The organism is Rhizobium sp. NLR8a (assembly GCF_019685235.1).
GTDB lineage: Bacteria > Pseudomonadota > Alphaproteobacteria > Rhizobiales > Rhizobiaceae > Rhizobium.
On record NZ_JABDWI010000002.1, the window covers coordinates 1 to 57,309 of the forward strand.

Below are 57,309 nucleotides of genomic sequence, written 5' to 3' on the forward strand. Positions count from 1 at the left end.
TGTCGTGGAAGTCGTAATCCATCTCGAAGGGCGCGGCGACGGCGGCAAAATCGGCGCTGATGGCGGAGCCCGACAGTCCCTCTTCCGAAATGAAGCTGACGCGCATGAAGAACCTGCCGGTATCGAGATCGTCGAACTGGCTGGAGTCGATGATGTTGCAGCCTTTGTCGGCCAGATAGCTCGAAATCGCCGCAACGATGCCGCGCGTCGATTTGCAGGATACGGTGAGTACGAAGCTCTTCATGCTGTCTCTTCCTTCACCCTTTCAGGTATAGAGAGTCCGGTCATGCCGAGCTGTCCAACCCGGCATGGCGAAGACGTCGGTCCGGCTGCTCAGATATCGAGCGTGCTGTCGCGTTCCCACTGGGTGAAATGCGAGCAGTAGGCATTCCATTCCCGGTGCTTGAGCTTGAGATAGGCGGAGGAAAACTCAGCCCCGATTGCCGCCTTCAGGCCTTCGTCGGCATCAAAGGCGCGCAGCGCATCGAGCAGGTTGAGCGGCAGGCGCGGCGCGTCCTTCACCAGGTGTCCCTCGGCATACATATCGATATCATAGTGCTGGCCGGGGTCTGCCTGGCTGCGGATGCCGTCGAGGCCGGCCGCGATGATGATCGCCTGTAAGAGATATGGATTGACCGCACCGTCCGGCAGGCGCAGCTCGAAGCGCCCGGGCCCCGGCACGCGCACCATGTGAGTGCGGTTGTTGCCCGTCCACGTCACGGTGTTCGGCGACCATGTCGCGCCTGAGGTCGTGCGCGGCGCATTGATGCGCTTGTAGGAATTGACCGTCGGATTGGTGATGGCAGCAAGCGCCGAAGCGTGCTTCATGATGCCGCCGAGGAAGGTTTTCCCCTGCGCGGAGAGGCCGAAGGCCATTTCCTTGTCGGCGAAGGCGTTGACCCTGCCGTCGATGTCCCAGACCGAGATGTGGGCATGGCAGCCGTTTCCGGTCAGGCCCTTGAAGGGCTTCGGCATGAAGGTGGCGCGAAGACCGTGTTTTTCGGCGACCGACTTGACCATGAACTTGAAGAAGGAGTGCTTGTCCGCCGTCTTCAGGACATCGTCATATTCCCAGTTCATCTCGAACTGGCCGTTCGCATCCTCGTGGTCGTTCTGATAGGGCTTCCAGCCGAGTTCCAGCATATAGTCGCAGATCTCGGCGATGACATCGTACCGACGCATCACGGCCTGCTGGTCGTAGCAAGGCTTCTCGGCGGTATCGAACTCGTCTGAAATCACCGAACCATCAGCAGAGATGAGAAAGAATTCGGGCTCCACGCCGGTCTTTACCCGGAGCCCCTCCTTCGCAGCTTCAGCCACCAGTCTTTTCAGCACGACACGCGGCGCCTGTTCGACAGGCTGATCGTCCATGACGCAGTCGGCGGCGACCCATGCGACGTCTCTCTTCCAGGGCAATTGGATGACGGAGGAGGCATCGGGAACCGCAAACAGGTCCGGATGGGCCGGCGTCAGATCGAGCCAGGTCGCAAAGCCCGCGAAACCGGCGCCATCCTTCTGCATGTCGGCAATGGCTTCCGCCGGGACCAGCTTGGCGCGTTGGCCGCCGAACAGGTCGGTGTAGCTGATCATGAAATATTTGATGCCTTTGTCTCTCGCAAAAGCAGCAAGGTCCAGTGTCATTCTCGTTCCCCTTTGGATTTCTTCGAGACACTTTGGTTATGGAGATGAGACGGCCGGGACTTTGGCCCGGCCGGTAGAAATCAGAAGCCTCCCTTGCCGGGAATCCAGTTGGTGCCGGCGAGCGGCACCTGCGCCATGGCCGATGCCTCGATCGTCAGCGCGACGAGGTCTTCCGGCTCGAGATTGTGCAGGTGGTTCTTGCCGCAGGCGCGCGCGATCGTCTGGGCCTCGAGCGTCATGACCTTGAGGTAGTTGGCGAGACGGCGGCCGGCCGCAACCGGGTCCAGGCGTTTTGCGAGCTCCGGGTCCTGGGTGGTGATGCCGGCCGGATCCTTGCCTTCGTGCCAATCGTCATAGGCTCCGGCCGTGGTGCCGAGCTTCTGATATTCCTCTTCCCAGCGCGGATCATTGTCGCCGATGGCGACGAGCGCCGCCGTGCCGATCGCGACCGCATCGGCGCCGAGCGCCAGCGCCTTCGCCACGTCGGCGCCCGAGCGGATGCCGCCTGATATGATGAGCTGCACCTTTCGGTGCATGCCGAGATCCTGCAGCGCCTGCACGGCCGGGCGAATGCAGGCGAGCGTCGGCATGCCGACATTCTCGATGAAGACGTCCTGCGTCGCCGCCGTGCCGCCCTGCATGCCGTCGAGCACGACGACATCGGCGCCGGCCTTCACGGCAAGAGCGGTGTCGTAATAGGGACGCGCGCCGCCGACCTTGACGTAGATCGGCTTTTCCCAATCGGTGATCTCACGCAGCTCCATGATCTTGATTTCCAGATCATCGGGGCCGGTCCAGTCCGGATGGCGGCAGGCCGAGCGCTGATCGATGCCCTTCGGCAGGTTGCGCATATTGGCGACGCGGTCGGAGATCTTCTGGCCGAGCAGCATGCCGCCGCCGCCGGGTTTGGCGCCCTGGCCGACCACGACTTCGATCGCGTCGGCACGGCGCAGGTCCTTCGGGTTCATACCGTAGCGCGAGGGCAGATATTGGTAGACCAGCGTCTGCGAATGGCCGCGCTCTTCATCGGTCATGCCGCCGTCGCCCGTCGTGGTCGACGTGCCCGCGATCGTCGCACCCCGACCGAGCGCCTCCTTGGCGTTGCCGGACAGCGCACCGAAGCTCATGCCGGCGATGGTGATCGGCGTCTTCAGCGTGATCGGGTTCTTGGCGAAACGCGAGCCGAGCACCACAGTCGTGTCGCACTTCTCGCGGTAACCCTCGAGCGGGTAGCGCGAGATTGAGGCGCCGAGAAACAGCAGGTCGTCGAAATGCGGAACCTTGCGCTTGGTGCCGGCGCCGCGGATGTCATAGATGCCGGTCGCCGCCGCGCGGCGGATTTCGGCAAGTGTGTAGTCGTCGAAAGTCGCGGACTTGCGTGGCGGGGTATAGGGGTTGTGATAGCTCATGAGTGTCCCTCGCCTCAGTATGCGTCGGCGTTGTCGATGTTGAAATTGTAGAGCTTGCGGGCCGATCCGTAGCGCTTGAACTCTTCGGGTCTGACGTCCGTCACCCCCGCCTTGTCGAGGAGTTCGGCAAGCTTCTCCAGATGCTCCGGCCGCATCTCTTTCTCGATACAGTCGGAGCCGAGGCTCTTGACCTCGCCGCGGACGAACAGCTTGGCTTCGTAGAGCGAATCACCGAGCGCATCGCCGGCGTCGCCTAGCACGACGAGATGGCCGGACTGGCCCATGAAGGCCGACATGTGGCCGATGCTGCCATGAACGACGATGTCGATGCCCTTCATCGAAATGCCACAGCGCGACGCGGCATTGCCCTTGATGACCAGCAGGCCACCCCGGCCGGTCGCGCCAGCATATTGGCTGGCGTCGCCCTCGATGACGACGGTGCCGGACATCATGTTTTCGGCAACACCCGGACCGGCCGAGCCATGAACCGTCACCTTGCCGCCGTCATTCATGCCGGCGCAGTAATAGCCGACCGATCCCCTGACAGCGACCGTCACTGGGCTGTCGATGCCGACGGCGACGGCATGGCTGCCGCGCGGGTTGATGACCTCGAACTCAGTGTCGTTGGCGCCTTTGGAAAGAGCGTGCAGCGCGCTGTTCAGTTCGCGAAGAGGGGTGCTGGAAAGATCGAATGTGGGCATTGATTCCTCGTTGGAAGCCTCGTTTGTCCGGGAGGCGGTCTGCGCCGCCTCTTGGCTTTCAGGCGCCCCTCAGGCGGCCTTGTCGTGATCCCAGAAGTAGACAGTTGCCGGCTCCGGCTCCCAGACACGGGCATTCTCGATGCCGGGAAGATTGACCAGCGCGCGGTATTCCGAACCGAAGGCGACGTACTGGTCGGTCTCGGCCATGACGGCGGGCTTGCAGGCGATGGGGTCGCGCACCACGCCGAAGCCGGACTTGGTGCCGACGACGAAGGTGAAGAAGCCATCGAGATCGTCAAGCGCGCCAGTCAGCGCCTGGCCGAGATCCTTGCCCTTGGCCATTTCGGCCGTCAGATAGGCGGCGGCGACTTCGGAATCGTTCTGCGTCTCGAAGGTCATGCCTTCGCGCACCAGTTCGCGGCGCAGATTGTTGTGGTTGGACAGCGAACCGTTGTGCACCAGGCACTGGTCGGCGCCGGTCGAGAACGGGTGGGCGCCGAGCGTGGTGACGGCGGATTCGGTCGCCATGCGGGTATGGCCGATGCCGTGGGTTCCTCTCATCGCGCGGACGCCGAAGCGCGCCACGACGTCCTTGGGAAGGCCGATTTCCTTATAGATCTCGACGCTTTCGCCCGAGCCCATGAGGCGAACTGCCGGGCGGATCCGTTCGAGCGCCTCGCGCACCTCTGCAAGCTTGGAAGCATCGAGCTCGATGACCGCATGCGTGCTTTTGATCCACACATGGGCCTTAATGCCGGCTTTCTCCAGGTCGCCGGCGAGGCCTTCGAAGTCCGCCCCTGGATTGCTGGACTGGACGGTGATCTTTGCCTTGCCCGCTGCGGAGCCGCCATAGATCGCGATTCCGGCCGAGTCCGGGCCGCGATCGGTCATGGTGATCAGCATATCCGAGAGCAGATTCCCGAGCTGGGGTTCAAGGCTCTTGTCCTTGAGGAACAGTCCTACAATGCCGCACATGGCGCGTGCCTCCGTTCATGTTGAGAAAGGAGTAGCAGGTCTCTATCGGGACATCAACTGGGAAGAATAAAGTTTTCCTCTAAGGCAATTCAGCTCCGCGAGCTCTGCTGGGGATAACTGATGATCGACAGGTATTTGCTCGGCAGTTTCACCAACTGTTCCGGCCCATGCGGCGCATCGGCGTCGAAGAACAGGCTGTCGCCCGGCTGCATCTGGAAAAGCTGGTCGCCGTGGCGGTAGACCACCTCGCCTTCGAGCATATAGAGAAACTCCATGCCCTCGTGCTGGAAGGTCGGGAAGATGTCGGAATCGGCCGTCAGCGTGATCAGATAGGGCTCGACGATGACCCCGCTGGTATTGTTGTCGATATGGCCGAGCAGATTATATTGGTGGCCGGCGCGGGTGCCGCGCCGTTCGAGTTCGACGCCCTGCCCCGCCTTGACGAAGACGGCATTGCGCGGCTCCTCGAAGCGGCGGAAAAAGGCGGTCAGCGGCACGCCGAGCGCCCGCGACAACGATTGCAGCGTCGTCAGCGACGGCGAGATATTACCGTTCTCGATCTTCGACAGCATGCCGAGCGAAATGCCGGTCGCGGCCGCGAGATCGGTGACGGTGATGCCGAGTTTCTTGCGGTAGGCGCGCACCTCATGGCCGATTGCCATTTCGAGGTTGTTTTCCTTCGGTTCCCGGACGGCGTGCGGGTCCTGGGAAAAGGCAGCACGACCGCCATGCGGCTGTTCCGGCTGCTCCGCCGCTTCTCGCTTGGATTTCATGGATTTTCCCCTGCCGCCTGCGCTTTTGTTCGGATGCAATCCTATCGTCATAGTGAAATTTCCTCAACCGTGAAGAAAACTATTCCCGCCGCGCCTCACGCGGAGTGACGCCGTAGGCGCTACGGAACATCCGGGAAAAATGGCTGAGGCTGGAAAAGCCGGTGGCAACCGCGATCTCCGAGACGGAAAGCGGGCTCTGCTTCAGCAGGCGATGGGCATGCTGCAGCCTGATCCTGTGGTATTGATCGAGGAAGCTGGTGCCGAGGTGGGCCGCAAACAGCCGGTCGAGATGGCGGGTGGTGACGCCGGCGATCCGCGCCATGGCGGCACGCTCGAGCGGCATCTCGATCGTCTCCTCCATTCGTTCGAGAACGCTGAGCAAGCCGGGGTGGTGGACACCGTAGCGCTCGGCAAGCGACGCACGCTGTGGTGCTGCCGGCTCGTTGACCTCCGTGTGAAGATACCAGTCGCTGACGCGACGGGCGAAATCCGGCCCCATGCGCTCGGCGATCAGCACATGCATCATGTCAAGTGGAGCGATGCCGCCGCCGCAGGTAATCCTGTTGCCGTCGATCACGAAGCGTGCCTGGCGCGGCGTGAGATCCGGAAAGGCTTCGAGAAGGGCTGCCGCATGCTCCCAATGGACGGTGAAGTCGCGGCCGCCGAGCAGTCCGGCGGCGGCCATTAGATAGGGACCGCCCGAGATGCCGCCGATCCTCACACCTTCGCGCGACAGCTGCCGCAAACAGGCAAGCACGCCGGGATATCGCCAGTCGCGCGGCGAACCGCCGGCGCAGACGAAGGCCGTTCCGAGCCCCGAGCCTCTGACGGGCAGAGGTTCGGCGGGTACGCTGATGCCGGAGGAAGAGAGTGCCGATGCGCCATCCGGCGAGAAGATCTGTAGCCGATAGATCTCGCGGCCCGCCAGCAAATTTGCCGCCCGCAACGGCTCCGTTGCCGAGGCATAGGACATCAGCGCAAATCCAGGAACCAGGATGAAGCCGATCGTCTGAACATTTCTGCTATCAAGTGAGGACATGTCCCTTTCTTAGCGATTCATGTCCCTATTGTGCAAGTCTGCCCGCTTCTTTCTGGCATCATGCTTCCGTTCTTTCCGGGTGACCCATGCGCTATTCCGCTCTTTCGATTTTTTTGAACGGCCTTCGCGGCAACAAAGGCTGGGCGCCCGCCTGGCGCGATCCGGCGCCGAAGCCGCATTACGACGTCGTCATCGTCGGCGGCGGCGGTCACGGCCTTGCCACCGCCTATTATCTCGCCAAGGAGTTCGGCATCACCAATGTCGCCGTGCTCGAAAAGGGCTATCTCGGCTCCGGCAATATCGGCAGGAACACCACGATCATCCGGTCGAACTACCTGTTGCCGGGCAACAATCCCTTCTACGAACTGTCGATGAAGCTCTGGGAAGGACTGGAGCAGGACTTCAACTTCAACGCCATGGTCTCGCAGCGCGGCGTACTGAACCTCTTCCATTCCGACGCGCAGCGCGACGCCTATACGCGCCGCGGCAACGCCATGCGGCTGCACGGCGTCGATGCCGAGCTGCTCGACCGGCAGGCGGTGCGCAAGAAGCTTCCGTTCCTCGATTTCGACAATGCCCGTTTCCCCGTCATGGGTGGTCTATACCAGCCGCGCGGCGGCACGGTGCGCCACGACGCGGTCGCCTGGGGTTATGCCCGCGGCGCAGACAACCGCGGCGTCGACATCATCACCCAATGCGAAGTCACCGGCATCCGCACCGAAAACGGGAAGGTGACCGGTGTCGAGACCAGCAGGGGCTTCATCGGCTGCGGCAAGCTGGCGCTGGCGGCGGCCGGCAATTCCACCGTCGTCGCCGATATGGCCGGCTTTCGCCTGCCGATCGAAAGCCATGTGCTGCAGGCCTTCGTCTCCGAAGGGCTGAAACCTTTCATCGACCATGTCGTCACCTTCGGGGCCGGGCATTTCTATGTGTCCCAGTCCGACAAGGGCGGGTTGGTCTTCGGCGGCGATATCGACGGCTACAATTCCTATGCGCAGCGCGGCAATCTCGCGACCGTCGAGCATGTGGCCGAAGCCGGGATCGCGATGATCCCGTCGCTGTCGCGCCTGCGCTACCTGCGCTCCTGGGGCGGGGTGATGGACATGAGCATGGACGGCTCGCCGATCATCGACCGTACCCATATCGACAATCTCTATCTCAACGCCGGCTGGTGTTACGGCGGCTTCAAGGCCACGCCCGCCTCCGGCTTCTGTTACGCCCATCTGATTGCCCGCAACACGCCGCACCAGACGGCGCGCGCCTTCCGGCTCGACCGCTTCGCGCGCGGCTACCCTATCGACGAAAAGGGCGTCGGCGCCCAGCCCAACCTGCATTGAGGACATTTAGACGATGGCAAGCCTGATTTCATGTCCTCATTGCGGCGTCCGGCCCAAGGAGGAATTCTCGATCCGCGGCGATGCGAACCTTGTCCGGCCGGCGCCGGATGCCGGCGCAGATGTCTGGTACGACTATGTCTATCTGCGTGACAATCCGAAGGGCCGGCATAGCGAATATTGGCACCATTCCTCCGGATGCCGCCGCTGGCTGATCGTCGAGCGCGATACCGTCACCCATAAGGTCCACGGCGTCAGGGATGCCGCCCTTGCCAAGCTCGGCGGAGAACCGGCATGACGAGCTTTCGTCTTTCCTCCGGCGGCCGCATCGACCGGGCCAGGACAATCGGCTTCACCTTCGACGGCAAGGCGCTGCAAGGCCATTCGGGCGATACGCTCGCCTCGGCGCTGCTGGCCAACGGTATCCAGCTCGTCGGCCGCAGCTTCAAATATCACCGCCCGCGCGGCATTCTGACGGCGGGGGCCGCCGAACCGAACGCGCTGGTGACGACAGGCAGCGGCGGGCGCACCGAACCGAACACACGCGCGACGATGATCGAGCTTTATGAGGGGCTGACGGCCAAGAGCCAGAACCGCTGGCCCTCGCTCGGTTTCGATGTCGGTGCGGTCAACGGCCTGCTCTCGCCTTTCCTCAGCGCCGGTTTCTACTACAAGACCTTCATGTGGCCGGCAGCCCTCTGGGAAAAGCTCTACGAGCCGGTGATCCGCAAGGCGGCGGGCCTCGGCCGCGCCTCCTACGAAGCCGATCCCGATGCCTATGAGAAATGCTGGGCGCATTGCGACCTGCTGGTGATCGGCGCCGGCCCTGCCGGCCTCGCCGCGGCGCTGACGGCCGGGCGCGCCGGCGCGCGCGTCATCCTCGCCGACGAAGGACCCGAACTCGGCGGCAGCCTGCTCTCGGACAATGGCGCCGTCGATGGCAAGCCGGCGGACGCCCTTCTCGGCGAGTTGCTGGCCGAACTCGAAGGGCTTTCGAATGTGCGCCGCCTGCCGCGCATGACCGTGTTCGGCTGGTACGACGACAATGTCTTCGGCGCCGTCGAACGTGTGCAGAAGCATGTGGCGCTGCCCGATCCCGAGGGCCCCGTCGAACGATTGTGGCGCATCGTCGCCCGCCAGGCGATCCTGGCGACAGGGGCCGAGGAGCGGCCGCTGGTCTTCGGCGGCAACGATATTCCCGGCGTGATGATGTCAGGCGCCATGCGTAGCTATCTCAACCGGCAGGCGGTCGCGCCGGGCCGAGGCACGGTGATCTTCACCACCAACGATAGCGGATATGACACCGCCGCTGACCTCGAATCCGCCGGCCTTCGAGTTGCGGCGATCGCCGACAGCCGCCCCGACGGCGGCAAGAACTGGCCGGGCCGCGCCGAGGTGCTGAGGGGCGCGCGGATTATCGATGCCCATGGCGGCCGGCGTCTGCGCGGCGTCAGCGTTAAAGCCGAAGACGGCATTCGCCGGATTGAAGCCGATGCACTTGCCATGTCGGGGGGCTGGAGCCCGGTCATCCATCTTGCCTGCCATCGCGGCGGCAAACCGCAATGGTCGAACGAGATTGCGGCGTTTCTGGCGCCGGCTGCGCAGGATGGTCTTGCCGTTGCCGGCGCGGCTGCCGGCCTTGCGCAGACTGCAGCCTGCCTCGGTGATGGAGCGGCAAAGGCGGCCGCTGCCCTGAACGCGATCGGTTTCGCAGCTGAACCGGCCTTTGCCTCAGCCACCGACACGGCTCAGCGCACGAAGTCGCTCTGGTCCGTCAAAGGTTCGAAGGGCAAGGCTTTCGTCGATTACCAAAACGACGTGCATCTCAAAGATCTCGGCCTCGCCGTCCGCGAAGGTTACGGCCATGTCGAACTTGCCAAGCGTTACACCACATCAGGCATGGCGACCGATCAGGGCAAGCTTTCCAACATCAACGCCATCGGCATTCTTGCCGAGGCGCGCGGCGTCTCGCCTGCCGAGGTGGGCACGACGACCTTCCGTCCCTTCTACACACCTGTCTCCTTCGGCGCTTTGACGGGGGCATCGCGCGGCAAGGATTTCCAGCCGGCGCGCAAATCGCCGTTGCATGGCTGGGCGAAAAAGAACGGCGCGGTCTTCGTCGAAACCGGCCTCTGGTACCGCTCCTCCTGGTTCCCGCGCGCCGGTGAAACGACCTGGCGTCAAAGCGTCGACCGCGAGGTGCTGAACATCCGCAAAAATGCCGGCCTCTGCGACGTCTCGACTCTCGGCAAGATCGAAATCTTCGGCAAGGATGCAGCGACCTTCCTCGATCGCGTCTATTGCAACGGTTTTGCCAAGCTGGCGGTCGGCAAGGCGCGCTACGGCATCATGCTGCGCGAGGACGGCTTCATCTATGACGACGGCACCACCAGCCGCTTCAGCGACGACCACTTCTTCATGACGACGACGACGGCGCTGGCCGCCGGCGTGCTGACCCATCTCGAATTCTGCGCCCAGACGCTGTGGCCGGAACTCGACGTCTACTTCGCCTCCTCGACCGATCAATGGGCGCAGATGGCCGTCGCCGGGCCGAAGTCGCGCGCGATCCTCTCGGAAATCGTCGACGAGGATCTTTCCGATGCGGCCTTCCCCTTCATGAGCGCCCGCAAGGTGTCGCTATTTGCAGGCCGCCTCGAAGGCCGGCTCTTCCGGATCTCCTTCTCGGGCGAACTGGCTTACGAGCTGGCGGTGCCGGCCGGCTACGGCGAAAGCGTTGCCGATGCCATCATGGCGTCAGGCGAGAAACACGGCATCTCAGCCTATGGCGCGGAAGCGCTCGGTGTCATGCGCATCGAAAAGGGCCACGTCACCCATGCCGAGATCAACGGCACGGTCACCCCAGGCGATCTCGGCTTCGGCCGCATGGTTTCATCGACCAAGCCGGATTTCATCGGCAAGGCGATGCTCGCCCGCGAAGGCCTGCAGGATCCCGAGCGCCCGCGCCTCGTCGGTGTCAAGCCGCTCAATCCGGCAAGCGGCTTTCGCACCGGCTCGCATATCCTTGCCGAGGGCGCAGCGGCGACGCTCGAAAACGACCAGGGTTATGTCACCTCGAGCGCCTTCTCGCCGAGCCTCGGCCATACGATCGGCCTGGCGCTCGTCCGGCGCGGGCCGGAGCGCATCGGCGAAAAGGTGACGGTCTGGAACGGCCTGCGCAACGAAATCACCGATGCGGTGCTCTGCCATCCCGTCTTCATCGATCCCGAAAACGAGAAGCTCCATGCCTGAACTTCCCCAGCACAGACCGGTTCTCGCAGGAGCCAGATATAGCGGCATGGCAGGACCCGGCCTCCGGCTGGAAGCTTTGCCGGAGGGCCATCTCCTGCACGTGCTCGGCGCAATCGAGCCGACCGCACTTGCCGCCGAACTGGCGAAGATAGGCCTTGCGAAAAGTTCGATCCGCAAGGCCGGCTTCCGCCAATGGTTCGTCGCCGGCGACGAGCCGCTCTCGCCTGCCGGTCTGGACGCGCTTGCGGCGGCCCTTGCTGGAAAGGCCTTCGTCATGGACCAGAGCCACGGTCGCGTCCGCATCGGCATTTCCGGAGGGTCTTCGCGCGTGCTTCTTTCAAAGGGCACCGCAGTCGATCTCGATCCCGCCGTCTTTGCGGAAGGCAGTTCGGCGATGACCATGATGGGTCACATCTCCGTACAGATCGCCCGCACCGGCGATGACAGCTTCGAACTCACCGTTCTGCGCAGCTTCGCCGAAAGCCTCTGGGACGAGCTTAATCATATGGCGGCGAGCGCTGAAAAGGACGGTGGCGCATAGGGCCGTACCGGCACAAAGATCGATTATTAACCCAAATTAGCTGGAAGGTTCAACTTTTCGGTGCGATGGCACGGAGCCGTTGACCATCGAGCCCACACGAGAATTCGCTACAGTGGAGAGGATGGCGGCGAAATTGTTAGGCCGTGGAGATCGAGTTCACGGGGTCGCCGGCAAAAAATCTGCTGTTTCGGTAAAGGTCCGTTCGGGGCGGAAGATGTTAGATGTGTGAACATAGCCGCTAGCCAACGAGCTCGTGTGTTACTTTGCAGATCTAAGCAAGTTGACTTGAGGTTTACACCGGAGCTAGGGAAGGTAGGGCCATCGTAAATCAGTCGCATCTACAGGCACAGTATGAACCTTCAGTCTGGTAAGACTCTATATCGCAGGATAGTAGTATCCTTCGTATTTTGTATTGTGGTTATTTATATATACGGCGGATCTCTCCAGTCACATAAGAGCCCGAAAGGACAGACAATAGATATATTAAAGAAATACCTTGCCGAATTTGGGGAGGTTGATCGACTACAGTTTGCGAATTGCTTCAGAATCGAAAAATCAGAAACCGATCAGCTTCCAGATGTGAGCTTCTTTATTGGGTGCGAGGTTAAGAAACCGCTTTCGGCGGCCCCCCTTGCTCTCTCAGTGGCGTTCGGTGCTCGCGGGCAGGTTGAATTTACGGATATGTCGAGGGGCGAGAAATGATGGGAGGCTTTTCTAACCTGAATCTAAAAGCCGCCGCTGGACATCCTGGCCGAGGCGCGGCGGCAGCTGGCGCGTTATCCCACGATCAAGCTCGTCAGTGCCCGGCCGAAAGTGTCTCCGGCGGCATCGACAACTTCTCCGTCCTCACTGGCGATGGCGAAAGCCTCACGGCGCGCCGCGTGATCCTGAGCTATGGCATCGTGGACCAGATGCCTGATGTTCCGGGCTTTGCCGAAAGCTGGGGCACCTCCATCGTGCCCTGCCCCTATTGCGACGGCTTTGAAGTCGCCGGCCAGCATTGGGGCCTCGTCTGGTCCGGCCGGCAGTCGCACAATCAGGCCAGGCTTTTCCACGATTGGACCGACAGGTTGACGCTGTTCGCCGATGGTCATGACATTCCGCCCGATATCCGGGCCGATCTCGCACCTCGCAACATACCTGTCGTCGAGGGCCGGATCACCGGGATCGTCCATCACGGGGGCCACAGCGCCGCCGTCAAACTCGATACCGGCCCCGATGTCGCGGTCGACATCCTGTTCGCCCATCCGCGCAACAAACCGTCCGCCAGTCTGCATGAATCACTGGGCCTCGCCACAGTCGATACGCCCAGCGGCATCGCCCTCAAGGTCGATGAGCGCCGCGAGACCAGCATGCCTGGCATCTACGCCGCCGGCGACCTCGCCAATCCCGGAATGCCCTCGGTCACCACGGCATCATGGCAAGGCGCGATGGCGGGTATCTTCGCCCAGCAGTCGATGCTGGTTTGAGAGCCGCGAATTCCTTCTCCGGGTTCTGGCGGGACGAGCGCGCCACCGGCGCTGGTTCCTCAGCCTCGAAATGTGTAGCCGCTGATCGAGGCCGGTTTCATCTCGATGGAGAAGCCCGGCAGGGTGGGCGGCATATAGGCGGCGTTGTCGATCCGGCAGGGGTCGAGGAAGTGTTCATGGAGATGATCGACATATTCGATCACGCGGCCATCCTTGGTGCCGGATACCGCGATGTAATCGATCATCGACAGATGCTGCACATATTCGCAGAGGCCGACGCCGCCGGCATGCGGCCAGACCGGCAGGCCGAACTTGGCGGCGATCAGCAGGACGGATAGGACCTCGTTCAGCCCTCCCATACGGCAGGAATCGATCTGGACGATGTCGATCGCGCCCTCGGCAATGAACTGCTTGAACATGATGCGGTTCTGGCACATCTCGCCGGTCGCGACCTTCACCGGGCTGATTGCCTGGCGGATCTTGCGGTGGCCGGCGACATCGTCGGGGCTTGTGGGTTCCTCAATGAAGAAGGGCTTGGCGAAAGCAAGCGCCTTGACCCAGTCGATCGCCTGATCGACATCCCAGACTTGGTTGGCGTCGATCATCAGGTAACGATCGGGACCGATCACTTCGCGGGCTATCCTCAGACGGCGGATATCGTCTTCGAGATCGCGGCCGACCTTCATCTTGATATGGTTGAAGCCGGCATCGATCGCTTCCTGGCAGAGCCGGCGTAATTTCTCGTCCTCGTAACCCAGCCAGCCGGCCGAGGTCGTGTAGCAGGCGTAGCCCTCCTTTTCGAGGGTGGCGACCCGTTCCGCCTTGCCGGCTTCCGCCTTCTTGAGGATAGCGACCGCTTCGTCACGCGTCAGCACGTCGGTGAGGTAGCGGTAGTCGACGATATCGGCGATCTCTTCCGGCGACATCTCGGCGACCAGCCGCCAGACCGGCTTGCCGGCCTGTTTGGCGAGCAGATCCCAGACGGCGTTGACGATCGCGCCGGTTGCAAGGTGAATGGCGCCCTTTTCCGGGCCGATCCAGCGCAACTGGCTGTCGCTGGTCAGATGCCGCCAGAATTTGCCGGGATGGGCAAGCACCTCGCCGAGGTCGGCGCCGACGACGAGGTGGCGCATCGCTTCGATCGCCATGCAGCAAATGTCGTTGCCGCGGCCGATGGTGAAGGTCAAGCCATGGCCGGCAAGGCCTGGGACATCCGTGTCGAGGATGACATAGGCGGCCGAATAGTCGGGATCGGGATTCATCGCATCGGATCCATCCAGGCTTTGCGAGGTGGGAAAGCGGAGATCGAAGACGCGAAGGTCGGTGATGCGGGTCATTGTTGTTCCTCCCGATTTATGGGGCCACTTGCGATAGCCGGATCGGCCGGTTATCTGCCGATCGACCGGCTGACGTCAGATCGTCCAGCCGCCGTCGATGGCGATCGCCTGACCGGATGTGTAGGTGGCGCCGGCGAGATAGACGGCGAGATCGGCGATCTCTTCCGGCGAGCCGAGCCGGCCCATGGGCTGGCGGGCGATAAAGGCGGCGCGCGCCGCATCGTAATCGCCCTGGGCTCGCATGCGGTCCTGCAAGGATGGACTTTCCACCGTGCCGGGGCAGATGGCATTGCAGCGAATGCCTTGAGCAACATAGTCGGCGGCGACCGATTTGGTAAGGCCGATGACCGCCGCCTTAGTGACACCATAGGCGAAGCGATTCGGCACGCCCTTGATGCTGGAGGCGACGGAGGCCATGTTGATGATCGACCCGTCCTTGCGTTCGAGCATGCCGGGCAGCACCGCCCGGATGGTGCGGATCATCGCCTTGACGTTTAGATCGAAAGCGAATTCGAGATCGGAATCCGGCATTTCCAGGATCGAGCCGGCATGGACGAAGCCGGCGCAGTTGAACAGAACGTCCACAGTGCCGATTTCGGCGACGAGCGCCGCGACCGCATTCCCATCGAGCACGTTGAGCTTATGCGTGAAGACGCCGGTTTCCGCGGCAACGGTCGCCAGCGCATCGGTATTAATGTCGGTTGCATGGACCTTGGCGCCGGCCGCGGCAAAGGCTGCCGCCGTCGCCCGGCCAATGCCCTGGCCGGCCGCGGTGATGAGAACGGTCTTGCCGGAAAGTCTGTTTGTCATGTCACGGGCCTCTTCTGGATTGTCTACATGAGACGATGCATGCGGTTATCTTGCCGAAGGCCGAGCGGTGATGGAATAGCTCGTCCGTCAAGGCCTGCCACTTTCTCTCTTTACGCGTTTCGGCCGGCCTAGGGTGGGCATGAAGCCTCGCCTCTCGTCGTTTCCGCTGATCGGTTGTCTTCAGTTATGATTTGTCTGTTTATAGACAAACAGACGATGGGCCAAGGGTCAAGCGTGAAGTTTTCCTTTTCCGGCCTTGGTTCTGCGTATATGCAGAATAATATTCACAGGAGGAAAGAATGGAGACCGACGAGTCAGACCGCTACCGCGCTCCTGCCCTCGACAAGGGTCTCGATATCCTGGAGCTGCTCGCCGGCGTCGACAGCGGCCTGACCCAGGCGGAGATCGCCAAGCGGCTCGACCGCAGCCCCAACGAATTCTATCGCATGCTCGACCGGCTGGTGCGTCGCGGTTACGTCACCCGGCTGGATGGCGATCGCTATTCGCTGACGCTGAAGCTCTTCGGCCTTGCGCAATTGCATGCGCCTGTGCGCCGGCTTGCCTCCTATGCCACGCCGCTGATGCGCGACCTTGCCCAGCGCACCCGCCAGGCCAATCATCTCGCCGTGTTCGATCGTGGCGCCGCGGTTGTCATCGCCCAGCAGGAAGCACCGGACTATTGGGGCTTCTCGATCCGCATCGGCGCCCATATCAGCCTGTTCGACACCGGCTCGGGGCATGTGCTGCTCGCCTTCCGCAGCGACGAGGAGCGGGAGATGATGATATCGGAACATGCGCGCAACCGCGCCGAGATCGACCTCGGTGCCGAATTCTACGATCGTCTCGACCAGATCCGCGAGCGCGGCTACGAGATGATGGCAAGCGCCCAGACATCGGGCGTCTATAATCTGTCGGCGCCCGTTCTCGGGCCGGATCGGCGTTGCATCGCCGCCCTGACCTGCCCCTTCATCGCCCTTGTCAACGCGCCGTCCGCCCCCGACATCACCCAGACGATCACGCTGGTGCAGAAGACCGCCACTCAGCTTTCGCTGCTGGCCGGGGCGGATGTCTTCAATTCCGGCTGAAAAGGTGGGAGGATCTCGGGAATTTCTATTTGAATAATCCATTCACGAGAAATAGGGTGCGGCAAAGCCAAGTTCTGGAGGAGGAAAACGTGCTCATCGACACGCACCTGCACATTATCGACCGGTCGGCGCTTCCCTATCCCTGGCTCTCCGGCGTGCCGGCTCTCGATCATGACTTTCTCTATGAGACCTATGCGGCCGAGGCGCGGCGCTGCGGCATTACGACGGCGCTGCATATGGAGGTCGATGTCGATCCGGCCGTCATGCAGGCCGAGACCGACCACATTGCCTCTCTCGCCAAAAGGCAAGGCAACCTGATTGCTGGGGCGATTGTCTCCTGCCGTCCCGAGGAGGAAGGCTTTGCCGCCTATCTCGAGCGGCAGAAGGCCGATCCCTTCGTCAAAGGCTTCCGCCGCGTGCTGCATGTCGTCCCCGACACCGTCTCGGAAAGTGTCCTGTTTCGAGACAACATCCGGCGCATCGGTGGCAGCGGCCTGACCTTCGACCTCTGCACACTGCCGCATCAGGCCGGTCACGTCACCGCTCTCATCGATCTCGCGCCCGACGTGCAGTTCATCCTCGATCATTGCGGCGTGCCGGATATCCGCTCCAATGCTTTCGAGCCATGGAAAGCCGGGATATCGGAGATCGCCCGCCGGCCGAACGTGATCTGCAAGATATCAGGCGTCGTCGCTTATGCGGATGCGCAGACATGGACAGCCCAGACGCTGACGCCCTATATCGAACATGTGATCGCAAAATTCGGCTGGGATCGTGTCGTGTGGGGCAGCGACTGGCCGGTCTGCACGCTCGGCGGCGGCCTTTCCACCTGGGTTGCCGCCACGCATGCGGTGCTCGCCAGCAGCAGCGAAGCGGAACGCTCCAAGCTGCTCTTCGACAATGCCCAGCGCCTCTGGTCATTGTAACATTTTGTTTAGGCCGTCCCGATCCTTTGGCTGGAAGGGCCGCAGCAAACCACCATGCTCGACACCCTGAAATCGGATGATGTACCCCCCAAAAGTGCTACTTTGGCATGTTTTTTGCTGCTGCTAATATGAAGCGATGCAATGTTTCGGTTTGGGACGACTTACAGCCAAACAATTGCTAGCTTTGTGTGTCTCAGGTACAAGTTGTCAGACACGGATATGGCGAATAACCTCATGTCCGTGTCCTCAGGAGGGAAAACAAAATGAAAGAAGAACCGCACGCAGTGGATGTTCATGTCGGAAAGACGATCCGCATACAGCGTCTGCTGCGCAAAGTTTCGCAGACGGAATTGGGCGACCGTGTTGGCGTAACGTTTCAGCAGATCCAGAAATACGAAAAAGGCTCCAACCGCGTTTCCGCCAGCATGCTGGTAGAAATCGCCGGTGCGCTGAATGTCGACGTCAGGACGTTCTTCGACGACCTGTCGACCCCTGAAACGGCTAACGACAACCCCGCTCCCAGCGAGGAATTCGTTATTTCGCGCGAGGGTGTCCTTTTGAACGCGGCGTTCTTCTCGATCAAAAACGAAGCGCTTCGCAAGAAGATCCTGAAGCTTGTTCAGGCAATCGCCCACACCGAACAGGCCGACGGTGAAGCGGCCGAATAGCCGGATCTCCTTCACGCGATCCTAACGGCGGCATGAAGGTCAATGGCGATCGATCAGGATCAGATTCTCGCTAGCGTCCTTCATTGCGATCTTGGCCTTGCTGCCGAGCAGTTTCTCGAGGTTGACGTCAAGCTCCCTGTCCGGATCTATGCCGTCCCAATCGATTACGACCTGCAGCAGTGCCATGTTCGTCAGGTGCATCAGATTACGCAGCTGAAGCTTTTCAGCCTCCTCCTTGGCTGCCGACAGCAGCCGGAAGATCCTTGCGTATTCACTGCCTGTACCTTCATTATGTTGTTCAAACATTGTTCCCGCCCCTTTGGCCGTGAAGCCTCAGATTCCATCACCACTGCATCATTTCGCCGAGACCGTTATTCTAGCGTTACAGGAGTCACATTGCGTGTGACTTCGGCGTGCAAAAGCTCCCAATGCGAGGTTGCGGCAAAGCGCCAGTCACGGTTGACGGGGGCGAATTCGTCGCGGTGCAGCCACTCCAGCACCAGCCGCGCGTCGTCGCGTTTGCGTTCGACGCGGTTCTTGCGCAGAGCGGCGAGGAGGTGGTCGCGGCGCGGCTTGCGGAAATGGCACTCGTCGAGCACGTGCGCATAGGTGCGTTCGGAGAAATGCAGGAAGCGGCCGGAGAGCAGCAGTTTCTTGCGCTCAGCCGTCGAAATCTCGCCGCAGGCATAAAGCGCATCGATCGTCGGCTCGAAATCGACCCAGGGTACGGAAAGCGGCAGCCAGCCAAGCGCCTGCGGCGCATGTACCAGCGCGACGGCCTCGTCGTCGAGCAGCCGCCCGGACTCGTAATCCTCGAAGATCGAGCCGAGGCCGACCATGCCGAACGGTGCGCATTCCGCGGCCCGCAACGCGCCCATGCTGGCGCCGCCGGCTACGGCGACATCACGTTCGAGCGCGTAGAGAATTTCCTTGTGCCAGACCGAAGGCAGATCGCCGAAATAGCCGTCGACGAGGCCGATCGCGGTGGCGCCATCCTCCACCGCCTTCAGGATGTCGCCGCGGGCGGCGGGCGGGCGGAAATCGATGCAGGGAGACATGTTTCTCGCTGCGGCAAGGCCGCCACCAAGGCTCGGACCGACGAACAGAACCTTCATGACTGCGCTCCTCTCATGGTGTTGACGGCGCGCAGGCCGAGTTGGACGTACTGTCCTGATATATCGACCTCCAGGCCCGGCACGATCACCCTGACGACCGAGACCGGCAAAGCCGGATGGGCAAAGGGCACGGCGACGATCTGCTCGATCCCGCTCGCCACCAGCCGGTCGGCTATGTGGCGGATGGTCTTCTGGATCGTCGCGGCACGGCGATGGCGGCTCTGGAAGGCGCGCATCCGGCCGTCGCTCTCGCAGAGTTCGACCAGCTGCTGCATCGCCGCACTCCGATCGAGCCGCTGATAGATGCGCGGCGAGAAATCGTCGCGGCTGCCGGCGATCGCGGTCAGCCGGCTCTGGGCCGCTTCGGTAATGGCGCGCAGCGCGGCGCGCACAGGATCGGGATGGCAGCCGCAGCCGCCGCAGACATGCGACCAGCGCGCGTCGACGCGGTCGGAAAGATTGCCCGGCATGATGACGGCCAGAAAAGCCGGAACGCCGATATCCGTGGTCATGTCGAGCAGCAGCAGCCGCATGCCAGCGCGCGTGATCCGGTCGGTCATGACGTCGATGACCGCATCGCCGAAGGAGGCGGGGTCGATGCGGCTCTCCTTGAGGCGCTGCGGCGATTTCAACTGGGTCAAAGCCCAGGCATCACGCTCCACCAGCTCGCAAAGTCCGTGCAGGACGGCTTCGGCCGGCGTATTGCCGGAGGCAAGCCCATCGCTCGACTGCTCGAAGCCCGGCGGCCGCTCGCCGCGATGGTCGAGGCCGACAAGCCACCAGGGGACGAAGACGCTGCTGCCGGACAGAATGTCGAGGCCGGAGCACCATGGGATGGGGTCGCCGCCGATTTCATCGGGCGCACAGCGTGCGACATTATCGAGATCGATCATGGCGGCGCGTTCCGCCCGCATGCTCTCCACCGTCGCCTGCGTCAGGTCGGCAGGCGCATTTTCCGCGATCCGCGTCTCGATCGCCTCCATGGCGGCCGAGGCCATGGCGGCATCATTATCGATGCCTTTGCCCTGGAAGACCGAAAGCGTGTGGCTGTTCGGCCTCGTTGCGAAGGCGACGGGGATGTTCAGCACGTCGAGAGCGGTCAGCAGACCGACGCGCGTAATACCGAATTCGCGCAGATGCGGCCTGATGGCTGCAAGTGTCTGTGCCGGCGTGACTGCACGGTCGTGATAGTCGCTGACGCCGGCCGATGATCGCTTGAGATCATCGGCTAGCATTTCAAGATCGGCGAAGGCGGACATACCGATCTCGCTCTTAGCGGAACTTCAGCGCATGGGTCAGGTTTTCGAGAGCATTTGCCGTGACGTTGAGTTCGTCCTGCTTCATCGCAGCCTTGGCTGCGGCCGAGAAGCGCGGCTGAGAGGGCATTGCTGCATGGGTTTCAACAGTGGTTTTCATTGTCCATCTCCAATGGGATAGGCAGCCGGCTGCCGTTAACCATTGCAGAGGAACACTGTCTGCGTCATTTAACCGTTACAGGCTTCGTTAAAAGGCCATGCAATCAGGGAAGTCCGGCCAGTTGGAGGCCATGAATCAGCGTTTCCGTGTAGCGGGGATCGCGGTCGGGAACGAAATGGCGGATGTCCTCGCTGCGGAAATCCGGGAAATTTTCCAGAACGACGTTGGCGTATTTGCCGGCTTTTTTCATATCGCCCGCCATGGCATGGGCAGCCGCCAGCAGTCGCGCGGTCGCCTGTTTCGACTGCACCGGCTCAAGCGCCTCGATCGCCTGGTTATATTCGCCGCGATCGAAGTGGATGCCGCCACGATTCCAGTAGTAATAGTCCGGCGGCAGCGGATTGAGCTTGAAAGCCGCGTTGTTCAGATCCAGCGCCTTGTCAAAGTCGCCGTAGTGGCAGAGCGCGTCGGCATAATCGGCAAGGATGTCGGCGTCGTTGGGATTGAGATCCTGAGCCTGCTGGAAATAGTCCAGGCTTTCGTCGAAACGGCGGCGATACAGCGCCACGAAACCGAGTTCGCGGTAGGCCCGGCCGCTGTTCGGGTCGGATTGCTGCGCCAGTCGGGCGGCGCCATTCGCCTCGTCGAGCAGTTCGGTGTCCTGCATGCCCCGGATCAGCCATTCCATGCCGAGCGCGCGCGACACGCCGGCATGGGCGGCCGAGAAATTCTCGTAGCGATTGAGCGAGGATCTGAACCACTTGCGCGCCTGGCGCAGATGCTGCAGGTCTGTTTGGGCGATCAGGCGCTTGCCTTCGAGATAAAGACGGTAAGCCGATGGCGGCGCCTCGCCGATCGGCATCGCCAGCTCGCAGCGTTCGACGGTGTCGGCGAGCGAGGAGACGATGCGCCGTGTCAGATGCGCGAAGGATTCACTGATCTTCTGCATGACCAGCGGCAGTTCCAGAGCCCAGATCACCTCTGAGGTCGCCGTCCGCGTCAGACGGCAGGTCGCATAGACATCCTCGTCGCGGCCCTGGATGGTGACGTAGACCGCATAGTCGAAGCTGAGGTCGAGCGCACGTGGCACAGCGCGAGCCGGATCGACCGAACGGCTGAGGATTTCAAGGCTCGTATGGGCTGCGATCACCTTGAAGCCGCGCTGCTGGCTGAGGCCGATGGTGACATCTTCAAGAAGGGCCCTGCCGACGCGCTCCATCAGCGGATCGGTGAAAATGCTTTCCGGCGGCAGGATGATGATCCGCGGCTGGCCGAGCAGATCGGCGAAGCCGCCGGGCGCTGCCGACGGACGTTCGGCCGCCGCGGGTTGAGCTGCCGGGATCAGGCCGAGTTCGCGGGCGAGCGCGGTGGTGCTTTCCTCCGGCTCGGTGTCGAATTCGTCCTTCAGCTGGCTCTTGCACTTCAGATAGGATTGGCGGGCCGCGGCCGGATCGTTCATCCTGACATAAGTGCGCATCAGGGCGCGATAGGCCGTCTCGCTGGCGGGATCGAGCTCCAGCAGGCGACGGGCAAAGGCCACCTGCTCTTCATCCGATCTGTCGTCAGCGGTTTCCACCAGCCGCGTCAGATGGGCGGCGCGCAATTCGTCGACGCGCTGGCGCTCGTATGTCAGCCAGTCTTCGGCGCCCTGCGTCGGCGACTTGGCGCCTTCAAGCAATTCGCCGTTCAGAATGTCGCCGTCTTCGGCTGCGATGGGCCCCTTCTGTTTCATTATATGGACGTCGACTTCCCAGCCGTCGGCAAGGCCGATATGGGTTCGGGTCGCTTTCAGCAGCGGCGGCAGGTCGGCGGGAATGCTTTGCTCGATACGCGCCAGCAGCTGGCGCAGACTGCCCGCGCGTTTTTCCGGGGCTTCCGATTGCCAGAGCTGCCGCCTGACGGTTTCGCGGTCGAGTTCGAGATTGGCTTCGGCGGCGAGCATGGCGAAGAGAAAATAAGACTTCTCCGGCAAGGGGAGTTCCCTCCCCGCTGCCAGCAATCGCGGTCTTCCGAGCAGGCAGAGCCTGTTCGTCGACATCTGTCCGGATGTCCGTTGCATCCCGCTTCTCACCCCTGAAGACCAGACGCGCATGCGCGCCGGCCACTCAGGAACATGTTAGAGCGATAATAAGCCCGCGCATAGCGCAAAAAGAAGTTTTTACACCGAATATTTGCATTTTCTCACATGAGCGGCCGGAAATGCTTGCCAACACTTTGCCCCCGACGTGATTTGGATCGATTATTCCAGCCGCTGCGGCCTCTACAGCCGCAACCAACAGCAAGCGAGCCTGATCGATCACAGCATCTGCGCGATCTATTTGGTGCTGGTTTGCGTCGCGCCGGCGGCCTCGACGAAATCGAGGCCGATATCCAGCACTGGTGCGCTGTGCGTTAGCCAACCGACCGAAATAAGGTCGACGCCGGAAGCGGCGATTGCGGCGGCCGTTGCCGGCGTCACCCGGCCGGATGCCTCGGTGATTGCCCGCCCGGCAACGATTGCGACGGCCTCGCGCAGCTGGTCCGGCGTCATATTGTCGAGCAGAACGGCATCGACACCGACGGCCATCGCTTCCTGCAACTGATCGAGCCTGTCCACTTCGACCTCGATCTTGACCAGATGACCGACGCCGGCCCGCGCCCGGCGGATCGCCTGGGCAACACCCCCTGATATGGCCACGTGGTTGTCCTTGATCAGCACTGCGTCATAAAGCGCGAAACGGTGGTTCACGCCGCCGCCGGCCCGCACTGCATATTTCTCCAGAGCCCGCAGCCCGGGCGTCGTCTTGCGCGTGCAGGCGACCGAGGCCTTGGTGCCGCTGATGGCTGCGGCAATCCCGGCCGTGACGGTGGCGACGCCCGAGAGATGGCCGAGGAAATTCAGCGCGGTGCGCTCACCGGTCAAGAGCCCGCGCGACGGGCCTTCGATCGTGGCGATGACGTCACCTGATTTGACTGCATCACCGTCGTTGAGATGGCGGCGCATGACGATCTGAGGATCGACGAGCGTGAAAGCGAGGTCGGCCGCATCGAGGCCGGCGATCACGCCCGGTTGGCGAGCGGCCATCACCACCGTGGAGCGGTGATCTGAGGGAATGACCGACGCCGAGGTGATGTCGCCGGCAAGGCCGAGATCTTCGAGCAGGGCTGCCCGCACCAAGGGTTCGATAATCAGACGCGGAAGCGGAACGAGGCTCATGTCAGGCGCTCCTGGCCAGCGAATAGGGTGGTGTGGCGCGGGCAATCTCCAGCGCTTGGGAAAGGCGCATCCGGCGGCGTTGCGCATCGGCGAGCTGCAGGGGAAAATCGGTGCGGGCGTGGGCGCCGCGCGATTCCACCCGTAGGCTGGCAAAGACGGCGATCAGCAATGCAACAATGGCCGGATCGGAGCCGGGGCCGTCGCCCTCGGCAAGTGGCAGCAATGCGGCGATTGCGCCTTGGAGGGCATCCGCATTGCGCAGCACGCCGAGATGGCGCGAGACGATCGTGCGGATGGAGGATGCGTCGGCCGGCTCCGGAAGCTGTTCTGCGAAGATGGCACCGGCGCCGCCCGCCGGCATGGCCGATATGTCGCGCGCCGCCCGCATGCCCATGACAGCCGCCTCGAGCAGCGAATTGCTGGCAAGCCGGTTCGCGCCGTGCAGACCGGTCGAGGCGGCCTCGCCGGCGACCCAGAGGCCGGCGACCGAGCTGCGGCCATTCGCATCCGTCGCGACGCCACCCATTTGGTAGTGCACGGCCGGACGCACCGGGACGAGGTCTTTGGCCGGATCGATGCCGGCCTCGCCGCCAAGGGCAGCGATGACGGGGAAGCGCGCGGCAAAGCGACTGCCGAGCGCCTTGCGAGCATCGAGGAAGACGCGGCCGCCGCGGGCGATCTCGGCACTGATGGCGCGCGCCACCACGTCGCGCGGCGCAAGTTCGGCGCCCGCTATGCCGGCCATGAACCGTTCGCCGCGTTCGTTGACAAGCAAGGCCCCCTCGCCGCGCACCGCCTCGCTGACAAGCGCCAGGGGCCTGCGGCGTGAATCGAGCGCCGTCGGATGAAACTGCACGAATTCCATATCGGCAAGCTCGGCACCCGCCCTTGCCGCGAGCGCAATCCCCTGACCAAAATTGCCCATCGGATTGGTCGTCGCATCATAAAGTCCGCCGATCCCGCCGGTGGCGAGCACCAGCCTTGTCGTCGAAAGGACGGCGGCCGCGCCGCTTGCGGTCGCGCAGAGCAGCCCGGCGACGCGCTCGCCGTCCATCAAAATCCGTCGCGCCTCGAGGCCTTCGAGCACGGTGATGGCCGGCGTCCGCGCCACGGCCCGCACCAGCGCTGCGATGATCGCCGCACCTGAGCCGTCGCCTTCGGCATGGACGATGCGGCGGCGGCTATGGGCAGCCTCCAATCCGAGCGAGAGTTCCCCGGAGTCATTGCGGTCGAAGCGGACCCCGGCTTGTTCCAGTGCTGCAATGGCCGCCGGCGCCTCCGCAATGATGCCGGCGGCGACCCTTCGGTCGCAGAGCCCGTCGCCGGCGGCAAGCGTATCGGCAAGATGCAGTGCGGCGCTGTCGTCGGCGCCGATACTGGCGGCAATGCCACCCTGCGCCCACGCGCTGGAAGTCTCGGCGCCGAGGCCGGCGCGGGTGACGATGACCGAAGGTTCCGGCGCCAGCGTCAGCGCCGTCATCAGCCCGGCAAGGCCGCTGCCGACGATGACGGTGCGGCCAGTCAACTGCTCAAGGATCTCGGTCATATCGAAAGCATCCTCTCGACGGCGCGGCGCGCGGCCACAGCGATTGCCGGATCGACCGTCACCTCGTGGCGGTTTTCCTCGAGTGCGGCGCGGATATTGGCGAGCGTGATCCGCTTCATATGCGGGCACAGATTGCAGGGGCGGATGAATTCGACGTCAGGGTGGTGGACGGCGACATTGTCGCTCATCGAGCACTCGGTGAGCAGCACCACCCGTGCCGGCTTCTGCCTGCCGACATAATCGGACATGACAGCGGTGGAGCCGGCAAAATCGGCCTCCGCCACCACGTCGGGCGGGCATTCCGGATGGGCAAGCACCGTCACGCCGGGATGGTTTTCACGCAGCTGGCGGACATCGTCAGCGGTGAACAGTTCATGCACTTCGCAATGCCCATGCCAGGCGATGATCTCGACATCGGTCTCGCGGGCGACGTTGCGGGCGAGATATTCATCGGGAATCATCAGCACCTTCGGCACGCCGAGCGACTCCACCACCTGTTTGGCGTTGCCCGAGGTGCAGCAGATGTCGGAGGCGGCCTTCACCGCGGCCGAGGTATTGACATAGGTGATGACGGGGACGCCGGGATGGGCCTGGCGCAGCAGCGCAATATCCTCCGGCGTGATCGATTCCGCCAGCGAGCAGCCGGCGCCGAGATCGGGGATCAGCACGGTTTTTTCGGGATTGAGAAGCTTGGCAGTCTCGGCCATGAAATGCACGCCGGCCAGCACGATGACATCGGCATCGACCTCAACCGCCTTGCGGGCGAGCGCCAGGCTGTCGCCGACAATATCGGCCACGCCGTGAAAAATCTCAGGCGTCTGATAATTGTGGGCGAGAATGACGGCGTTGCGGCGGCGCTTGAGCTCGAGAATGGCGTTGACGTCATCCTCGAACGACATCCATTCGGCTTTGGGAATGACGCGGCTGACGCGGTTATAGAGCGAGGATGCGGAAACTGGGTGGTTCATGGCCGGCTCCTAATTATGCTCTACTTGAGCATATCATAGGCAAAGACATATTCTCGCTGTGAGCATATGTCAATTGCGGGAGAGCGGTAATTTCGTTCCTGCAAGCGCCCGTTCTTCGAGCACTGTATGGCGGAAGCGGAAGAGCTTGGCCGGCCGGCCGCCGGTTTCGCTTTCCGTTCCGCCGGTCTCCTCAACCAGGTCCTGCTGTTCGATGAGGCGGCGGAAATTCTGTTTGTGCAGTGTCAGCCCCGCCAGGGCCTCGATCGTGCGCTGCAGCCGCAGAAGCGTAAAACTCTCCGGCATCAGTTCGAAGACGACGGGGCGGTATTTGATTTTGGCGCGCAGCCGGGCAATCCCGGTCGCCAGAATGCGGCGGTGATCGGCAAACATCGCCCGGCCGAGATTGGCCTCCACCCGGCATCCGGCTTCGGCCACGAGGCCGGCTTCATAAAGCAGTTCATAGCGTTGCAGGGCGAGATCCTCATTCCAGCCGCCGCCGTCGAGGCCGAAGGTGAAGTCGGCGCGGCGGTGGCGATGGTGCCGCCGGGCCGGATCGGCATCCGCCCAGCGTCTGAGCCGCGCGACGATCTCGTCCAGCACGGCCGGCCGGCCCTGCCGGTGGTCTTCCCAGGGAAAATAGTCGTACCAGCCGTGCCATCCCGGCCGACCGGCGCCCGCCTGCTCGTGGACGAGGCCGAGATAGCTGATCGAGATCGTCCGCCCGCCAAGAATCTCGTTGTTCCGGTCTCGGTCGGCGAAGGTATAGAGCTGTTCGAGATAACCGACCGGGTGCTCGGTCTGCTCCTGCACCCATTCGCGCAGGCCCGATTGCAGGGTTCGATGGCCCATTTCGAACGGTCCCGACGGCAGCGCGCTGCCGGAGCGGATGGTCATGACGCGCGGCTCGTCCCCCGTCACCGCGACGAGCACCGCAATCAGTTCCGCATGCGCAAAGCCGATCGTCACAGGGGGCCGAATACTCCGTTCCGAATGAATCGAGCGGATCATTCCTGCCACAGGCGGCGGCGGAAGCCAATGGAACTTTCCCCCTTTCCCGCTGGGAGAAGGGAAGTCCCCGGGCACGCGTCAGCGCTTGCCCGTCTCGTTAGTCAGCCGGTCGAGGAAAATCTTCAGTTCGGCGTCGTCGATACCGACGCAATGACGCTTTTCCGGATAGGCGCCGGTCCTGACGTCCTCGGCGAATTCGGTGAAGGCGGCGATGCGTTCGCGCTGCAGCCGGTCATGTTCGGCGGCGAAATTGCGGTAGACCTTGGCATGGCGCGGATAATGGTCTCGATTGGCGCCGAGCACGTCGTCGGCGAAGAGATATTGGGCGTCGCAGCCGCTGCCTGCCCCCATCGAGATCATCAGCATTGAGGTGTTGCTGCTGATGGCGGCGGCGACATCCCCCGGCACGACTTCGATTTCGGCGGCAAAGGCGCCGGCCTCTTCCAGCGCCTTAGTCTGCCGCCAGATATCGGCCGCGCTCGCCGCCGTCTTGCCGACGGCGCGGAAGCCTCCGGTCCAGGTGGCTTTCGAGGGGATCAGCCCGAGATGGCCGCAGACCGGGATGCCCTCGTCGCGCAGGCGCCGGATCGTCTGCAGGCTCGCGGCACAATAGATCGCATCGCCGCCGGCCTTTAGCGCCGCGAACGCGGCGCGCAGATAATCTTCCGCCGAGACATGGTCGCCATATTCGAGACCCGGAATGGCAAAGGGCGTGGGGGCGATCTCGCGGAAAACCGGTCCGAGCAGCGATGGCGGCACTGAGACGATGTCAATCCCGGCCTTTTCGGCGGCTTCGGCCTCCTCGAGCGAGGTGACGCGCAGCATGGTCAACTGACGCTTGCCCTTTTCTGCAAGCAGATCGGCAACGGTTGCACGCTTATGTTTTTTCATCGTCAATTCCTTTGAAAATATCGGGAGGCTCAAGCGGCCAGAAGGGATTTCAGCTTGACGTTGCTTGATGTCAGCGCCGCAGGGTCCGGATGGGCGCCAGCCGCGATCAACATTTCAGCAAGCCTGATGTCGCGCGCCACGGCGTTGCCCGGTCCGATGCCGCTTGCGGCGATCAACCGGCCATCGGCGTCGAGGTGGAAGAGAATGAAGGCGCCCGGACCGAGGTCGCGGCGCATATGCAGGATCGCCCCTTCGGCGAGGCCTGATATCTGCAGCGTCAGGTCGTATTGATCCGACCAGAACCACGGCACGGATGAGATGGCTTGGTCGCGGCCGAGCATGTTGGCTGCGGCCAATGTGCCCTGCTCCTGGGCATTGCGCCAGGATTCAAGCCTGATACGCCGGCCGCCGTAGATCGGCAGCGGAAAGGAGCAGCAGTCGCCGGCGGCAAAGACATCCGGCGCCGAGGTCCGGAGATAGGTGTCGACGGCAATACCGTTTTCGATTGTAAGCCCCGCCCTTTCGGCGATGTCGACATTCGGCCGCGCGCCGATGCCGACGAGGGCGAGGTCGGCCTCTACCATCTCGCCCGTCGACAGTTTGATCACGGCCTTCCCGCCTTCCTCGGTCAATGTCTCGATCGAGACGCCGCAGCGGATATCGACACCTTCGGCGCGGTGGCGTTCGGTGAGCAGATGGGCGATCTCCTCCGGCACGCCGCGTTTCAGCACCCGCTCCAGCCCCTCGATAACGGTGACGTCGGCGCCAAGCAGGCGCGCCGTCGCGGCAAGTTCCAGCCCGATGAAGCCGCCGCCGATAATGGCGATATGGCGTCCCGGCTTCATCGCCTTGCGCAGAGCGGCCGCATCGTGATGGGTCCGAAGCGAACGGATATGCGGATTGCCTTCCGGAGCGCCGGGGAATGATCGCGCGGCCGCGCCCGTCGCCAGCAGAAGCTTGTCGTAGGAAAGCGCGGTGCCATCCGAAAGCATGACCCTCCGCGAGGCAGGATCGAAATCCCTGGCTTCAAGACCGGTCAGCAGCCGGATGTCGCTTTCGGCGTATTTTTCCGCAGCGGCGATGAATTTCGGATCGCCGGCATCGGCGGAGGCAGCCTTGGAAAGCGGCGGCCGTTCATAAGGGTGAAGGGGTTCGGCGCCGACAAGCGTTATCTCGCCGGCAAAACCTTTTTCCCGCAGAGCGAAAGCGGCGCGGGCACCACATTCGCCCGCACCGAGAATAACGAAATGTGCCACATCGACCTCCGTCAGACCGAGATGAAGACGGAGCCGCCTTCGACCTTGACCGGATAGGTCTTGAGATTGACGCAGACCGGCGCACCCTTGGCTTCGCCTGTCTTGTAGTTGAAGCGGCCGTTATGTTTCGGGCATTCGATGATTTCATCCATGACAAGCCCGTCGGCGAGATGGATCTGTTCATGCGTGCAGAGCCCGTCGGTGGCGAAGAATTCGTCGTCGGGACTGCGGTAGACCGCGAAGGTGCGCCCGCCATGATCGAAGCGGATGACATCCTCTTCATCGATCTCGTCCTTGCCGCAGACTTCGATCCAGTTTCCGCTCATCTCTAACCTCCCTCGATTGTGATTATTGCGCCGCCGGGGCGAGTTCTTTGTGGAATTCTTGGCGATAGGGCCGCGCGGTGTCCGGCAGTTCCCGCTTCAGGAAATAATCCTCGTTGCGCAGCTGGCGCAGGAAAGCCGGGATCATCTCGCGGTAGCCCGACCAGATCGACGGGTTCGGTGCCGGCAGATCATGCTTGATCATTGCGTGCAGCCGGGGCAGCGCGTGATAGGGCACCATCGGGAACATGTGATGTTCGACGTGGTAATTCATGTTCCAATAAATGAAACGGCTGATCGGGTTCATATAGACCGTACGGCTGTTCAGCCGATGATCGATGACGTTATCGGCAAGGCCGCCATGTTGCAAAAGCCCCGTCAGCACGTGGTGCCAGGCGCCGTAGAGGCGAGGCAGGCCGATCAGCATCAGCGGCAGGATCGAGCCGGTGGCGACCGCGACGGCGATTGTCGCGAGATAGATCGCCAGCCAGATACGGGCGAAGCGGATCGCCTTCGGCTGCTCCATCTCCGGAATAAAGGTTTTTTCCGTCGCGCTGATGACGCCGAAGGCGTTGCGCAGCATGTCGACGACGGCATGCCAGACGTCGAGGATGCCGAAGAAATTGAGGACCAGCCGGAAGAGGTCCGGCGGCCGCATGACGGCGATCTCCGGATCGCGGCCGACGATGACCGTATCGGTGTGGTGGCGCGTATGGCTCCAGCGCCAGGTGACCGGATTGCGCATGATCATGAAGCAGGCGATCTGGTAGACGACATCGTTCATCCAGCGCGTCTTGAAGGCGGTGCCATGGCCGCATTCGTGCCAGCGGCTGTCGGAGGCCGAGCCGTAGAGCACGCCATAGGCGAGAAAGAAGGGCAGCGCGATCCAGGAGCCCCAGAAATAGATGCCGAGACCGGCAAAGACCATCATGCTGCCGAGCCAGATGACCGTGTCACGGATCGCTGGCGCATCGGAGCGCTGCATCAGCGCCTTCATCTCCTTGCGCGAAATCTCGGTGTGATACCATTCGGCAGCCGCCAGTCCCGTCTCCACCGCGATGCGGCCGCTTTCCCCGAGCAGGTCGTAGTCACGTTTCTTTGTCTGGGTCGCCATTATCCGCCTCCCTATGCCGTTGTCGGAAGAATAGGTTGACTTTGGGCGACGCTCAATGCAGGCTTGATGTAATCTATCAAAAGCCATCATGAATGGCTCGCATCCATGAGCGAATACATCACCATGCGCCGCCCCACCATTTCCGATCTCGCCCGCGCCTCCGGCGTCAGTGTCGCCACCGTCGACCGCGTTCTCAACGCTCGTCATCGTGTGCGGGAGGAAACGGCGCGGCGGGTCTATGATGCAGCGCAGGAGATCGGCTATCATGCCGTCGGCCTCATCCGGCAGCGCGTCTTCGAAGATTTGCCGCAATACAAGCTCGCCTTCCTGCTGCAGAAGCCGACGCAGGCCTTCTATCAGAGCTTCGCCCGGGAAATCGAAGCAGCGGCACGCGCCGTCACCACCGCCCGTCTCCAGATCCAGATCGAATACCCGTCTGCGACGACTCCTGCCGCCATCAATGAGAAGATCAAGTCGCTCGGCGCCCGCAACCAGGCCGTTGCCGTTGTCGGCCCCGACTACCCCGCGGTTACAACGGCGGTCGAGGAATTGAAGGAGCGCGGCATCCCCGTCTTCTCGCTGCTCTCGGACCTCGCCACCGGCGTGCGTGACGCCTATGTCGGCGTCAACAACCGCAAGGTGGGACGCACTGCCGCGTGGATGATTGCGCGTACGGCGCACAGGGCCGGCAAGGTCGCCTGTTTCGTCGGCAGCCACCGCTTCCACGGCCATGAACTGCGGGAGATCGGTTTCCGCTCCTATTTTCGCGAGAATGCGCCTGAATTCGATGTCGTCGAAACATTGATCAACCTGGAGACCGCCGAAATCACCCATGAGGCAACGCTGACGCTGCTGCAGAAACATCCCGACCTCGTTGGGCTTTATGTCTGCGGCGGCGGCATGGAGGGGGCGATTTCGGCGTTCCGTGAAGAGGATGTCGGCGGCCGGATCGTGCTTGTCGTCAACGAGTTGACGCCAGAGAGCAAGGCGGGTCTCGCCGACGATATCGTCACCATGGTGGTCGCCACTCCCCTGCCCGCTCTCTGCAAGGAGCTTTTATCGCTGATGCTCGGCGCGATAGAGCACGGTGAGGCCACCGTTCCCGGCCAATCCTTCCTGCCTTTCGATATCTATATTTCCGAGAATATCTGAGCAATGATGGAGTTCTATCATCGCGCCTGAAATTCTTTCAGCAATGAAGGCTGGCGCCGGCAATGACGGATGGATTGCCCCGTAAATTCGGATAGAGATTCGCTCGCCCATTCACGAGTACCGCTCCGCTCATGTCGCGGAGACGAGGAGGATATAACCGTCATGACTTCGATCCGCTTTGCCCTCAACCATATGGCCGCGCCATCGCTTGCCGTCGACGATTTCTTCGCGCTGGCAAAGTCGCTCGGCATTGATTCCGTTGAGATCCGCAACGACCTTTCCGGCAATGCCATTCTCGACGGCACCAAGCCCGAAGCGATCAGAGAAGCAGCCGCCCGCCACGGGCTGACGATCATTTCGATCAACGCGCTGCAGCGCTTCAACGAATGGAATGAAGCACGCGCCCGGGAAGCTAGGGAATTGATCGATTATGCCAGCGCATCGGGCGCCAAGGCGCTTGTCCTCGTTCCGAAGAATGACGGCACCGGCTGCGCCGACGGCGAACGCCAGGCCAATCTGCGCGAGGCTCTGTCCGCGCTGAAGCCGATGCTCGATAAGGCCGGCATCATCGGCCTCGTCGAGCCGCTCGGCTTCGAGATCTGCTCGCTGCGTTCGAAGACCGAGGCGGCCGAGGCGATCAAGGAGCTCGGCGCGCAATCGACCTTCAAGCTCGTTCACGACACCTTCCACCATCACCTTGCCGGCGAAGCAGCGACCTTCCCGGAATTGGCCGGCCTCGTGCATATTTCCGGCGTGAGCGATCCCTCCGTGTCCGTTGCCGATATGCGTGACTCCCATCGCGTGCTCGTGGACGGCGACGACCGGCTCGACAATGCCGGGCAGATCAAGGCGCTGCTGCAGGCGGGCTATAGGGGCCCGTTCTCCTTCGAACCTTTTGCTGCGGAAGTTCATGCGGTCAAGGATCCGGCCGCTGCGCTGCGCGCCAGCATGGATTACCTGACGGCGCGGGTCTGAGACCCGATGCACGCTTCTCTTCACGATCGGCCGCCGGCGAGCGGCCGATCGTGAGACACTATTCCCGCCCCCTGAACCGGCGCTGATAGGCCGGATCATAGAGCGAGCTCTCGCGAAAATCCTCCGCCGCGAGCGACGGTCCGACGAAGATGATCGCGGTGCGTTCGATCGGTTCGGCCGCAACTCTTGCCTCGATATCAGCGAGAGTGCCGGAGAGGATGCGCTCGTCCGCCCAGGAGGCTTTGACGACGATGACGATCGGGCAGTCTGCGCCGTAAAGTGGCGTCAACTCGTCGACCACCTGCTTCAGAGCATGGATCGCCAGATGGATCGCCAGCGTAGCACCCGTCGCGCCGAATTTTGCGAGCCTCTCTTCGTTCGGCATCGGTGAAGCGCGACCGGAAACGCGGGTCAGCACCAGGCTTTGGGCGACGCCAGGGATCGTTAGTTCGCGCCCCAGTGCTGCGGCCGCGGCCGCAAAGGCCGGAATGCCGGGGGTCATCGTATAGGCGATGCCGTGCTTCTGCAGCCGGCGCGCCTGCTCGGCCACGGCACTCCAGACGGAGAGGTCGCCGGAGTGCAGCCGGGCGACGTCCTGGCTGGCGGCAGCGGCACGGAGATATTCCGCCTCGATCTCATCGAGCGACATCGGGGCAGTATCGACGATGCGCGCGCCAGGCGGGCAATATTGCAGCAGTTCCGGCGAGACGATGGAGCCGGCATAGAGGCAGACCGGGCAGCGGGCGATGAGATCGCGGCCACGCACCGTGATCAGATCCGCAGCGCCCGGCCCCGCGCCAATGAAATGCACCGTCATCCCGTTATCCTTTCGTCCAGCGCCATTGCGTTACCGGCATCGCCGGCCGCCAGCCGCTCATGCTGCCGAGCGGCGCAGCGCGCGATATTTCGATCCGCGTGAGGGAGCCGCCGCGTTTGCCATGTTGGGAGATCAATAACGCTTCCATGTCAAGCGTCACGGCATTGGCGACAAGCCGCCCTCCCCGCTTCAGCGCGGCGGCGGCAATGTCGATGACATCGGCTTCGCTGCCGCCGCCGCCGAGGAAGATCGCATCCGGTTCTGGCAGGCCTCGCAGCGCATCGGGCGCTGAACCCTCGACGACGGCGAGATGCGGCACGCCGAAGGCGGATGCGTTGCGGGCAATCCGCGCCGCCCGCTCCGGCGATTGCTCGACGGCGATCGTCTTCAGGCTGGGATCGGCCAGCATCCATTCGATGCCGATCGATCCCGAGCCGGCGCCGACATCCCAGAGCAGTTCGCCATGACGTGGCGCAAGCGCCGAAAGCGTCATCGCCCGGATCTCCCGTTTGGTGATCTGGCCGTCGTGCTCGAACAGATCATCCTCGAGACCTGCGGCAAAAGGCAGGATGCGAGCCCGCTCCCCTGCCGCAATCTCGAGCGCGCAGACGTTCAGGGGATCGATGTCAGCGAGATCGAAATCCGCCGCCACGACGCATCTCTGTCGTTCCCGCGCACCGCCCAAGGCTTCGAGCACGGTAAGTCTCGACTGCCCGAAGCCGATGGTGACAAGCAGGGCAGCGAGCTCGCGGGGTCCTTTCTCATCAGAGGTCAGAGCAATGATGCGCCGCCCGGGGTGCAGATGCGGTCGGACCAGGTCGAGCGGCCGTCCGTGCAACGAGATTGTCGTCACGTCCTGCTGCGGCCAGCCGAGCCGGGAGGCGGCAAGGCTGAAGGCCGAAGGCGCGGGAATGACACGCATCTCTTCGGCCGCGACACGGCGGCAGAGGGTTGCGCCGACGCCATAGAGAAACGGATCGCCGGAGGCGAGCACGACGACAGGCGTGCCGCGCCTTTCAAGGACGGCGTCGACCGAGCGCTCGAAGGGGCTCTGCCAGGCAAGCATTTCGCCGGATATCAGGGATGCGGCAAGCGCATGGTGCCGCGTTCCGCCAAACACGGCGGGTGCAGTGGCGATCAGCCTCTTGGCCTCCTCGCCCAGGGCGGCTGGACCATCTTCGCCGATGCCGATAATAGTCAGCCAGCGCTTGTTGCAAGTGGAAAAGACATCAGACATGGGAAGACTTCGCATCCTGATCCTCGGTGGCACCGGCGAGGCGCGCCTGCTCGCCGAAGCGCTCGCGGCGCGTGATGATTGCGATGTTCTGCTGTCGCTCGCCGGACGTACCGAGAAACCGGCCGTTCAGCCTGTTCAGGTCCGTATCGGTGGTTTCGGCGGCGCCATGGCACTGGCTGATTTTCTGAAAGCCGGCAGCTACGGGCTGCTGATCGACGCCACGCACCCTTTCGCCGAGCGAATTTCCAAAAATGCCGCGGTCGCGGCCGAGACCGCCGCTGTCGCTGCAATCGCTCTGCGCCGCCCCGAATGGCAGCGCTTGCCGGGCGATCGCTGGCGGGAAATACAGAGCATCCCGGCGGCCATCGAGGCGCTCGGCCAATCCCCCCGCCATGTCTTCCTGGCGACGGGCCGGCAGGGTGCTCACCACGCAGAAGCGGCGCCGCAACATCACTATCTCATCCGCAGCGTCGACCCCGTCGAACGGCCGCTTAGGCTTGCGAATGCCGAATATATCCTCGATCGCGGCCCGTTCACGCTGGAAAGCGAATGCACTTTGCTGAGGCAGCATCATATCGATGTCATCATTGCCAAGAACAGCGGCGGCACGGCCACCTATGCAAAGATCGAGTCGGCGCGGCTGCTCGGCATCGAAGTGATGATGGTGGCGCGCGCGCCGACGATGGTCGCATCGGTCGAAACCGTCGAGGCGGCGCTTGCGGCGATCGATCACCTCTTCCCCCCCGCCATGAAACGTGGCGTGTAGATCAGGTCCGGCTTGCCGGGGCGCGTGACGATCCGCGTTTCGGCGGAGCCGATGATGATGCAGGTCGCCATATCGGCGATCAATGCATCCGCTTGCGATAGCGGCTGCACCGCAATGCGCTCGTTTGCCCGCCCGGCCGCGCGCCCGAAAATCACGGGGGTTGTTGCCGGCAGATGGTGGCGCAGCAGCTTGAAAGCCTCACCGAGTTGCCACGGCCGCGACCGGCTGATCGGATTATAGAGCGCGATGACGAAGCCTGCCTTTGCCGCCAATGCAAGCCTGTTTTCTATGACATTCCAAGGCTTTAGGTTATCTGATAACGATATTGCGCAGAAGTCGTGACCCAGCGGCGCCCCGGCTCTTGCGGCCACCGCCAGCATCGCCGTGACACCGGGCAGAACGGTGAGATCGACGGCGCGCCACGCCGCCGGCCCATTCTCGATCGCCTCGCAGACGGCAGCGGCCATGGCGAAGACACCGGGATCGCCGCCGGAGACAATGCAGACGTTGGCGCCATCCGCTGCCATGGAAAGCGCCGCCCCTGCCCTGTCGAGCTCCTCGCGATTGTCCGACGCATGCCGCAGCTGATCGGAGCGGAGCTGCAGCCGGTCGAGATAAGGTCCGTAGCCGAAGAAATCCGTCGCCGCCTCGACGACCGCCAGCGCTTCCGGCGTCATCTGCTCGGGATTGCCGGGACCGGTGCCGATGACGAAAAGCCTGCCACTCATCGGCTGCCCTCCCAGCCCGGCACCAGCACGAGCGAGAAGTAGGGCGCATCGCCGTCGTTCCTGTCGGCAAGCTTTTCCATCGCCGCATTCGACATGGTGCCGCGCTCGACATAGAGGGCGTCCGCAAGCCGGCCGGCTGCCGAAAGCGCCCGGCGTATTTTAGGCAGATTGCGACCGACCTTCATGATGACGGCGGCTTGCGTATCGGCGAGCCGGCGCGTCAGCTCTGCCTCGGCCATTGTACCGGGCAGTACGGACAGCACGTCGTCCCCCTGGACGATCGCCATGCCGGCCAGCGACCAGCAGCCCGACATGGCGCTGATGCCGGGGATCACTTCGGTGGGGTAGTGCTTGGAGAGCCGGACATGCAAGTGCATGTAGGAGCCGTAGAAGAGCGGGTCGCCTTCGCTGAGAACAGCGACGGTCCGCCCGGCCTCGAGGTGCCCGGCGATGTCTCTTGCAGACCGGTCGTAAAACTCGGTGATCAGGCTTTGGTAGCGTTCGTCACCTTTGTCGATCTCAGTGGTGACGGGATAGTAGAGTGGCAGCAGAGTGACCCAAGGTTTCAGCAGCGGCTCGACGATCGCCTTGCCGTTACCGCCCCTGCCCTGCTTGGCAAAGTAAGCGATGACATCAGCGCGTTCGATGGCGCGCACGGCCTTGAGGGTCAGAAGCTCCGGGTCGCCGGGACCCGTGCCGACGCCGAAGAGACGGGGTGTCGTCATAGGCCCGGCCTCGCCAGCGCATTAATGGCGGCAGCCGTCATGGCGCTGCCGCCGAGCCGGCCGCGCACGATGGCGAAGGGGACGCCATAGGAATTTTCCGCCAGCGCATCCTTCGATTCCGCCGCGCCGACAAAGCCGACCGGCATGCCGAGGATCGCAGCCGGTTTCGGCGCGCCGTCGCGTAGGAGTTCGAGAAGATGGAAAAGCGCCGTCGGGGCATTGCCAATGGCGACAATGCTCCCGCCGAGCCTTTCGAGCCAGAGATGCATGGCGGCGGCCGAGCGTGTATTGCCGATCTCGCGTGCGAGCTCCGGCGTTGCGGGATCGCGCAGTGTGCAGACCACCTCGTTCAGCGCCGGCAGCCGTGCTCGCGTGACGCCGTGCGATACCATTTCCGCATCGCAGAAGATCGGTGCGCCGGTCCTGAGTGCGTCGCGCGCGGTGCTGACGAAATCTGTGGAAAAGACGAAATGCTTCGCCGCTTCCACGAGCCCGCAGGCATGGATCATGCGAACGGCGATTTCAGCCTCGTCTTCGGTGAAACGCGAAAGATCGGCCTCGGCGCGGATGATCGCAAACGAACGCTCGTAGATCGCGTCGCCACTGCGGATATAATCGTAGTCTGGCATTCCTATTCCTGTCGCGGCGCCTTCGAAACGCTGGTTGCGCCAAGCCGTCTAAGGCAGGCGGCGGCCGATTCGCCAGCGCCCCTGTTGTCTTCGATGGACCGGGCGAGCCTCTCTATAGCGAAATCGATCCGACCGCCAGCGATCCGTTCATCCGGCAGATCTGAAGCAAGGCCGTTGAGGATGAGACCGAAACCATCCGCCGATCCGGTCAGTGTCAGCGCCGGCCCGGCGCGGGCGCAGCCTTTCGAACAGCCGGAGAGATGGATCGTCAGAGATCCGTCGAAGAGAACGGGTGCTGCGGCCATAAGGCAGCGCGCCAGGGCTCTCGTCTCGTAGAAAGCGGAGCCGCAGGCGCCGGCGCCGGCGCAGGCAGCGACATATTCGCTTTTCTCGCCGGGTTGCACGGTAAAGCCATGGTTGCTCGCGGTGATCAGCAGAGCCGGCGCCGCATCTGCCGGAAAGCCGGTGAAAAAGAAGCCGCGGCCGGGCGCAAGTCTGATGGCTGTTGCGCCGTCAGCTTTGGCGACGTCGAGCAGGGCGGTCAGATCGGACGCGCTCATCTGGCCGAATTCCGGCCGCACGCCAAGCACGTGTTTTCCGTTCTTCAGCCGGTGCAAGCCGGAAAGCGGCGTCTGTTCTTGGTGGGACGGATGAAATCGGATGGCGTCCATAGCGGGAAAGCGCGCCCGCAGAAGGGCCGGATCGATATCCCTTGCCCGCTTGCTCTGCCCGACCGCCAGAAGATCGAGGATGTCGCCAACGGCTGATATCGCCGCCTCCGCGGGCCCCATTGCGACGGGTGTTGCCGTCTCGCCGTCGCCGTTGATCGCCACGAGCCATTGTGCGGCGGGCTGTGCGACGATACGGATATCGGCCGAGAGCGCCGATAAACCGAACGCTCCGCCGCCGTCGATGATGAGCGAGAGTTTCGGCGCGAGCCGCGGCGAGGCGAGTAGTCCTACGAGCTTGCTGCGCAATGTCCTTTCCAGCGCTGCCGGATCGCCCGTTTCCTCGGGATCGATGCCGTGCAGCGGCGATACTTCGATTGCCGGACCGTCCGGCACGGCGATCCCGGCGGCATCGATATCGGCGGCGAGACGCTTCACGGTCTCAGCCCGCAATCCGCGGATCTGCAGGTTGCCGCGCGCGGTGATTTCCACGATGCCGTTTCCATGCTCCGCGGCCGAGCGGGCAAGGGCTGAGAATTGCGATAGCGTCAAGGCGCCGCCGGCAGGACGCAGCCGTACGAGCAAACCATCGCCGGTCGGCATGGGTGCGGCAAGGGCCGGGCAGGCGCCGCGTGGGCGTGGCTTCGCCGGCGGTCGATCATCGAGATCCGCCTCGCCTGTCCTGTCGATTGCCTTGGCGGCCTTCGTGCCCATTCTCAATCCTCTGATCCTCTCTTACATGATCGCGGCCGGTGCGGCAAAACCTGACGGTGACGGCTATTCCTCGAACTCGCGTCCCTTGCGCAGCAGATATATGTCCATGATCCAGCCGTGCCGCTGTCTTGCCTCGGTCCGCAGCGCCTGAATATCGGCCGCGATGTCTGCGAGCCGTCCCGATCGGATAATCTCGTCCCCTGTCCCGAGATAGGCGCCCCAGAAGATCTCGGCGTCGGCATCGTCGATCTTCGCGAAAGTCTGTTCGCCATCGAGCATGACGACCGTGCTGCCGCCCCGAAGTCCATCCCGCGCCAGCCGCCGCCCGGTGGTAATCTCGACCGGCTGGCCGATGAGGTTGAGCGGAATTTTGTGGCTGGCCGCTAAGGCCTGGATGCTGGTGATGCCGGGAACGACGCTGAAGTCGAAATCAATGCTGTTTGCTTGGTGCACGCGTTCAATGATGCGGATGGTGCTGTCGTAAAGGCTGGGATCACCCCAGACGAGAAAGGCGCCGGTGGCGCTGTCCGGCAGGCCAGAGATCAACTCTCCATAGATATTGGCGATCTCGCCGTGCCAGGCATCGACACTTTGTTTGTAGGTCCTGTCTGCGGTCTGCCTTTGCGGCACCTCGAATTCCGCGATCCGGATATCCGGCCGGGTGACATAGCGCTCGCAGATCTCCCGCCGGATCTCGGCGAGCTCTTCCTTGCCGGTGCCCTTGAGCGGCAGGAAGATCACCTCGGCGGCGTTCATCGCCTTGACCGCCTGTATGGTGACGTGCTCCGGATTGCCCGTGCCGATTCCGATGATAGTGATATGTTTCAAGCGGATGTTCCCCGTGAGTCCAGGCGGTCTTGCCGAAAAACTGGGCCGGTCGCAAGGGCAGGGCAGGGAGTTGGCCGCGGCCAACTCGGCCCGCCACGACGGCTAGACCCCTATTGTTGCCGTAAATCCCGAATCGTGTCACTTTCGATACGCTTTTTGACGCTATGTTGACAGAAAAGCGCATCGAAAAGGATTGGGTGTTTTGGACAACATTAGCGTATCGACGACAGACGTGCGGATCGAGCGGCATGCGAGCCAGCTTTCGCGACAACTGAAGCTCCTCCGCGACAAGCTGTTTCCGCCGCTTGCGCAGAAGACGCTGCGCACGTTCTCTTCCGGCGAAGCCGCGCAGATGATCGGTGTTTCCGACGGTTATCTTCGTCAGCTTTCGCTGGACGGCAAGGGGCCGCAGCCGGAACTTTCCTCGAATGGTCGACGCTCCTATACGCTCGGTCAGATCAATGAATTGCGCCATTATATGGCGAACCTCAAGCCGAAGGACGCGCTGAGCTACCTCCCGTGGCGTCGCCCCGGCGAAAAGTTGCAGACGGTCGCAGTCACCAATTTCAAGGGCGGTTCGGCCAAGACGACGACGACGCTTTATCTGGCGCAATATCTGGCGCTGGAGGGTTACCGGGTGCTGGCAATCGATCTCGACCCGCAAGCCTCGCTCTCCTCCATGCTGGGCGTTCAGCCGGAATTCGATCTTTCCGACGGCGATACGCTTTACGGCGCCATCCGCTACGATGCGGCTCGCAAGCCGCTGAAGGAGATCGTCCGCAAGACCTATTTCGACGGCCTCGATCTGGTGCCCGGCAATCTCGAGCTGATGGAGTTCGAGCATGAGACGCCGCGGGCGCTCAATGATCGCCAGAAGCCGGCCGAGCTGTTTTTCCGTCGCGTTGGCGTCGCTATTGCCGAGGTCGAGGCCGATTATGACGTGGTGGTGATCGACTGCCCGCCGCAGCTCGGCTACCTCACCCTCGGCGCCGTTTGCGCCGCCACGTCGCTGCTCATCACCATCCACCCGCAGATGGTCGATGTCGCCTCCATGTCGCAGTTCCTGTTGATGACCTCGGATCTTCTCTCTGTGGTTCGCAGGGCTGGCGGCGACCTGCAGCACGACTTCATCAAATATGTCGTCACCCGCCACGAACCCTTCGATGCGCCGCAGTCGCAGATCGTTGCGCTGCTGCGCAGCCTGTTCGGCGACGACGTGCTGACGGCAACCATCCTCAAATCGACGGCAATCGCCGATGCCGGGCTGACAAAGCAGACGCTTTACGAAATCGAGAAGGGGCAGGTGCGCCGCTCAACGTATGACCGGGCGCTGGAATCGGTCAATGCTGCCAATGGCGAGGTTCTTGCCGGCATTCACAAAGCCTGGGGCCGCACATGAGCAGACGCGACCGCCTGAAAGGTCTTTTCGACGATACGGCGCAGGAGTTGGCCGCGGCCAACTACGAGGAGCCTTCTTCGCGCGGATCGGCCGGTCCGGTTCGGACAATGGCGTTGACCCTTGGCCGCATGGAGGAAGAGAGCAGGGCGATGCAGGAGGCTTTGCTCTCCGGCGAGCGCATCGTCGAACTCGATCCCGATCTGATCGATTCTTCCTTCGTCCGCGACCGCCTTGCCGACCAGCCGCTCGATTTCGAGGACGAGCTGGTGCAGTCGATTGCCGATAATGGCCAGGAAGTGCCGATCCTTGTTCGGCGCCATCCTGAAGACGGCGAGCGTTACCAAATTGCCTACGGCCATCGCCGCCTGCAGGCCGTCAAACTGCTCGGCCGCAAAGTGCAGGCGATCGTCCGTCAGCTCGACGATACCGATGTCGTCATTGCACAGGGCATTGAGAATTCGGCGCGCCGGAACCTTTCCTATATCGAACGCGCCGTCTTCGCTCTCAATCTCGAGCTCAAGGGCTTTGAGCGTCCCGTCATCATGAAGGCGCTGTCCACTGACAAGACGGAGCTATCGAAGCTGTTGTCGGTCGCCAAGGCCATTCCGGCCGAAATCATCAGGTTGGTGGGGGACGCGCCTGGTATCGGACGGCGCAAGTGGATGGCGCTTGCCCAGGACTGGAATGGGACGACGGCGGCGCGGCTTGCAAAGCTAGTCGACTCGGAAGGGTTCAGGGCGCAGGAGAGCGACCGCCGATTCGAGCTTCTGGTCGCCGAGCTTGCCAGGAAAGAGGCCAAGCCCGTGCCAACCGAATATGACTGGATGCCGAAGAGCGGCGGCAAGATTGCCGGCCGAATCAGGAGCGCCGGCAATTCCTTCACGATCGCGTTGAAAACAGGCGATGCGCCGGATTTCGGCGCTTACATTTCACGCCGTCTCGATGAGCTTTACGAAGCCTATCAGGCCGGCAAGTTGCAAGCAGGAGAGTAGACCGCAAAAGAAAAAAGCCTCCGAACGTTGCCGCCGCGGAAGCCTTTCTCATATCTGGACAATCTGAGAATCGCACTTCCTCGAATCAGTGTCAAGCATCTTCGGCATCCTTTTGGGTGGTAGATTTCTTTTGCCTTGAAAAAAGGTGAGGGACATGGAGCCTCAATATGTATCGACGCCTTTTGGGCGGCGATCGATGACGCTTGGCATGCTGGCAAATCAGGAAAATGCCAGCAAGGTCGATCCGGATGCATCGGTCGACAAATGGAAGATCTTTCGCGCGCTCTGCGAAGCAAAGGAGATGGTCGGCGTATCCGATCGTGCGCTTGCCGTTCTCAACGCGCTGTTGACCTTCTATCCGAAGAACGAGATTGCCGAGGCCAACGGTTTCGTCGTCTTTCCTTCGAACGAACAGCTGTCGCTGCGCACGCATGGCATGGCCGGCACCACGCTGCGGCGAAACCTGGCGATGCTGGTGGAGTCTGGCCTGATCATCCGGCGCGACAGTCCGAACGGGAAACGTTTCGCCCGCCGTAACGGCGAGGGCGGGCTTGGGGAGGCCTTCGGCTTCAGCCTGGCGCCACTCCTCGTGCGCGCTCGCGAGATCGAGGCACAGGCCGCCCAGGTGCAGGCCGACAAGCTCGAATGGAAGCGCCTGAGAGAGCGGCTGAGCCTTTGCCGGCGTGACATCGCCAAGCTCATCGAGATCGCGTTGGAAGAGGAAATCGCCGGCGAATGGATCGAGATGCAGCAGCATTTCAATCGCCTGTCGGCAAGCCTGCCGCGCCGTCCGTCGGCAGCGGAGATTCAAAGCCTGCTGACCGATCTCGAAGCTTTCCGCCAATTGATCGTCAAGACGCTGGAATCGAAGACGAAAACAGAAAAAACGGACGCCAATGACAGCCGAAACGGTTGGCACATACATAATTCAAACCCACACCCCACATCTGAACTTGAACCAAGCTTCGAAACGAAGCAGGGCGCAAAGTCGGAGGAAGAGCCGCGGCCGTGGCGGGAGCCGCCGAAATCCTTTCCCCTTGCCATGGTGCTGCAGGCCTGCCCCGAGATTGTTGCCTATGGGCCGGGCGGCGGGATCGGCAGCTGGCGGGATTTGATGGCCGCCGCGGTCGTCGTTCGTTCCACCCTCGGCGTCAGCCCCAGTGCCTATCAGCAAGCCTGCGACGTCATGGGGCCGGAAAATGCTGCCACCGTGATCGCCTGCATTCTGGAACGCGGCGGCCATATCAATTCGGCCGGCGGCTATTTGCGTGATCTGACGCGGCGGGCGGAGCGCGGCGAGTTCTCGCTCGGTCCGATGCTAATGGCATTGATGCGGGCCAATGGTCCGATGGCGAGAAAAACGGGATGAAGGGCTCAAAAGCTTCGCGCCAGTCGCAGCGGTTTAAAGGGATTGTGGATCGGCAATCGCCATCTTCTTTGCTTGCTTCTCCGCGCTTTTGTTGAAACAAACCGTTAACCATGTCATAGATGGCGGAAGAAAATAGCTGTTTTGCTTCCATTTGTGAAAAACCGCAAAGCTTAACAATGCGCTATGATATCGACGGTACGATGCTTCAGACCCTACTTCCATTGCTCGCTGCGGCGGAGGATGCGTTGGCGCGACTGGACGAGCGGGTGTTGCGCTCGCCGGTGGGTGAGGGGTTTGCTGAACGCAGCCATTTCTTCGATGCCGCCGGCGCATTATGGGTTGCCGGCGAACTCGTTCATGTCGAGGATCTCGTTCTGCACGACGCGCATATGGATAGCCGCGCTCCGAGTCATGAATTGACGATCGCCCATTCGGTGCTGCGGACGCGTCGGCGCATCTGGACCGGCGAGCCGTCCTGGGCGCTCGGCGCCTCGGGGCTGGCGACGCTGACGGCGACCACGGGGGAAGGGGAGGGCCTCACTCAGGAGGCCAAGAGCCCGGCCGCTGCGGTCGAGGCCGACGATGAGGGCGAGGATGGAGACGCGCCGCTCGCCGCCGAGATGGCCGAGATCGATGCCATTCTTGCCCGCTCGCAGAAGCTCATCGACATCCATACGGGCAAAGCGCCGTCCGGCGAGGCGGCGGCAATATCTCCGGCCAAGCGCAACGATGACCCCCTCGGCCTGCTGGGCGACGAGGAATGGGATGAGGAGCAGCGGCTTGCGGAGTGGCGAGGCGTGCTGCCCCTGGCCGACAGCCTGCCGCCGGTTCTCGGCGCCGTCATCCTGTTCGAAACCTGGGACAGGATCGAGCCGTTGCGGCGTCAGCATTGGCTCGGCGGACTTCTCGTCGAAAGCTACCTGCGCGCCCGCGGCAAGGTCGCTTCCCATCTCTTTTCCTTTTACGGCGGGCTGAAATTGGTGCGCCACGAGCGGCGTCGGGCCCGTGACCGGGCGACGCGGCTGCAAGCCTTTCTTGAGGCGATGCAGTTGGCTGCGGCGGCCGGCCTCAAGGAAATCGACCGGTTGTCGCTGGCTCGCACGCAAATGGAGTTGCGCTTTCGCGGCCGCCGCTCGAACAGCAGCCTGCCGGAACTTGCCGACTTCATCCTGTCGCGGCCGATGGTGTCGGCAGCGATGATCGCCCGTCAGCTGCGCATCACGCCGCGTGGCGCGCTGAACCTCGTCAACGAGATCGGCATTCGTGAAATCACCGGCCGCGGCCGCTACCGCGCCTGGGGCATCATCTGAAACAGAAAAAACCGGCCGGGTCGACGTCCGGCCGGGTCTTTGCGAGTGAGTGCCCGGTCTGCCATCCTGTCACAGATTGCAGACCGGACGCTCTTGCGCTTCCATTGCCCCCAGAAGCGCAGTTCTATTCCCGCTCGCCCGTGAAGTTGAGCAGAAGCTGGAAGATGTTGACGAAGTTCAGGTAGAGCGAGAGCGCACCGAAGACGGCGAGCTTCTGGTTCGATTCCTGATCGTAGTTTTCCGAATACTGTTCCTTGATGTTCTGCGTGTCGTAGGCGGTGAGGCCGACGAAGACGACGATGCCGATCACCGAGATCGCGAACTGCAGCGCGCTCGAACCCAGGAAGATGTTGACGATGCCGGCGATGATGATGCCGAACAGACCCATCATCAGGAACGAGCCCATCTTCGACAGGTCACGCTTCGTCGTGTAGCCGTAGAGGCTGATGGAACCGAACATCGCGGCAGTGATGAAGAAGGTCTGTGCGATGCTCGTCTTGGTGAAGACCAGGAAGACGGAGGCGAGCGACAGGCCCATCACGGCGCAGAAGGCCCAGAAGGTGACCTGGGCGGTGCTGGCCGACATCGTCTGGATTTTGAACGAGAAGAAGAAGACGAAGGCGAGCGGCGCCAGCATCACGACCCACTTCAGCGGCGAGCCGAAGATCGGGACGTAGAGGGCCGGCGTCGAGCCGACGACGAAGGCGACGATGCCTGTGATGACGAGGCCGAGAGCCATATAATTGTAGACGCGCAGCATATGCTGGCGCAGGCCCTCGTCGAACAGGGCCTGGGTGCCGGCCGCGGCACCGTAGCGGGAATTGATCGGGTTCATGCTGATCTCCTCGGTTTGAATTAATAGAGCGAGCGGGCGAGCCGTTCGGCCGCCTGGTCGAGATTGAGACCGCTGTCGTCGGCGATCAGCGCATAGGCGACCTCGCCGATCTGCCAATAGGCGGCTTCTGCTTTTTCCAGCGTGAGATGACTGACCGGCTTGACCTCGAAGGCCCCGGGACGGACCGCGAAAAGCGACAGCCGCTTTCCATCCGACTGCTCGATCGCCATTTCGACGCTGGGGCCGAATTCGGACGGGAAGATCTGCACGTCGGCGACTTTCCAATCCCCAGGCAGTTCGGGCATGACGATGGCGGTGGCGGAGCGAATATCGTCCGCGCTGTAGGTGGCCGGCGTCTGCGGCGGCATTGATTGGCGCAGTGCCGCGGTCTGATAGGCGCGGACGGCATCCTCGACATAGGCGGGTGCGGGCACCGACGCCGATACCTCGGTCGCCGAAAAGGCGCCGAACGAATTATGCGCCACCCAGCCGGCGGTGACCAGAATGCCGACGGCGGCGATGCGCTGCATGGAATGGAAGATGCGGCCATAGGAAAGGCCACGTTCCAGCCGGCGGGCGGCATCGCGGGTCTCGGGACGGCCGAAGGCATTTTCGCCGGCAAGCGCCAGGCGCAGCTCACCCTTCATGCTCAGATCGGCCATGACTTTGGCGGCAATCGCCGGATTCTCCGAGAGATAGGACTCGACCTGAATGCGGCGGGCGACATCGAGCTCGCCATCCACGTAGGCGTCGAGATCGGCATCGATGATCGGATCAACTGCTTTCATTGCCGCTCCCTCCGATTAATTTGAGATGCGAAACGCGCGGCGACCTCTCCTCGAATTCGCGCAGCTGCGCCCGGGCGCGGGAAATGCGCGACATCAGCGTGCCGATCGGAATACCGAGCGCATTGGCGGCTTCCTGATAGGAAATGTCTTCGATGGCAACGAGATGCAGCGCTTCGCGCTGCTCCTCCGGCAGGTCGAAGAAGGCGTCGCGCACCTGCTGCAGGCGCACCGCATGTTCCTGGCCGGCCGGCAGCGACTGCTCGGCGTCGACAGCCGCTTCGTCATGGCGACGCGCCAGCGACCGGTTCTGGCGAAGACGATCGATGTGGGCATTGTGCAGGATGGAAAGCAGCCAGGTACGCAGGTTGCCACCGCTTCGGAAGCTCTTTCGCTTCTCGAAGGCGCGCACCAGAGCATCGTGCACCAGATCCTCCGCCTCATCCGAGTTGCGCACCAGCGCGCGAGCATAGCGCCTTAGCGCTGCAAGCTGTCCGATGACATCGAAGGGGCGGTCTTTGCGTTCCATGCTTGAGTATACGTAAGCGCGGCTGATTTTATTCCCGGCGGCATAAAAAAATCATGCCAGCCGGAAATCGCCGCCGCCGAACCGGGGAAATACCGCAAACGCATATGTGCCTTAAATCGGCGATTGTTTATGACAATTACATGACGGATCATCACGCCGCTGATTTGGAGGGGAAGGTAAAGGATGAAGGAAAAGAAGCGGGTCTACGAAGCTCTCGTGGACGGCGCCATGGAAGGGCTGACGGGTGAGGCACTCTATGAATTCGTCAAGGCGCGATGCCCGAAGGCCACCAGCAAGAAGATCGTCAGGGCTTCGCTTCTCGCTCTGACCGATCCTCATCTCAAGGACCGCAATATTCTCGACGTGATTTACGCGCTTGCGATCAAGCATCGCCTCGATGAGGGCGTGTTTGAGGACGGAGACGAGGACGAGCCCGCCGAGCCAGCGCCGTTCCAGACGGTCAGCTAGACCCTCCCGGCTTTCCCAGAATGGTCAGGGACCGTCCGAGAGCTCCTCGAGGATTGGACAGTCCGGCCGGTCGTTGCCATGGCAGGCATGCACGAGATGCTCGAGAGTGTGGCGAAGTTCCGTCAGTTCGCGGATCTTGCGGTCGATCTCCCCGAGTTTCATCTCGGCAATGTCCCTGACATCGGCACTCGCCCGGGCTTTGTCCTCATAAAGCGCCAGCAATTGCCGGCATTCCTCGACGGAAAAGCCGAGGCCGCGTGAACGCTGCAGGAAGCGCAGCTTGTGAACATCGGCCGCAGCATAGTCGCGATAGCCGTTTCCGCCCCTTTCGGGGCGGATCAGGCCGATATCCTCGTAGTAGCGGATGGTCTTCGAAGGCAGGCCGGACCGCTCGGATGCTTCGCCGATATTCATGGCCGTCTCCTATAATTTTGCAAAGCGCAGTCTCAGCGCATTTGATATCACCGATACGGACGAGAGGCTCATCGCCGCCGCCGCGATCATCGGCGAGAGCAGCAAGCCGAAAACCGGATAGAGGATGCCGGCGGCGACCGGCACGCCGAGCGCGTTGTAGCCGAAGGCGAAGCCGAGATTCTGGCGAATATTGTGCATCGTCGCCTCCGCCAGCCGCCGCGCCCTGACGATCCCGTTGAGATCGCCTTTAACCAATGTAATGCCGGCGCTTTCCATCGCAACATCGGCGCCGGTGCCCATGGCGATGCCGACATCGGCGGTCGCAAGAGCCGGGGCGTCGTTGACCCCGTCGCCGGCCATGGCGATCACCGCACCTTTGGCGCGCAGTTCCTCAATCAGCGCCTTCTTGCCTTCCGGCAGCACGTCGGCACGGACCTCGTCGATGCCGAGGCTTTTCGCCACCGCCCGCGCCGTGCGCTCGTTGTCGCCGGTCGCCATGATGATCTTCAGCCCGCTGTCGTGCAGCGCCTTGATGGCGGCTGATGTCGTCGGCTTGACCCGGTCGGCGACGGCGACGAGACCGGCAAGCTTGCCGTCGAGCGTCACGAACATCACCGTCTTGCCATCGCCACGCAGGACTTCGGTCTTCTCCGACAGCGCCGACGGATCGACGCCGAGATCGGCGAGCAGCGCCGCATTGCCGAGCGCCACCTTTGCACCGTCGGCTATGCCCTGGACCCCCTTGCCGGTTTTCGCCTCGAAACCGGTCACCTCCACGAAGGCGGCACCGCGCTCTTCGGCGCCGGCAACGATCGCTTCGGCCAGCGGATGCTCGGAGCCGCGCTCGAGGCTCGCGGCCAGCGACAGCAGCCCGTTCTCCTCGACGCCGCCGACGGCGACGATGTCGGTGAGCACAGGCTTGCCTTCGGTCAGCGTGCCGGTTTTGTCGACGATCAGCGTGTCGACCTTGGAAAAGCGCTCCAGCGCTTCGGCGTCCTTGATCAGCACACCTTCGCCAGCGCCGCGCCCGGTCGCGATCATGATCGACATCGGCGTTGCAAGACCGAGCGCACAGGGGCAGGCGATGATCAGAACGGCGACCGCGGCAAGCAGCGCGTTTGCCAGGCTCGGCTCCGGTCCGATGGCCGCCCAGATGACGAAGGCAAGGATGGCGACGGCGACGACGGCGGGCACGAAGAAGGCCGACACCCGATCGACGGCGCCCTGAATAGGCGCCCGCGAACGCTGCGCCTTGGCGACCATGTCGACGATGCGCGACAGCACCGTGTCTGCGCCGACCTTCTCGGCCGACATGACGAGGGAGCCGTTCTTGTTGATCGTGCCGCCGGTCAGCCCGTCGCCCGTCGTCTTCTCGACGGGCAGGGGCTCGCCCGATATCATCGATTCGTCAACGGTCGACTGGCCCTCCAGCACGGAGCCATCCACCGGTACGCGCTCGCCCGGGCGCACGCGCAGCCGGTCGCCGGTCTGGATCTCCTCCACCGGCACGTCCCTCTCGTTGCCATCGGCATCGATACGCCGCGCCATCTTCGGCGCGAGGTCGAGCAGAGCGCGGATTGCCGAGCCGGTCCGCTCGCGTGCCTTCAATTCCAGCACCTGGCCGACGAAGACCAGGGCGACGATGACGGCGGCCGCCTCGAAATAAACAGGCACCGAGGCGCCATGGCCGCGAAAGCTCATCGGGAAAAGACCGGGCGCAAGCGTGGCGACGACGCTGTAGACATAAGCGGTGCCGACACCGATGCCGATCAGCGTCCACATGTTCGGGCTGCGGTTGACGAGAGAGGCCCAGGCGCGGCGGAAGAACGGCAGGGCGGCCCACAGCACGACCGGTGTTGCCAGCGCTAGCTCAATATAGGTCGCCAGCGGTTCGCCGATCGCTTCCCGGAGCGGCAGGCCGAGCATCGGTCCCATCCCGAGCGCCAGCAGCGGCAGGGCAAGGATGGCGCTGACCCAAAGCCGCCTGACGAAATCGACAAGTTCCGGATTCGGTCCTTCGTCGGCCGGAGGAATGCCCATCGGCTCCAGCGCCATGCCGCATTTCGGGCAGTCGCCGGGCCGGTCGCTGACGACTTCCGGATGCATTGGGCAGGTATAGAGCGTACCCTTCGCCGCCGGTTTTGCCGCCGGACGGGCGCCGTTGCGATAGGCCGAGGGGTCAACCTCGAATTTGGTTTGGCAGGCGGCCGAGCAGAAGTAGAATTTCTCGCCTTCGAATTTGGCGAAGTATTTTGCCGTCGAACGATCAACGGCCATGCCGCAGACCGGATCCTTCGCCGTCAGATAATCCTGCGGCTGCGCCGCAAACTTCGTGCGGCAGCTCTCGGAGCAGAAATGATAGAGGCGGCCCATGTGGTCGAACGAGGGTTTGCCGGCTCGCGGATCGACCGTCATGCCGCAGACAGGATCACGGATCACCGCTTCGGCAGCCTTCTCCTGATGATCATGGCCGCAATGGCAGTGACCGTCGCCGTGGCTGTGATGATGATGGTCGTCGTGTTCGTGCTTGGTATCCATGGCTATCTCCTGTGCCCCAAAGGGCAGTTGGAGAGGCTTATCCACCTTCCAGCAACTGGAAGGTCAAGTGCTAATCTTGACGACATCGATTTTTTCGAAACCGCCGCGTTGCGCAGCGCGACGGCGATCGTCGCCCGATCCTCAAATCGCGCCCGAGGCTCAGATCGGACTGATCAGCCCGAGCGGCTGGCTCCCGAGCAGTGCGGCGACCGAAATGCTGCCTCCCGGCTCGATCGTTTTTCCCGTCACGAGATCCGCCTTCAAGCCATGGAGAGGGGAGGGGACCGCGATCGCCGTGTCTTCCCAGAATTCCGGACCGGCAAAAAGCACGCCGGGATCGAGCCAGCCGAACATCAGCCGCGGGGCGGCGGTGATTGCGAATTCGCTGTTGTGCACGCGGGCGAAAGCAAGCACATGATCACGGCGGCTGCCCGTCGTCTTCAACGGCAGATAGTCACCCCCGGCAAAGAGAACCGGATGCCGCTGGCGCAGCTGCAGGCCGATTGCGATGATGCGCTGCTTCAAGGCCGCCGCCTGGAGCTTGGCGATGGGTCCGGCTTCATCCAGCCAGGCCGTCAGGCTGGCGTGATCGACAGGCCGGCGATTGTCCGGATCGACAAGGCTGAAGTCGAAACCTTCCGCGCCCTGGTAAATGTCGGGAATGCCAGGCGCCGTCAGCTTGAGCAATGTCTGCGACAGGCTGTTGACGTAGCCGGCCGCAATAAAGGGCTGCAGCACCCTTTCGAAATCTTCCAGGAAGGCGTCATTGTCCGGCAACACCAGCGCCGCCGCATAGACTGTGATCGCCTCCTCGTAGGCGCCCTCCTGGTCGGTCCAGGCGCTGCGCAATTTCGCCTCGCGCACCGCCTTGACCGCGTAATCGGTAAAGCGGGCGCGAAGGTTTTCCATCTGTGCTCTGTCGAATTCCTCCGGCCAGACGCCGGCGAGCGCCTGATACAGCATCCATTCGGTATTGGGCTCCGGCGCCGCCCCATCTGGCAGATCCTTCAGCCAGGGCCGGTTCATATCACGCCAACGCGCTACCGCCTGGGCAAACACATCCGCACCCTCGCTCAGGACATAGAGCCGCGCGCGCGCATCCTCGCCACGTTTGGTATCGTGCGTGGAGCTTGCCGAAAGCCCATGCGGCTGCAGCCGCGCCCGCTCGGCCATGCGACGATGGAAGCCATCCGGGCCCTCGGGCGCCTTGCCCGGTTCGCCGCCGACCTCGTTTGCGGCAAGCAGCCTGTTATAGCGGTAGAACAGCGTATCCTCCATCGCCTTCGCCATGACCGGCCCGCTCAGCTGTTGAAAGCGGATTCGGAATTCGTGTGCCGCATCGCCTTCGATCTTGCCTTCGAGAAGCTTCAGCACGTAGTCGAGCGCGCGCCGGTCGTCGAGCCGCGCCATCACTTGCGATGCGGTTGCGGCAAGAACGGCCGAATCCTGCCAGCTCAGCTGACCACCGTCGCCATAGGTGCGGTAGACGGGGAATGCGATCAGCAGCTCGCGTATGGCGGTGGCAATCTCTTCCCGGCTTATCTCGGGAAAGATGCCGGCCGCCATCGCTACCAGCCTGCCGGTCTCACCGGCGAAATTGCGCTCGACCATCTGTCGCTTGGCCTGCCGGCGGCCCTCATCGAGATCGCCCGCTTCGCCGGCGAGGCTGCGATAGGCATCGTCCAATATCCGCAGGCCGCCGGCGTCGATGAGGAGCTCGCCGAGGGCGGCGATGAATTCATATCCGGTGGTGCCGGCGACCGGCCAGCTCACCGGCAGGACCTCGCCCGCCCCGAGGATCTTTTCGACGACGATATAGGTGTCTGTCCCGACTGCTGCCCTCAGCCTGTCGAGATAGGCCTTGGGTTCGGCGAGCCCGTCGACATGGTCGATGCGCAGGCCCTGCACCTTGCCATGGCGCACGAGTTCGAGCACCAGCCGGTGCATGTCGTCGAACACATGGGGATCCTCGACGCGGGTGCCGACCAGTCCGGTCACCTCGAAAAAGCGGCGGTAACTCAGATGCCGCGCCGCTTCCTTCCAATGGATCAGCCGCCAATACTGCTCGTCATGCAGGCTCCTCAGGAATTCGCGATCGGACGAGACGTCCTCGAGTTTTTCCTGAAGGACCGCCCGATCGCCTCCCTCGAAGAGGATGTCGCGCAGCGCGCGGGCGAAGTCCTCGCCTGAGGTCGCGGCCGCGGCCTCGGCCATTCGCATTGCGACCGGATCGTCAAGCCGGTTGGCGATCGCGCCGTAGCTGCTCGGGTTCACCGGCAACAGCGTCTGAAAATAGGCCAAGGCGAAATTGCCGTGCGTCTCGTCGAGCACGAGGCGCAGTTCGCCTGATGCCAGCGCCTCTTCGAAATCCTGGCCGAGCTGCGGCAGGGTCAGCGGTTCGCTCCAGTCGATGTCGAAATGGCTGGCATAGGCGCTCTGCGGGCCGAAGGCCAGCACGTCCCGCCACCAGGCGTTGTCAGGCGAAGCGGCCATGTGGTTCGGAACGATGTCGAGAACCAGTCCCATGCCCGCCGAGGCGAGGCTTTCCGTCAGCCGGTCGAACCCGGCGCGACCCCCAAGCGCCGGATCGATCTCATTGGCGTCGGTGACGTCATAGCCGTGAGTCGAGCCGTTGACGGCGGTGAAAATCGGCGAGGCGTAGAGGTGGCTGATGCCGAGCGTCTTGAGGTAGGGAACGAGGTCGCAGGCACGATCGAAAGTCATGCCGTTGCGGAACTGTATCCGGTAGGTCGCTGTCGGAAGAGTCATGAGGCCGTCTGACGTTGGAGGGAGACCTTTTCCAACGGTTGTGCCCGGTCTTTGGTTCCCTCAGTCGATGAAAACGCCCACACTTGCGGCGCGTCCGGCTGAATCGATGACGGTCAGTTTCGAATAGCCGCCGCCGTCGGGTAGCCATTGCTGGGTGCGCCGGCGCGAGAGATCGGGTAAGGGCTTACCGTTGGCGAGCCAGCGGAAGGGCGCGCGGCCGCCCTGCAGCTTCAGCATCAGCGGCGATAGATCGCCAGCTCCAGCGCCGAGATCGATATGGGCGCCCTCGGGCGGATAGACGATCTGCGGCGCGGGCTCGCGGCCGGAGGCGACGAGCAGGCCGCTGGCATTCAGTGCAAAACGCCGCTGGCTGATCGGCAATTCGGACTGGGCGATGCGCACGGCGCCTGCCGGCGGGCGGGGCAGGGGCGTCGTGGCGATGCCGGATTTGGCGAAGGCCTCGAACAGGATCGGCGCGGCGGTGCCATAGCCGGTCAGACCGGGCACGGCGCTGTTATCAGGCCGGCCGGCCCAGACGCCGAGCACATACCGGCCGTCATAGCCGACCGACCAGGCGTCGCGATAGCCGTAGCTGGTGCCGGTCTTATAGGCGATGCCGCGCTGCGGTGCGCCGGCCGGTGGAATGACACCGGAGAGAATATTGGCAACGTTCCAGACGGCGACCGGCTCCAGCAACGGTTCGCCGTCGATTTTGCCCGGCGTGCCGGTGATGCCGTCGCCAAGCCTTGCCGGTTGGCCGCGATTGGCGAGCGCCGTATAAAGCTGCACCAGATCCTTCAGCGTGAGGCCGACGCCGCCGAGACCGATCGCCAGTCCCGGCGTCTCGTTCGGCGGCAGGACCGGGCGCACCCCGGCGCGGCGGAAGCGCACCATGAGCCGCGACGGCCCGACGGCGTCGAGCAGCTTGACGGCCGGCACGTTCAAGGAGAGCTGCAAGGCCTCGCGCACGGTGACGTCGCCCTGATAGCTCATGTCGAAATTGCGCGGCCGGTAGCCGAAGAAATCGGCCGGCCGGTCTTCGATGATCGTCTCCTGGGAAACGAGGCCCAGCTCAAAGGCGAGCCCGTAGATGAAAGGCTTCAGCGTCGAACCGGGCGAGCGGTTGACGCGGGTCATGTCGATCCAGCCGGAGCGGCTGGCGTCGAAATAATCGGCCGAGCCGACCTCGCCGACGATCGCGCCGGTCTGCGCGTCCGCCATTACCATGGCGAGCGAAAGCTTCGGCCCGAGTTTCATCGCCGCGGCGCGAGCAACGGATTCCAGCCCCTGCTGCACCTGCTTCTTCAACGTCGTCTGGTGCTTGAGGACCAGAGGCTCCTTGCGCAATGCGGCTTCGCCGAGATGGGCGGCAAAGGCAGGCAATTGCAGGCGTCGCGGTGGAATGGCGACAGCTTCGGCCCGTTCCGCCTCACCGTCGCCGACGGCCTCGGCCACTGCGACGCGGTCGAGCACGCGCTTGCGCGCCTCCTGTGCGGCCTGGAGATCGCGGTCCGGCCGCCGCCGTTCCGGCAATTGCGGCAGGGCGACCAGCAGCGCCGCCTCGGCCACCGTCAGGCGGCGCGGCTCCTTGCCGAAATAGGCAAGGCTTGCGGCGCGTACACCTTCCAGGTTGCCGCCATAGGGGGCATGTGTGAGATAAAGGTCGAGGATCTCTTCCTTCGACAGCCGCCGTTCGATCTGCGCGGCGCGTGCAAGCTGCCGAAGTTTTGCCGAAAACGAGCGTTCCGCGCGCGGCTCGATCAGCCGGGCCACCTGCATCGAAAGCGTCGAGGCGCCGGAGACGATGCGGCCGTTGCGGACGAACTGCAGGCTGGCGCGCCCGAGCGCCCAGACGTCGATGCCGGCGTGATCGTAGAAACGCTGATCCTCGTAGGCAACAAGCATGCGCAGGAATTGCGGATCGACGTCGGCGACCAAAGTCTTCAGCCGCCAACGGCCCTCCGGCGTCGCAAAGGCGCGCAACAGCTGCCCATCGGCATCCAGCACCTCGGGTGAAACCACCGCTGCCTTGTCGAGCGGCGGCGGAAAGGCCCGGTCGGCCGCGTCGAGCGCGACGAGAGCCGCGCCGGCAAGAAGGATGCCGGCGGCGGAGCCGATCGCGAACTTGTGCCACAGCCTCATTATTGTGCTGCTATGACCTCCATCTTGCCGGTCGCCGTGCGGGCCGAAAGCTCCGGCCGGTACATGTCCTCGACGCTTGCGGCCGGATGGTCGTACGTGCCGGGGGTGACGGCGCGTACGACATAGGCGACGTTGAATTCACGCTCCTCGCCGGGCGCGCGGTTGAAGGCGGCGACAAAGCGGTCGTAACGGAATTCCGTATGGGCGGCTGATATTTCGCCGATCCAATCGAAATTCGTCATCTGGGCGCTGTCGACGAGGTTCGGATTGTCGATCTCGAAGCCGGCCGGCAGAAGGTCGGTAATGACGATGCGCGACGACCAGTCATTGGTCTCGCGCACATGGATGACGACCACATAGCGCTCGTTCTGCTTCGCCTCGCTGACATTGGCCTGCTCGCCGTCGAGCGTGTAATAGCTGCGCTCGATGAGGAAGCCGTCGCCACCGGCTGGCAGCGGCACGGTGGGAGCGGCAACGGTGGTGACGACAGCCGAGACGGAGTCGTTCGTCTGGTTGGTCAGCGTCAGCGGGTGACCGGCGAGCGCATCGCCGGTCATGCGCGCCATATAGGCGCCGCTATGCGCCGCGCCATTGACATCGATCTTCAGACCGTCGTCACCGCCCTGGAGGGCGCGCGCGGCAAGCAGCATCCAGGCTTCTTCCTGAGTGCTCTTGTATTTGCTGCGGCCCCATTCCTTGGCGACGGACTTGGCGAGATCTGGGATGACAGGCGGCACCGGCCGGCTTTCGGCGGCGAGCGCCAGGATCGCCGCACCATCGCGCAGTATAGTGCCGTAGTCGGTGCGCGAGAGATTGACGCGCGACACCATCGATTGCTGCGACATCTGCAGCGCGTCGATGAAAATGTTCTTCGAACGCTGGGCGTCACCATAGAGCGCCAGAGCGGCGGCGATATGCGCCTTGGCGAGCGGCGTCGGGAACTGGTTGATCATCGTATCGGCATAATAGCGCAGATCGCTGATCGCGGCCTTCTTGTTGCGGGCAAGAACATAGATGGCATAGGCGATCTGGTCGCCCTGGCCGTTGATGTCGGTGGTATAGGACAGCGTGTTCTGCAGATTTTCGAGCGCCTGCACGAAGGCCTTTTCCGGCACGTCATATTTCATTTCGCGGGCCCGCGTCAGGAAATCGGTGACGTAGGAATCGAGCCAGACATCACCGGAATCCGGTCCCCAGAGGCCGAAGCTGCCGGCCGAGGCCTGGTAGGAAAGCACGCGATAGATCGCGTCCTGCACGCGCTTGTGCACGTCCTCGTCGTTTTCGATGCCGGCCTGCTTCGCCACTTCGGCGAAATAGAGCAGCGGCAGCGCCCGGCTGGTCGTCTGCTCGGCGCATCCGAAGGGGTAGCGGTCGAGGGTCATCAGCAGCGCCGGAATGTCGAAGGCCGCCGAACGGGTGACGTTGACGCTGATTGAGGCGCCGGGCAGCACGCTGTCGGCCAACAGGTTCTTGTCCACCGTCAGCTTGGCCCCCGGCTTCAGCGCCAGCACCCTGCGTTGGGTGATCGGCAAGGATGCCGGACGGACCGGCACATCGATGACCTGGTCGAGCGAGATGCCGGAGGCGTCGGACAGGTTGATCGAGACGCTGCCGGCGCCCGGCTGTTTGCCGATGAGCGAAAGCGTCAGTTCGGATTTCGCGCCCGCTTCGAGGCGGATTGTTTGCGAGGCTGAAGCCTGCTCGATGCCGACCGCATCATTGCCGGTCAG

At 63.0% G+C, this 57,309-nt stretch carries 52 protein-coding genes and 1 pseudogene (1 of these 53 only partly in view); 16 read left to right on the forward strand and 37 right to left on the reverse strand.

Annotated elements, in window-relative coordinates; translation table 11 throughout:
* From HJC04_RS03295 to HJC04_RS03325, 7 genes are all read right to left on the reverse strand, one after another.
* The coding region (locus tag HJC04_RS03295; protein WP_221102533.1) for an ACT domain-containing protein at positions 1-244 on the reverse strand (244 nt) is incomplete at its 3' end.
* 89 nt (positions 245-333) lie between these two features.
* Entirely contained in the window at positions 334-1,641 is a 1,308-nt protein-coding gene (glnT, locus tag HJC04_RS03300) for a type III glutamate--ammonia ligase (protein WP_221144761.1), read from the reverse strand.
* Positions 1,642-1,721: 80 nt separating this feature from the next.
* On the reverse strand, positions 1,722-3,050 hold the full coding sequence (locus HJC04_RS03305; RefSeq protein ID WP_210632431.1) for an FMN-binding glutamate synthase family protein: 1,329 nt from the start codon (positions 3,048-3,050) through the stop codon (positions 1,722-1,724).
* Between the two features lie 14 nt (positions 3,051-3,064).
* The gene (locus tag HJC04_RS03310; RefSeq protein WP_210632432.1) at positions 3,065-3,751 is read right to left on the reverse strand and encodes a GXGXG domain-containing protein; all 687 of its coding nucleotides are present in this window, start codon (positions 3,749-3,751) and stop codon (positions 3,065-3,067) included.
* 69 nt (positions 3,752-3,820) lie between these two features.
* Positions 3,821-4,726 (reverse strand): glutamine amidotransferase family protein, encoded by a 906-nt coding sequence (locus tag HJC04_RS03315; RefSeq protein ID WP_221144763.1) that lies wholly within the window; start codon positions 4,724-4,726, stop codon positions 3,821-3,823.
* Positions 4,727-4,815: 89 nt separating this feature from the next.
* Positions 4,816-5,499, reverse strand: coding sequence for a helix-turn-helix domain-containing protein (locus HJC04_RS03320; protein ID WP_210632434.1), 684 nt, complete (start codon positions 5,497-5,499; stop codon positions 4,816-4,818).
* A gap of 79 nt (positions 5,500-5,578) precedes the next feature.
* Positions 5,579-6,538: a GlxA family transcriptional regulator gene (locus HJC04_RS03325; protein ID WP_221144765.1), complete on the reverse strand. Its 960-nt coding sequence runs from the start codon at positions 6,536-6,538 to the stop codon at positions 5,579-5,581.
* Positions 6,539-6,624: 86 nt separating this feature from the next.
* Here HJC04_RS03325 and HJC04_RS03330 point away from each other — a divergent pair, with 86 nt between their 5' ends.
* The 5 genes and pseudogenes from HJC04_RS03330 to HJC04_RS03350 all read left to right on the forward strand — a co-directional run.
* The gene (locus tag HJC04_RS03330) at positions 6,625-7,875 is read left to right on the forward strand and encodes a sarcosine oxidase subunit beta family protein (protein WP_210632436.1); all 1,251 of its coding nucleotides are present in this window, start codon (positions 6,625-6,627) and stop codon (positions 7,873-7,875) included.
* 13 nt (positions 7,876-7,888) lie between these two features.
* Positions 7,889-8,170, forward strand: coding sequence for a sarcosine oxidase subunit delta (locus HJC04_RS03335; protein ID WP_210632437.1), 282 nt, complete (start codon positions 7,889-7,891; stop codon positions 8,168-8,170).
* On the forward strand, positions 8,167-11,121 hold the full coding sequence (locus HJC04_RS03340) for a sarcosine oxidase subunit alpha family protein (protein ID WP_210632438.1): 2,955 nt from the start codon (positions 8,167-8,169) through the stop codon (positions 11,119-11,121). The genes HJC04_RS03335 and HJC04_RS03340 overlap by 4 nt, the downstream gene beginning before the upstream one ends.
* A complete protein-coding gene (locus HJC04_RS03345; protein ID WP_210632439.1) occupies positions 11,114-11,662 on the forward strand; it encodes a sarcosine oxidase subunit gamma family protein in 549 nt (182 codons plus the stop codon). The genes HJC04_RS03340 and HJC04_RS03345 overlap by 8 nt, the downstream gene beginning before the upstream one ends.
* Positions 11,663-12,391: 729 nt before the next feature.
* Positions 12,392-13,131, forward strand: a pseudogene (locus tag HJC04_RS03350) (NAD(P)/FAD-dependent oxidoreductase); the annotation flags it as partial.
* Positions 13,132-13,190: 59 nt separating this feature from the next.
* On the opposite strand, the gene HJC04_RS03355 reads toward HJC04_RS03350, so the two are convergent.
* Positions 13,191-14,468 carry an L-fuconate dehydratase gene (locus tag HJC04_RS03355; protein ID WP_210632440.1) on the reverse strand — a complete coding sequence of 426 codons (1,278 nt, stop codon included), beginning with the start codon at positions 14,466-14,468 and terminating at the stop codon, positions 13,191-13,193.
* A 75-nt stretch (positions 14,469-14,543) separates the two neighbouring features.
* Complete coding sequence (locus HJC04_RS03360) at positions 14,544-15,278, reverse strand: SDR family oxidoreductase (protein WP_210632441.1); 735 nt, start codon at positions 15,276-15,278, stop codon at positions 14,544-14,546.
* Positions 15,279-15,577: 299 nt separating this feature from the next.
* On the opposite strand from HJC04_RS03360, the gene HJC04_RS03365 reads away from it, so the two are divergent.
* The 3 genes from HJC04_RS03365 to HJC04_RS03375 all read left to right on the forward strand — a co-directional run bounded on the left by HJC04_RS03365 (position 15,578) and on the right by HJC04_RS03375 (position 17,957).
* Positions 15,578-16,363, forward strand: a complete 786-nt coding sequence (locus HJC04_RS03365; RefSeq protein WP_210632442.1) for an IclR family transcriptional regulator — start codon at positions 15,578-15,580, stop codon at positions 16,361-16,363.
* Positions 16,364-16,452: 89 nt separating this feature from the next.
* Positions 16,453-17,289 (forward strand): amidohydrolase, encoded by an 837-nt coding sequence (locus tag HJC04_RS03370; protein WP_210632443.1) that lies wholly within the window; start codon positions 16,453-16,455, stop codon positions 17,287-17,289.
* A 263-nt stretch (positions 17,290-17,552) separates the two neighbouring features.
* Positions 17,553-17,957, forward strand: a complete 405-nt coding sequence (locus tag HJC04_RS03375) for a helix-turn-helix domain-containing protein (protein ID WP_184458547.1) — start codon at positions 17,553-17,555, stop codon at positions 17,955-17,957.
* Positions 17,958-17,996: 39 nt separating this feature from the next.
* Here HJC04_RS03375 and HJC04_RS03380 read toward each other — a convergent pair whose 3' ends face one another.
* The 13 genes from HJC04_RS03380 to HJC04_RS03440 form a co-directional block, all read right to left on the reverse strand.
* A complete protein-coding gene (locus HJC04_RS03380; protein WP_004668299.1) occupies positions 17,997-18,263 on the reverse strand; it encodes a hypothetical protein in 267 nt (88 codons plus the stop codon).
* 65 nt (positions 18,264-18,328) lie between these two features.
* The gene (locus tag HJC04_RS03385) at positions 18,329-19,072 is read right to left on the reverse strand and encodes a TfuA-like protein (RefSeq protein WP_210632444.1); all 744 of its coding nucleotides are present in this window, start codon (positions 19,070-19,072) and stop codon (positions 18,329-18,331) included.
* Positions 19,069-20,331, reverse strand: coding sequence for a YcaO-like family protein (locus tag HJC04_RS03390; protein WP_210632445.1), 1,263 nt, complete (start codon positions 20,329-20,331; stop codon positions 19,069-19,071). The genes HJC04_RS03385 and HJC04_RS03390 overlap by 4 nt, the downstream gene beginning before the upstream one ends.
* A 13-nt stretch (positions 20,332-20,344) precedes the next feature.
* Positions 20,345-20,488, reverse strand: a complete 144-nt coding sequence (locus HJC04_RS03395; RefSeq protein ID WP_176536271.1) for a hypothetical protein — start codon at positions 20,486-20,488, stop codon at positions 20,345-20,347.
* 103 nt (positions 20,489-20,591) lie between these two features.
* Entirely contained in the window at positions 20,592-22,547 is a 1,956-nt protein-coding gene (locus tag HJC04_RS03400) for a BTAD domain-containing putative transcriptional regulator (protein WP_221144767.1), read from the reverse strand.
* A gap of 255 nt (positions 22,548-22,802) precedes the next feature.
* Positions 22,803-23,684, reverse strand: a complete 882-nt coding sequence (gene nadC, locus HJC04_RS03405; RefSeq protein WP_221144769.1) for a carboxylating nicotinate-nucleotide diphosphorylase — start codon at positions 23,682-23,684, stop codon at positions 22,803-22,805.
* Between the two features lies 1 nt (position 23,685).
* Positions 23,686-25,230 (reverse strand): L-aspartate oxidase, encoded by a 1,545-nt coding sequence (locus tag HJC04_RS03410; protein ID WP_210632448.1) that lies wholly within the window; start codon positions 25,228-25,230, stop codon positions 23,686-23,688.
* Positions 25,227-26,198, reverse strand: coding sequence for a quinolinate synthase NadA (nadA, locus tag HJC04_RS03415; protein WP_221144771.1), 972 nt, complete (start codon positions 26,196-26,198; stop codon positions 25,227-25,229). Before nadA ends, HJC04_RS03410 begins: the two co-directional genes overlap by 4 nt.
* 69 nt (positions 26,199-26,267) lie before the next feature.
* On the reverse strand, positions 26,268-27,206 hold the full coding sequence (locus HJC04_RS03420; RefSeq protein WP_210632450.1) for an NrtR DNA-binding winged helix domain-containing protein: 939 nt from the start codon (positions 27,204-27,206) through the stop codon (positions 26,268-26,270).
* Positions 27,207-27,284: 78 nt separating this feature from the next.
* A complete protein-coding gene (locus tag HJC04_RS03425) occupies positions 27,285-28,097 on the reverse strand; it encodes a 3-methyl-2-oxobutanoate hydroxymethyltransferase (protein WP_210632451.1) in 813 nt (270 codons plus the stop codon).
* Positions 28,098-28,126: 29 nt separating this feature from the next.
* Complete coding sequence (locus HJC04_RS03430) at positions 28,127-29,353, reverse strand: NAD(P)/FAD-dependent oxidoreductase (RefSeq protein ID WP_210632452.1); 1,227 nt, start codon at positions 29,351-29,353, stop codon at positions 28,127-28,129.
* Between the two features lie 11 nt (positions 29,354-29,364).
* A complete protein-coding gene (locus HJC04_RS03435) occupies positions 29,365-29,679 on the reverse strand; it encodes a MocE family 2Fe-2S type ferredoxin (RefSeq protein ID WP_210632453.1) in 315 nt (104 codons plus the stop codon).
* 22 nt (positions 29,680-29,701) lie between these two features.
* The gene (locus HJC04_RS03440; RefSeq protein ID WP_221144773.1) at positions 29,702-30,790 is read right to left on the reverse strand and encodes a fatty acid desaturase family protein; all 1,089 of its coding nucleotides are present in this window, start codon (positions 30,788-30,790) and stop codon (positions 29,702-29,704) included.
* 123 nt (positions 30,791-30,913) lie between these two features.
* Here HJC04_RS03440 and HJC04_RS03445 point away from each other — a divergent pair, with 123 nt between their 5' ends.
* Together HJC04_RS03445 and HJC04_RS03450 are read left to right on the forward strand one after the other, a co-directional pair.
* Positions 30,914-31,942 carry a LacI family DNA-binding transcriptional regulator gene (locus tag HJC04_RS03445; RefSeq protein WP_210632642.1) on the forward strand — a complete coding sequence of 343 codons (1,029 nt, stop codon included), beginning with the start codon at positions 30,914-30,916 and terminating at the stop codon, positions 31,940-31,942.
* A 162-nt stretch (positions 31,943-32,104) separates the two neighbouring features.
* Positions 32,105-32,917: a TIM barrel protein gene (locus tag HJC04_RS03450; RefSeq protein ID WP_221144775.1), complete on the forward strand. Its 813-nt coding sequence runs from the start codon at positions 32,105-32,107 to the stop codon at positions 32,915-32,917.
* A 58-nt stretch (positions 32,918-32,975) separates the two neighbouring features.
* Here the strand turns inward: HJC04_RS03450 and cobM are convergent, their stop codons facing one another.
* The gene (gene cobM, locus HJC04_RS03455; RefSeq protein ID WP_210632456.1) at positions 32,976-33,734 is read right to left on the reverse strand and encodes a precorrin-4 C(11)-methyltransferase; all 759 of its coding nucleotides are present in this window, start codon (positions 33,732-33,734) and stop codon (positions 32,976-32,978) included.
* A gap of 4 nt (positions 33,735-33,738) precedes the next feature.
* Positions 33,739-34,971, reverse strand: coding sequence for a precorrin-6y C5,15-methyltransferase (decarboxylating) subunit CbiE (gene cbiE / locus HJC04_RS03460; protein WP_210632457.1), 1,233 nt, complete (start codon positions 34,969-34,971; stop codon positions 33,739-33,741).
* On the opposite strand from cbiE, the gene HJC04_RS03465 reads away from it, so the two are divergent.
* The gene (locus tag HJC04_RS03465; RefSeq protein WP_221144776.1) at positions 34,970-35,737 is read left to right on the forward strand and encodes a cobalt-precorrin-6A reductase; all 768 of its coding nucleotides are present in this window, start codon (positions 34,970-34,972) and stop codon (positions 35,735-35,737) included. The two genes, cbiE and HJC04_RS03465, sit on opposite strands and share 2 nt — an antisense overlap.
* Here HJC04_RS03465 and HJC04_RS03470 read toward each other — a convergent pair.
* The 5 genes from HJC04_RS03470 to cobF form a co-directional block, all read right to left on the reverse strand.
* Positions 35,701-36,465, reverse strand: a complete 765-nt coding sequence (locus HJC04_RS03470) for a precorrin-3B C(17)-methyltransferase (RefSeq protein WP_210632459.1) — start codon at positions 36,463-36,465, stop codon at positions 35,701-35,703. The genes HJC04_RS03465 and HJC04_RS03470 overlap by 37 nt on opposite strands.
* Complete coding sequence (locus tag HJC04_RS03475) at positions 36,462-37,190, reverse strand: precorrin-2 C(20)-methyltransferase (RefSeq protein ID WP_221144779.1); 729 nt, start codon at positions 37,188-37,190, stop codon at positions 36,462-36,464. Before HJC04_RS03475 ends, HJC04_RS03470 begins: the two co-directional genes overlap by 4 nt.
* Complete coding sequence (locus tag HJC04_RS03480; protein WP_210632461.1) at positions 37,187-37,819, reverse strand: precorrin-8X methylmutase; 633 nt, start codon at positions 37,817-37,819, stop codon at positions 37,187-37,189. The genes HJC04_RS03475 and HJC04_RS03480 overlap by 4 nt, the downstream gene beginning before the upstream one ends.
* A gap of 2 nt (positions 37,820-37,821) precedes the next feature.
* A complete protein-coding gene (cobG, locus tag HJC04_RS03485) occupies positions 37,822-39,201 on the reverse strand; it encodes a precorrin-3B synthase (protein WP_221144781.1) in 1,380 nt (459 codons plus the stop codon).
* 63 nt (positions 39,202-39,264) lie between these two features.
* On the reverse strand, positions 39,265-40,029 hold the full coding sequence (gene cobF, locus HJC04_RS03490; RefSeq protein ID WP_221144782.1) for a precorrin-6A synthase (deacetylating): 765 nt from the start codon (positions 40,027-40,029) through the stop codon (positions 39,265-39,267).
* A 202-nt stretch (positions 40,030-40,231) separates the two neighbouring features.
* Between cobF and repA the strand changes: the two genes are divergently transcribed.
* The 4 genes from repA to HJC04_RS03510 all read left to right on the forward strand — a co-directional run bounded on the left by repA (position 40,232) and on the right by HJC04_RS03510 (position 45,099).
* Complete coding sequence (repA, locus tag HJC04_RS03495) at positions 40,232-41,428, forward strand: plasmid partitioning protein RepA (protein WP_210632464.1); 1,197 nt, start codon at positions 40,232-40,234, stop codon at positions 41,426-41,428.
* Positions 41,425-42,420: a plasmid partitioning protein RepB gene (gene repB / locus HJC04_RS03500; protein ID WP_221144784.1), complete on the forward strand. Its 996-nt coding sequence runs from the start codon at positions 41,425-41,427 to the stop codon at positions 42,418-42,420. The genes repA and repB overlap by 4 nt, the downstream gene beginning before the upstream one ends.
* Positions 42,421-42,574: 154 nt before the next feature.
* A complete protein-coding gene (gene repC / locus HJC04_RS03505; RefSeq protein WP_221144786.1) occupies positions 42,575-43,789 on the forward strand; it encodes a plasmid replication protein RepC in 1,215 nt (404 codons plus the stop codon).
* Positions 43,790-43,965: 176 nt separating this feature from the next.
* Positions 43,966-45,099 (forward strand): RHE_PE00001 family protein, encoded by a 1,134-nt coding sequence (locus HJC04_RS03510; protein WP_221123084.1) that lies wholly within the window; start codon positions 43,966-43,968, stop codon positions 45,097-45,099.
* Between the two features lie 124 nt (positions 45,100-45,223).
* On the opposite strand, the gene HJC04_RS03515 is transcribed toward HJC04_RS03510, so the two are convergent.
* From HJC04_RS03515 to HJC04_RS03525, 3 genes are read right to left on the reverse strand one after another with little or no spacing between them, the layout of a single operon-like run.
* Positions 45,224-45,934, reverse strand: a complete 711-nt coding sequence (locus HJC04_RS03515) for a Bax inhibitor-1/YccA family protein (protein WP_184473408.1) — start codon at positions 45,932-45,934, stop codon at positions 45,224-45,226.
* A 20-nt stretch (positions 45,935-45,954) separates the two neighbouring features.
* On the reverse strand, positions 45,955-46,722 hold the full coding sequence (locus HJC04_RS03520; protein WP_221144789.1) for an anti-sigma factor: 768 nt from the start codon (positions 46,720-46,722) through the stop codon (positions 45,955-45,957).
* Positions 46,709-47,248: a sigma-70 family RNA polymerase sigma factor gene (locus HJC04_RS03525; protein ID WP_221144791.1), complete on the reverse strand. Its 540-nt coding sequence runs from the start codon at positions 47,246-47,248 to the stop codon at positions 46,709-46,711. Before HJC04_RS03525 ends, HJC04_RS03520 begins: the two co-directional genes overlap by 14 nt.
* A 183-nt stretch (positions 47,249-47,431) precedes the next feature.
* On the opposite strand from HJC04_RS03525, the gene HJC04_RS03530 reads away from it, so the two are divergent.
* Positions 47,432-47,716: a hypothetical protein gene (locus tag HJC04_RS03530; RefSeq protein WP_210632470.1), complete on the forward strand. Its 285-nt coding sequence runs from the start codon at positions 47,432-47,434 to the stop codon at positions 47,714-47,716.
* Positions 47,717-47,740: 24 nt separating this feature from the next.
* On the opposite strand, the gene cueR is transcribed toward HJC04_RS03530, so the two are convergent.
* The 5 genes from cueR to HJC04_RS03555 all read right to left on the reverse strand — a co-directional run.
* A complete protein-coding gene (gene cueR / locus HJC04_RS03535) occupies positions 47,741-48,130 on the reverse strand; it encodes a Cu(I)-responsive transcriptional regulator (RefSeq protein WP_221144792.1) in 390 nt (129 codons plus the stop codon).
* Positions 48,131-48,139: 9 nt separating this feature from the next.
* A complete protein-coding gene (locus HJC04_RS03540; protein WP_221144795.1) occupies positions 48,140-50,668 on the reverse strand; it encodes a heavy metal translocating P-type ATPase in 2,529 nt (842 codons plus the stop codon).
* 159 nt (positions 50,669-50,827) lie between these two features.
* Positions 50,828-53,437 (reverse strand): malto-oligosyltrehalose synthase, encoded by a 2,610-nt coding sequence (gene treY / locus HJC04_RS03545; RefSeq protein ID WP_221144796.1) that lies wholly within the window; start codon positions 53,435-53,437, stop codon positions 50,828-50,830.
* A 60-nt stretch (positions 53,438-53,497) separates the two neighbouring features.
* Positions 53,498-55,579, reverse strand: coding sequence for a penicillin-binding protein 1C (gene pbpC, locus HJC04_RS03550; protein WP_221144798.1), 2,082 nt, complete (start codon positions 55,577-55,579; stop codon positions 53,498-53,500).
* A protein-coding gene (locus HJC04_RS03555; RefSeq protein WP_221144807.1) for an alpha-2-macroglobulin family protein crosses the window boundary here: on the reverse strand, positions 55,579-57,309 show its end. 3,738 nt of this gene lie beyond the right edge of the window; the window shows 1,731 of its 5,469 coding nt (coding positions 3,739-5,469); the start codon falls outside the window, past its right edge; it ends in the stop codon at positions 55,579-55,581. Before HJC04_RS03555 ends, pbpC begins: the two co-directional genes overlap by 1 nt.

Coding starts and splice junctions, on each gene's coding strand:
- HJC04_RS03425 (WP_210632451.1), bottom strand. CDS start 28,097: ATGAAAAAACATAAGCGTGCAACCGTTGCCGATCTGCTTGCAGAAAAG.
- HJC04_RS03515 (WP_184473408.1), bottom strand. CDS start 45,934: ATGAACCCGATCAATTCCCGCTACGGTGCCGCGGCCGGCACCCAGGCC.
- HJC04_RS03395 (WP_176536271.1), bottom strand. CDS start 20,488: ATGAAAACCACTGTTGAAACCCATGCAGCAATGCCCTCTCAGCCGCGC.
- nadC (WP_221144769.1), bottom strand. CDS start 23,684: ATGAGCCTCGTTCCGCTTCCGCGTCTGATTATCGAACCCTTGGTGCGG.
- HJC04_RS03355 (WP_210632440.1), bottom strand. CDS start 14,468: ATGACCCGCATCACCGACCTTCGCGTCTTCGATCTCCGCTTTCCCACC.
- HJC04_RS03345 (WP_210632439.1), top strand. CDS start 11,114: ATGCCTGAACTTCCCCAGCACAGACCGGTTCTCGCAGGAGCCAGATAT.
- HJC04_RS03410 (WP_210632448.1), bottom strand. CDS start 25,230: ATGACCGAGATCCTTGAGCAGTTGACTGGCCGCACCGTCATCGTCGGC.
- repC (WP_221144786.1), top strand. CDS start 42,575: ATGGAGCCTCAATATGTATCGACGCCTTTTGGGCGGCGATCGATGACG.
- HJC04_RS03420 (WP_210632450.1), bottom strand. CDS start 27,206: ATGATCCGCTCGATTCATTCGGAACGGAGTATTCGGCCCCCTGTGACG.
- HJC04_RS03530 (WP_210632470.1), top strand. CDS start 47,432: ATGAAGGAAAAGAAGCGGGTCTACGAAGCTCTCGTGGACGGCGCCATG.
- nadA (WP_221144771.1), bottom strand. CDS start 26,198: ATGAACCACCCAGTTTCCGCATCCTCGCTCTATAACCGCGTCAGCCGC.
- treY (WP_221144796.1), bottom strand. CDS start 53,437: ATGACTCTTCCGACAGCGACCTACCGGATACAGTTCCGCAACGGCATG.
- HJC04_RS03445 (WP_210632642.1), top strand. CDS start 30,914: ATGCGCCGCCCCACCATTTCCGATCTCGCCCGCGCCTCCGGCGTCAGT.
- HJC04_RS03330 (WP_210632436.1), top strand. CDS start 6,625: ATGCGCTATTCCGCTCTTTCGATTTTTTTGAACGGCCTTCGCGGCAAC.
- HJC04_RS03305 (WP_210632431.1), bottom strand. CDS start 3,050: ATGAGCTATCACAACCCCTATACCCCGCCACGCAAGTCCGCGACTTTC.
- HJC04_RS03325 (WP_221144765.1), bottom strand. CDS start 6,538: ATGTCCTCACTTGATAGCAGAAATGTTCAGACGATCGGCTTCATCCTG.
- HJC04_RS03340 (WP_210632438.1), top strand. CDS start 8,167: ATGACGAGCTTTCGTCTTTCCTCCGGCGGCCGCATCGACCGGGCCAGG.
- HJC04_RS03470 (WP_210632459.1), bottom strand. CDS start 36,465: ATGAGTGGCAGGCTTTTCGTCATCGGCACCGGTCCCGGCAATCCCGAG.
- HJC04_RS03480 (WP_210632461.1), bottom strand. CDS start 37,819: ATGCCAGACTACGATTATATCCGCAGTGGCGACGCGATCTACGAGCGT.
- HJC04_RS03435 (WP_210632453.1), bottom strand. CDS start 29,679: ATGAGCGGAAACTGGATCGAAGTCTGCGGCAAGGACGAGATCGATGAA.
- HJC04_RS03365 (WP_210632442.1), top strand. CDS start 15,578: ATGGAGACCGACGAGTCAGACCGCTACCGCGCTCCTGCCCTCGACAAG.
- HJC04_RS03510 (WP_221123084.1), top strand. CDS start 43,966: ATGCGCTATGATATCGACGGTACGATGCTTCAGACCCTACTTCCATTG.
- HJC04_RS03465 (WP_221144776.1), top strand. CDS start 34,970: ATGGGAAGACTTCGCATCCTGATCCTCGGTGGCACCGGCGAGGCGCGC.
- HJC04_RS03525 (WP_221144791.1), bottom strand. CDS start 47,248: ATGGAACGCAAAGACCGCCCCTTCGATGTCATCGGACAGCTTGCAGCG.
- pbpC (WP_221144798.1), bottom strand. CDS start 55,579: ATGAGGCTGTGGCACAAGTTCGCGATCGGCTCCGCCGCCGGCATCCTT.
- HJC04_RS03380 (WP_004668299.1), bottom strand. CDS start 18,263: ATGTTTGAACAACATAATGAAGGTACAGGCAGTGAATACGCAAGGATC.
- cbiE (WP_210632457.1), bottom strand. CDS start 34,971: ATGTCTGATGTCTTTTCCACTTGCAACAAGCGCTGGCTGACTATTATC.
- HJC04_RS03440 (WP_221144773.1), bottom strand. CDS start 30,790: ATGGCGACCCAGACAAAGAAACGTGACTACGACCTGCTCGGGGAAAGC.
- HJC04_RS03320 (WP_210632434.1), bottom strand. CDS start 5,499: ATGAAATCCAAGCGAGAAGCGGCGGAGCAGCCGGAACAGCCGCATGGC.
- cueR (WP_221144792.1), bottom strand. CDS start 48,130: ATGAATATCGGCGAAGCATCCGAGCGGTCCGGCCTGCCTTCGAAGACC.
- cobM (WP_210632456.1), bottom strand. CDS start 33,734: ATGACGGTGCATTTCATTGGCGCGGGGCCGGGCGCTGCGGATCTGATC.
- HJC04_RS03450 (WP_221144775.1), top strand. CDS start 32,105: ATGACTTCGATCCGCTTTGCCCTCAACCATATGGCCGCGCCATCGCTT.
- HJC04_RS03375 (WP_184458547.1), top strand. CDS start 17,553: ATGAAAGAAGAACCGCACGCAGTGGATGTTCATGTCGGAAAGACGATC.
- HJC04_RS03520 (WP_221144789.1), bottom strand. CDS start 46,722: ATGAAAGCAGTTGATCCGATCATCGATGCCGATCTCGACGCCTACGTG.
- HJC04_RS03540 (WP_221144795.1), bottom strand. CDS start 50,668: ATGGATACCAAGCACGAACACGACGACCATCATCATCACAGCCACGGC.
- HJC04_RS03335 (WP_210632437.1), top strand. CDS start 7,889: ATGGCAAGCCTGATTTCATGTCCTCATTGCGGCGTCCGGCCCAAGGAG.
- HJC04_RS03360 (WP_210632441.1), bottom strand. CDS start 15,278: ATGACAAACAGACTTTCCGGCAAGACCGTTCTCATCACCGCGGCCGGC.
- HJC04_RS03315 (WP_221144763.1), bottom strand. CDS start 4,726: ATGTGCGGCATTGTAGGACTGTTCCTCAAGGACAAGAGCCTTGAACCC.
- HJC04_RS03400 (WP_221144767.1), bottom strand. CDS start 22,547: ATGCAACGGACATCCGGACAGATGTCGACGAACAGGCTCTGCCTGCTC.
- HJC04_RS03385 (WP_210632444.1), bottom strand. CDS start 19,072: ATGAAGGTTCTGTTCGTCGGTCCGAGCCTTGGTGGCGGCCTTGCCGCA.
- HJC04_RS03310 (WP_210632432.1), bottom strand. CDS start 3,751: ATGCCCACATTCGATCTTTCCAGCACCCCTCTTCGCGAACTGAACAGC.
- HJC04_RS03475 (WP_221144779.1), bottom strand. CDS start 37,190: ATGACGACACCCCGTCTCTTCGGCGTCGGCACGGGTCCCGGCGACCCG.
- repB (WP_221144784.1), top strand. CDS start 41,425: ATGAGCAGACGCGACCGCCTGAAAGGTCTTTTCGACGATACGGCGCAG.
- glnT (WP_221144761.1), bottom strand. CDS start 1,641: ATGACACTGGACCTTGCTGCTTTTGCGAGAGACAAAGGCATCAAATAT.
- cobG (WP_221144781.1), bottom strand. CDS start 39,201: ATGGGCACGAAGGCCGCCAAGGCAATCGACAGGACAGGCGAGGCGGAT.
- HJC04_RS03390 (WP_210632445.1), bottom strand. CDS start 20,331: ATGTCCGCCTTCGCCGATCTTGAAATGCTAGCCGATGATCTCAAGCGA.